Origin of the sequence: Mediterraneibacter catenae (genome assembly GCF_008691045.1) — a bacterium.
GTDB lineage: Bacteria > Bacillota > Clostridia > Lachnospirales > Lachnospiraceae > Mediterraneibacter > Mediterraneibacter ornithocaccae.
Map to the genome: position 1 here is coordinate 1 of NZ_VMSO01000023.1, position 42,049 is coordinate 42,049.

Below are 42,049 nucleotides of genomic sequence, written 5' to 3' on the forward strand. Positions count from 1 at the left end.
CTTAGTCATACTCGAACCCAAAACATTCTTACCATTATTAAGTTTTAATGAATTAATCTGACTTGGGGCTATCCCTCCACGGCTTATTATCACCGCTTCGCAGGTACATTGCCCCTACTCTCACTGACATAAACTGTGTTACCACAGACCGCCTCATTGGAATTGCACTTCCTAATCGTTGTCAGCTTTCCCCGTTCCTATTTTCCTATCTGTACATATACCCTTAGGCGCTCTCTTTGAGCCTGTAAGCTTGGTAGTGCCTGTAACACTACATGGATTTTCATAACGAATGTCTTACTCACCCACACTTACCTGACGTCACGTCATCAATGCATTTCTACATTGCCATTCTTTAGACCCTTTCCTTCAAGAGTTCGCCAGTTGCCCCTGTATAGGTAACATTCTCGCCATAGGTATTTTATAGACTTCCGGCCTATCATCCACTCGACCACCTCTGGTTCGCAGTTCCTCGCCATTACGCGTTAGGGTGGCTCTCAGCCGACTTCACCGAGCTTATAACCTCTCACGATGTGCAACTGTGAGACGCTATTCGGAGTATCAAAGGAGGCGTTTCAAGGCGTTACCCTGTCATTCCACCTCTCGGAAAATAAGTTGTTGTCACAACTAGATAAACTAATTGCAACCCTCGCCCTTTGTTAATTTATGCGGCGAAACGGGTCGCACTTTCATGCACAGATGAAGGAAGCACGTAAAAGTTCCCGTCTAGTTTCTCAGTGGCATCTTCAAAGAAGGACGGCACTGCCAGTACTCCCGCCCCAAACGTATCTCTATCTGTTGTTCCCACATACAAAGGACTGGAAAACATGACAGGCTGATTCTGTTCGATTCCCATACTCTGCGCCATTTCCCTAAGCACTTCATCCATACTCCTGATGCTGTATTTCATCGTGTGCTGCGCTGCATCAAGTGCATCCTGATGAAGCTGATCCTGTGTAATTCCATAATTCCTCAATATCTTATTTGTGATAAGAACAGTTGCATTTCCATTCTCCGTCTCACCGAGAGCAATACGGTAGACTGCAGCGAGATCTTCCAATTCCTGATGCGGTACCGATTGAAGAATCTCGGCATTCTTGTCTTTTCCAACCACTTCTACCGTGAGCATATCTTTCACCGCTCTGTAATCTTCAAGAAATCCCAGATTAAACTGTTCCTGTTCTCCCAGTGTTCCTACAATGTTATCTGCCAGTCCGTTCATTACAGCAGTAAACTGGCTTCCCGTCTGATAATCCAGAAAGGCGTCTTCCAGATTGATGCTTACTCCTACACGGCTTCCTTCCGGTGTAACAGAGATTCCAGAATATGATTCGCCCTGCAGCTTATTCACGGCAGTATCTTTGATTTCAGCGTTTCTGAGATTATCAGTGAGAAAGTCCGGCAGAGCTTCTTTCACCTTTTCTCTGAATTCATTGAATTCCATACTGTTCCTCCTTCGAATCTGATTTTGAGCAAAAAAATAGAGCGTCCATCCATTCTCCTGTGAGAACACATAAACGCTCTATGTAAAATCTTATTCTATTGTACTGTCAGCTCCCTGCCAAGAGCTGACAGCCGTGAAACCCGCCAAAATCAACGCTTTCCCGGCATCTCATCTGACTGTTCTTATTATGACACCATCATCCTTATGTACCGTACTCTTACTGATCCGAAACTGTTTCGCTGTCTGCCTCACCGTCGCATTGTTCTCTATAATATAATTCGCAATCTCCACGGCTCTTTCCTCAATATAATCTTTCAAAAAAATCCCCCTGCAAACATCGTTTTTACAATGTATGCAGGGAAAAAGGAAGTCATGCCCACTTACCGGAGTCTTTTACAAATACCGCTCAAACAAGGGTAAGTAACGAAGACTGTGTTTTTTATTTGCCATGAATCACACTCTTCACACTTCGGAATACGTCATCATGGCTTAATCTTTCTTCCGTGTTTTCCGCTATTTCGTCCGCCTCATCCAGTTTCATCTCCACATTGTCTACAAGACTTGCATATTTCTCCAGACTCAATACAACCATTGCTCCATATCCGTTTTTGATAAATATACCGGTTGCCCCTCATTGACAAGCATTTCAATCTCAGGAAATTAATTTCTCAAATCTGAAACAGGTCTAATCTGTATCATAGTGCTCACTTTCTGTGCATAGATTTTTCTTTTTATTATCTTAATTTTATCATACCCGCAAGTTTTTCATCTCCTATTGCCGAATATCACCATATTTTTCTTAAATTCCCATCTTTCTCACGCAAATAATGTTATTGGGTGTAAAACAGCTATTATTGCTGTCTTCACATATAAGCCTTATCTGGAAGTTTTCGAGGAGCACATATCATCCTCTGTCTGATCACTCATCCGGCATCGGCTCGTCTTTTCCATTGAAAACCTCCGTTTCTTTTGCTAGTATTATATATATTTAAAACAATAAGGAGACCATCACATGAATTTCACATTCGCACACAACAACCTGAATGTCTATGACCTTGACAAATCACTTGAATTTTACAAAGAAGCGCTCGGCCTTACCGTAACGCGCACAAAAGACGCCGACGACGGGAGCTTCACGCTTGTATACTTAGGTGACGGCACCACACCTCATCTGCTTGAGCTCACCTGGCTCCGGGACATGGACCGCCCCTACAATCTCGGCGACAACGAGATCCATCTTGCATTTGAAGTGGATGATTTCGACGCTGCATATGCAAAGCATAAGGAAATGGGATGCATATGTTTTGAGAATCCGAAGATGGGAATCTACTTCATCTCAGATCCTGACGGTTACTGGCTTGAGATCGTACCTGCGAAAAATTAATATTATCTCTTGAGATTTTTCGAACTCTTCAGCTAACCTATAAACTATTAAAACCGGAGGCCGCAGCATACTCATCTGCGCCTCCGGTTTTAATCATTTACGAACTCTTTTCTTTCTTCCTGCTGCTTTTATCTGATTCACGACTGATACTTATCACTTTAGAAGATATGATAATTTACAACCAGTGCCGCAAACACGATCGATACCATCGACAGCAGCTTAATCAGGATATTGATAGACGGTCCCGATGTATCTTTGAACGGGTCGCCGACTGTATCGCCGACAACAGCCGCTTTATGGCATTCACTTCCCTTGCCGCCGTGGTTTCCTCCCTCGATATATTTCTTCGCGTTGTCCCATGCACCGCCTGAGTTCGCCATGAAGATTGCCATGAGGAATCCAGTCGCAGTTGCTCCTGTGAGCAGTCCGATCACGCCATTGTATCCGAGGATCAGTCCTGTCACAACAGGGGTGATGATCGCCAGAAGTGTCGGCAGGATCATCTCGTGGAGTGATGCTTTTGTACATATATCAACGCATGTCTCATAATCTGCATCTGCTTTGCCTTCCATCAGACCTTTGATCTCTTTGAACTGGCGGCGTACTTCAACAACGATACTCTGTGCCGCACGTCCGACAGAGTCCATTGTAAGCGCTGCAAATACGAACGGCAGACATGCTCCGATGAAGATACCCACAAGAACTGTCGGGTTCATAACACTCATATCGAGCGCGATATCCGCACCGCCCACTTCCTGTACTTTCTCCACATAGGAAGCGATCAGAGCCAGAGCTGTAAGGGCTGCGGAACCGATTGCGAATCCCTTTCCTGTAGCAGCTGTTGTATTTCCAAGAGAATCCAATGCATCCGTACGTCTCCTGACCTCTGCATCCAGACCTGCCATCTCAGCGATACCACCTGCATTGTCAGCGATTGGTCCGTATGCATCGGTTGCCAGTGTAATACCAAGTGTAGACAGCATGCCGACTGCCGCAAGAGCGATTCCGTAGAGTCCTCTTGTAGACTCGATAAATCCGCCTGACAGTGCATATGCAGCCATAACACATACCGCAATAATGATGATCGGAACTGCTGTGGAAAGCATTCCGAGGCTCAAGCCTCCGATAATGATCGTAGCAGAACCGGTCTCAGATTTACCTGCCAGTTTCTGCGTTGGTTTATATGTATCCGATGTAAAATACTCGGTAAAGAATCCAATCAGTACACCGGCCAGCAGGCCGCCGAGGATCGCAAAGTAGAATCCGATAAAATCTTTACCAAGGATAAACCATACAAGCGGGAACGCAACGACCGCGATAATGATTGCACTTGTATTCGTTCCGCGTCTCAGCGCTTTCAGAAGTGTGCTCTGATCCGTACTTTCTCCGGTTTTTACAAGGAGGGAACCGATAATAGAAGCCAGTACGCCGACTGCTGCCAGTACCATCGGGATCACGACTGCATTTACCCGGTCCACTGACTCTATCTTATTAAATGCGATAACCCCAAGGGCACATGCTGACAAAATCGATCCCACATAGGATTCATAGAGATCCGCTCCCATTCCGGCTACATCTCCCACGTTATCGCCTACATTATCAGCGATAACAGCAGGATTTCTCGGATCATCCTCCGGAATCCCCGCCTCTACCTTTCCTACAAGGTCAGCTCCTACATCTGCCGCTTTCGTGTAAATACCTCCGCCGACACGGGCAAACAGTGCCATTGAAGACGCTCCCATACCGAAAGTAAGCATTGTGCTCGTAATATCTTCAATTGAAAGTTTAAACACAAGCTTCAACAGAAGATACCAGATTGATATATCCAGAAGTCCCAGTCCGACTACCGTAAATCCCATGACAGAACCCGCAGAAAACGCTACGTTCAAGCCTTTGTTCAGACTCTTTTGACATGCTGCCGCAGTCCTTGCATTTGCCCTTGTAGCTATCTGCATTCCGATAAATCCGGACAGCCCCGAGAAGAATCCGCCGGTCACAAATGCAAAAGGAACAAACCATGTCAGAAGCCCCAGTGCTGCCATCACAAAAAGTATCACGAACATGATCGCAAAGAATCCGATAAGGATCTTATACTGACGCCGCAGGTAAGCCATAGCCCCCTTATGGATGGATGCGGAAATCTTTTTCATGGTATCGTTTCCCTCTGGAAAACGAAGTACCTTCTGCGCTCTGCTTGCCACAAACAAAAGCGCGATAATGGAGCCGCATAGTGTCAGTAGTGCCAATTGATTGTCCATTAAAATCTCTCCTTCCATTTTGGTGTGTACGTGGTTTATTATAGCATCTATCTATATTTTTTTATATATTTTTATGAATATTTTTTCGATTTAATAATTATTTTTATGCAATTTTAAAAGCCATGACCAATCTTCTTACAGATATATCGGTCATGGCTTTGCCCTTTTTAGTTTCTTCACTCTATATCTCTGCGCAGGTCACAGCGGCAGAGAATCACCGTCATATCAAATATCAGAACTCAAACACCGCAACTCCGTATGCCGGCAACGGATATGCAATGGAATATTTCTGTCCATCGCACTCCTGTTTTACAGGCTTATAGATTTTCGGTCTCTCAACTCCCGATCCGCCGTATTTCTTCTCGTCGCTGTTAAGCACAAGTTTCAGCTGTTTTCTTCGTGTAACTCCTACACGATAATCCGGACGTTCCATCGGAGTAAAGTTGCATACAAACAGCAGATTCTTCTTATTGTCTTTTGAATGTCTCTCAAAGCTGTAAATGCTTCGGAAAATATCATCTGCGTTGATCCATTCGAATCCCGCAGGATCAGAATCCATCTCATACAGTGCTTTGTTCTTTCTATACAAGTGAAGCAAATCTCTGTACCAGTTCTGGATTGCCTGGTGCTCCGGCTCTGCCAGCAGGAACCAGTCTAGTTCTCTCTCCTCGCTCCACTCACGAAGCTGTGCGAACTCCTGCCCCATAAAGAGAAGTTTCTTACCCGGATGCCCTGTCATAAATGCATAAGCGACCTTCAAATTCGCATATTTATCAAATCCCAGGCCGGGCATTTTATTAAGCATGGAGCATTTTAAATGCACGACCTCATCATGCGACAGTACAAGGATATAATTCTCGCTGTAAGCATATGAACTTGCAAATGTCATCATATGATGGGCATTTTTTCTGAAATACGGATCCAGCTTCATATATTCGGTAAAGTCATGCATCCATCCCATATTCCATTTCAGACTGAATCCGAGTCCGTCGTCCTCCGGTGCTCCTGTCACTTTGGGCCATGCAGTGGATTCCTCAGCGATCATGACAGCACCTTTGTTTCTTCCGAGCACGACAGAATTCAGATGTTTGAAGAATTCTATCGCCTCCAGATTCTCATTCCCGCCGTATTTGTTTGCCACCCACTGCCCGTCCTGTTTGCCGTAATCCAGGTACAGCATGGAAGCAACCGCGTCTACACGAAGCCCGTCTACATGATAATGCTCGATCCAGAACAATGCATTGGCAATCAGGAAATTCTTTACTTCCGGCTTGCCGTAATCAAAGATTTTCGTCCCCCAGTCCGGATGTTCACCTTTCCGGGGATCTGCATACTCAAAGGTCGGTGTCCCGTCAAAATCAGCAAGTCCGTGAGCATCCCTCGGGAAATGTGCCGGTACCCAGTCAAGGATAACACCGATATTATTTCTGTGAAGTTCATTGATCATATATGCGAAATCTTCAGGAGTTCCATATCTTGACGTTGGTGCATAGTATCCGGTCACCTGATACCCCCATGAACCGTCAAACGGATGCTCTGCCATCCCCATCAGTTCCACATGGGTATATCCCATATCTTTTACATATTTTATGATCGCATCGGCAAATTCTCTGTAAGTATAGAATCCTTCGTCATCTCTGCCCGGATGCCTCATCCAGGAGCCCAGATGGACTTCATAGATTGACATCGGATTTTTCTTGTGATCCCATGTCTCCCGTCGTGTCATCCATGCACTGTCTGTCCATTTCAAATGGGAAATATCTGTCACTCTGGAAGCCGTTCCCGGCCGCAGTTCTGCATAATTGGCAAACGGATCCGCTTTGAAAATACGTTTCCCCTGCTGCGTTTCGATACAGAACTTGTACAAATCTCCTTCTTTTACTCCCGGTACAAAGCATGTATAAATGCCTACCGGTTCCTGACGTTCCATATAATTTGCTTCAAAGTCCCAGCCGTTAAAGTCGCCTACAACAGCAACACGGCGCGCATTCGGCGCCCATACTGCGAAATAGACACCTTCCTTGCCTTTGTAGACCACCTTATGTGCACCCATCTTCTCATAAATCTCATAATGGTTGCCCTGACCGAACAGATACTGATCCAGCTCTCCGATCTCAAACGGCTCCAGTTTCTTCTTTGTGCTTTTTCCCTTTTTCATAAAAGCCACCTCATCGCTCATTTTTTATAATAATACATATATTATACTTGATAGTGTCAGAAAAAGAAAGAGCTAAGCCGGGCAGAAACAGAAAAATAGTTCAAAGGAAAAGGCAGGCGACTGTTAAGCCGCCTGCCCGTATTTCCCCCCACAGGAGATTTTCTTTTAAACATTAAAATCTTTTTCAGATAACAGAATTCTGTCTGAATCATCCGTATTCTTTCCGAATACACGCTTCACAAGTTTCTTCGCTGATGCTTTCTGTGAATGCTGGATTGCTTCATCCATAATTTCTTTAACCTCTGCCACGGTAACCGCATGATCCTCTCTCTGAAGTGAATCAATCTTACTGTACAGAGCCAGAATTCCCATCTCGTCAACTCTGTATCCATTTTCCTGAGCGTATGTCTGCCCGAACGTCACAAGTTCATCGTTGATAAAAATCGGCACTTCCAGGCGCGAGGTAAATTTTCTTCTAAATTCACGGTTCGAGGATAAAAGTCTGTCGATCGGTTTCCTCTGTTCCTCCAGAACAATCAGAAGCTCTCCGGTATCTTTTTCCATCGCCTTATTTAATCTGGCTACCGTCTTCTCATTCATCTTGCCCGCTTTTTCAATGATAAGTGCGCCACCGTAAAGTTTATCAAAAATATCTCCTATCTTCTTCTTGTTCAGTGAATCACCTGTCACGATCGCCACTTTGCCCTGGCGGATATTTCTCTGCTTCTGGATCGCCTTAACAACATCCACCGCAAGTACAGTTTTACCGTTTCCTTTATTTCCTACGATCAGCAGGTTTCCAGTTCTGGAAGTTCCCCGTCTGTTTGTACAGTTCTTATCCTGCTCAAGTACATCCACAAGCTGCTCGCTCATACCGCGTACCGGCACAAAGTAGGAGAATAATTTCTTCTGCTCTTCTGTAAGTCCGGCTCTTGTTCCGATTCCGCTCTGAAGCTCAAGGTCGTAACGGCCATGTACGATAAAGCCTGTATCAGTCATCGACAGTGCATCCGATATTTCATCCAGCGGAAGCGGCGCTGTCTTTCCGGTAGCGATCATCTTTGCAGTCTCTTTCCGACTCAGCGGTTTCGTTGAAGAAAGGATATCCATATTGTCATCGTCGTCATCCGGAATCTCTCTGTCGTCCGGCATGTCGGAATGCTCCGGATTAACCCTGAACTCTTCATGGAAATCTATCGCGTCTTCTACATAGTCTTCACTATCAAAGTACCCGTCTTTATCCAGAAAGTCTTCTTCATCTTCCTCGAAGTATTCTTCCTCGTCCGCCGGCTCCTCTTCATCTACAAAGTCTTCTGCATCTTCATCGAAGTACTCTTCTTCGTCTGCAAACTCCTCCGCGTCTTCATCGAAGTACTCTTCCTCGTCTGCGAACTCTTCCGCGTCTTCATCGAAGTACTCTTCCTCGTCTGCAAACTCCTCCGCGTCTTCATCGAAGTACTCTTCCTCGTCTGCGAACTCTTCCGCGTCTTCATCGAAGTACTCTTCCTCGTCTGCAAACTCCTCCGCGTCTTCATCGAAGTATTCTTCTTCGTCTGCAAACTCCTCCGCTTCTTCGTCAAAGTATTCTTCTGCATCTTCAGCAAAATACTTTTCTCTTCCCGTCTCGTCGAGCTCATCGTCGAGATAATCTTCATCGTTAAAATCTTCATTATCTATACGGAGTGAATCTGCCACTTTTCCCATATTTTCGCGCGGCTCTTCTTTTCTCTTCAAAGTTCTCTTAACCGGCGTTTTCTCAATTTCTTCCTGCGGCGGAATCACACCCTCAATCTCATCGATCATTCTCTGAATGTCCGGCGGAAGGATCGGTTCCGTTTTTCTGGTCTTTTGCTCTTCCATAGTCTCCCCTGTTCTTTCCCCTGCTGTCATATCTATATCTGTCCCTTCTTCTGTTATCATATCCGGCTCGGCTTCTTCTGCTTCAGGCATCTCTTCCGTCAGCTCCGGCTCACTGTCTGCTTCGGACAGTTCTTCGTCTCCGCCTTCATAGGCCCCCTCTGCAATGTCCTCCCCTTCCATCTCAGAAAGATCATCTGCCTCTTCTGCCTCGAGATATTCCTCTTCTTCGAACGCTTCGATCTCTTCCGGCTCTGACGGTGCCTCTTCTACTAACATTTCGCCGTCCTCTGTTTCCGCCTCTTCATCTGCTTCCAATAAATCAGCATTCTCCGGCTCAAACAGATCCTCTCCCTCGTCGAGCTCTAATAATACATCCGATTCTGCCTCTTCCTCAATGCTTTCCGGTTTCCCTTCCCAGTCATTCAGGATGTCTTCCAGATTCATCTGTCCGTCGATCTGATCATCATCATCCGGTATGATTTCTGTCATCTCTCCTGCAGACGATGCCGCCCGCTTCTTTTTCTTCTCTGTAATCTGTTTTACCATATCTGCATCAGCAACGGCCTCGATTTCATCAATAGCCTGCTCGAGATCATCGAGAACCGGCTCTGCTTCCTCATTTATCTCTGACTCCGCATCATCTGTGTTTTTCGGGCGGAGCAGCTGACGGAGTGCCTCGTCCAGCGGCATAGTATTTCCTATTTTCGATTTCTTTTCTGGACTCCTGCCGCCTGCCGCTATGTCAGTAGAACTGATTTCCTTATCCTGGGTATCCTCAGCGACGTCCGTACTTTTTTCTGTACTGTCCGGAGTCCGCGATTCTTCTTCCGTGCCGGAGCTTTCCGGCTCTGCTTCCTGGTCTGTTTTTTCATCTGATGCTGTTTCCTGATCCATATCAGCATCTTCCGGCTCAGCTTCCTCCGCCTGTCCTGCATAGGCTGCTATATCAGGCATCTCTTCGGTCTCTGCAGACCCCTTTGAAAATCTCTTATCATACTTTTCCTGCTGTGAAGGCGTCAACGGCTTATACTGCATCTTCAGCTCCATTGCTTTATAAACATACTGTCCTTCACTGAACCAGAGGATCAGGTCATCACATTCCTCGAGACATTCTGCTGTCATGCCAGCTTCCTGGTATAACTTCGCCAGTTCATACGCCCACTCTTCAATATACTCTGATTTTTTATACTCCTCCAGAGCTTCGATCTGCTGCTCGATCGGTTCGCCTTTGGCACGCAAAATCTGATATCTCAAAATATACTGATTCGGATCTTTCGGGGCAATCTGCATAAAATCATCATAATAGTCGATCGCCTCATCTATATTTCCGGTTTTCAGAGCCAATGTGCACAGTTTGCTGATAATCTTCCGGCTTCCTTCGGCGCGCTGATATGCAAGATTCAGTACATTATAGCTTTTGTCATACTCCTTATTCTTTTCATAAATATCACTGACATTTGTCAGCATGGCTGCATTCCGGACTCTCTTCCAGTCAATGCTGTCCGCGATCTCCGCTGCTTTCCTGTATGAGCCGTCTTCCATAAGTTCGAGCATCTGGTCTGTCTTTAACTTATATTCATACTTATCCACTGCATTCACCTCATCGAAAATATTCTTTTATCGATCTGTAACTCTTTACCGAAAGGCAATATTCTTTCAATAGTTTATCATATGAGGTGCATTATGTCAAAAAAATGCATCCTCGATTGACATCGACGATGCATTTTATAATTTATTTAATTTTACCATCTTTATATATAAATCGGAGGAAATATGTAGATTATGTTCCTGTGAGACCTCTGCCATCTGTTATTCGATCTTCGGTCGATTTATTAAGACCTGCTTATTAAATCTTCCCTCCTTCAATAACAAATTGAGGTTCATAGCAGCATCCGTATCTCTTTCACTTTCGTTCCGGTTCCGGTACTATTTTATATTTTTAAAGAACTGCCGAGGTTATTATTCCTATAATTGTTCACCTGCAACAACATCTTTCCCGATACTCTAACAGCTTACTTAATTATTACTTCTATAACCATATGTTCTTTTCTATAAAAATAATATTCTACTCAATGTTTCTTTACACATCTTTCGAAATTCTGCTATATGTGGTATCTATATTCAATACGTCTGCAAATGTTAAATCTAAATTTGATTTTCATCCGGTTTCCGTACTCTCCGATCATTCTCTTTCATTGTAAATATTTCCGGATTATTAATCTTCTCTCCAGCAAAGGTCTCTTACATCACAGGAACTTTCATTTGCCGTACCACTGACATATTGATAATTAACTGAAACTATGCTGTCCATGGGACTTACCTCCTGGTGCTCTGTATTTTTAATCTAATCGAACAATCTATATTTTGTTCTCTTAGTTAAATATCCTTTTGAGATGTTGTTTTATTTATCTCTTTTGGATGGTTTTATAATAGCACTCGCGCCCGCATTTGTCAACACATTTTCTGTATTTATTTTAAATAAATTTAATACTATTTAATTTTGCATGAATTTTCTGATAATTAGCATTTATTCTTGTTGTTTAACTCCACCTTCACCACTATATTTATTGATCATATTAAATGCAATGCAGACCGTATATACATTTGTTTCTACAAATGTATACAATTCTCCACCATGCATCTCAACCATCTTTCTGACACTGCGCAGTCCGATCTGATTGCTCTCGGTTTCAGACGCATCCGCCTGCCTTTTCAAGCGTTTCATTCCCGTTTTTTGCCTCTTCCAGTTCGTATCCCTCTCCGCTGAGAAGTATCCGGATAATCTCGCGGATCTCGGGATTATCGTCCACAATCAGCACACGGGGCGCTGTATTTCCTGTCTGTTCAGAATATCCTTCCATCTCTGTCCCCTCTCTCCTTACTGCGCCACACAACTAAAAATCGGCTCAGGTATTGTCTTGTATGATTATACATGATTTCAGCCTCTCTGAAGAGTTTCTTAAGAATTCTTTAGATTCACTTCCGGCGTTTTTTAAGAAAGGTGTATTAATCTGTCATTGTTGAAAGGGGGAATGTAAACGATGAAGAAATGGTTTTACCCCGTTTCCCTCATTTTACTTTTTATCATACTGATCACAGCCGTCATGCCGGACGGATATGTATACGGATCAAATACCGACTGGCTCAGCCAGCATGTCACACTGGCAGAAACGATACGAAATGCCTGCCTTGAACAGCACACCCTGCTGCCGTCATGGATCGGTCTGGGCGGCGGCTCCAACGGATATCAGTTCGCCTACTACGGTTTCTTAAGGCCGGATATCCTGATCGGATGCCTGCTGCAGCAGATTCCCATGGTGGATATCATCATCGGATATATGACGGCTGTTTACCTCTGTTCAGTACTCCTCGTATATATCTGGCTGAAGGCAGAGCGGATATCCCCGCTCCTGGCGTGGCTCGGAAGCGTGCTTTTTATGACAGCCGGCTGCCTCTTCCATATGCACAGACAGATCATATTCGTGAATTATCTGCCGTTTCTGCTTCTGGCTTTTCTGTGCATCAGAAAGCAGCGCTATAAATGGCTGCCGCTCTGTCTGCTTCTCATCTGCCTGTCGAGCTTTTACTTTTCCATATCGGCTTTTGCCGCAGTCGGATGGTACTGGTACAGGACAGAAGGGAAACGGTTCTGGCGGGGATCATTTCTGAAACGTTATATCCCCTCGGCTGCCCTGGCCGCGGCAATGGCGGCAGCACTCCTGCTTCCCACGGCTCTTGTACTTCTGGAACACAGCCGGCTTGGCGCAAATGCAGGGCTTCTGAAGCTGTTAGAACTGTTCGGGCCCAATCCGGTATTTAACAATATTCTGTTCAACGAATATGGAATGGGACTTACACTGATCTGCTTTTATGCCATACTGGCAGGACTGAAAATAAAAAATTTCCGGCAGGACAGCATTCTCTTCCTGCTGTTCGGGATGTTCGGGATCTTTTCTTATATACTGAACGGCACGTTGTACACTCGACCGAAGATCCTCATACCGTTTATGCCGCTTGTCATCCTGCACTGTGTACGATATGCAGAAATTTGCAGAAAGACAGCAGGCCCTGTACGTGTACCGGAACCAGACTCCCGATACCCTGAACAGGCCCCGATATACGGAATGCAGCTTCCTCCGCTCTGGCCCTTTGCCGTTATGCTCCCGGTGAGCCTGCTCTGGTTTAGTCAGGAACAGTTTCCCTGGATCTTACTGGAGCTGGCGATCCTCTTCTGTCTGTGCCTTGCCATAAGGCTGAGACAGAAATATGCCCGTCCTTCATTTGTTGCTGCATCGGGGTGGCTGACAGCCGTGCTTCTGCTCATATCTCCGGTGGGCATGTATCTGACGACAGCAGGCACAGAGGACTGGGTGAAAGAGTCTGAGATATCGCCGGGCTATACCGCCGATGAGCTGGATCAGGTACAGTTTGACCCGCTCTATCACTTTGACAGCCTGTTAAGCCCTCTTGTGGACGGAAATGAGTTAAATACGCACCTGCACCGCAGCACAATGTATTCTTCTGTCACAAACGGGGAATATTCCGAATTATATTACGACATCCTCATGACACCGGTCAGGATCAACAACCGGGTAGCACTGCTGACTTCGGATAATCCGTTCATGCTCAATCTTCTCGGTGTACGTTATCTGGAGACGACTGCCGGTCATATTCCTGCAGGATACGAGCCGATTCTTAAATCCGGTGAAAATGTGATCGTCGAGAATCCCGATGTCCTGCCGTCTGTCTACTTTACGGATGACACTGTATCTCAGGAATGGTTTGACATACTTGATCCTATGCAGAAACTGGACATTATCACCCGGAAGACAGTTGTGGAGGACAGTTCGCGGGAAGGATCGCAAGACAGTTTAACGGGCAGTTCGCAGAGCAGTTCTCAGAACGGCGCTGCGGGAGGATCAGTCGGTAATAATATGCGCCCTTACTCGCCGGAGCTGTCTCAGACTGATCTCCCTGAAGGTCTTGACATCAATCGGACCGACAGTGGATGGGAGATCCGGGCAGAAAAAGAATTCACGCTGACCCTTGATATCGGGAATCCGCAGCCCGGCGGCATCGTCCTCTGTCAGTTCAAAGTCGAAAACCTGACTACACAGGCTGTCGTGATCGATATCAACAATATCCGCAACAAGCTGTCCGGCATGTTTGCCCCGTATCCGAATGGGAATGATCAGTTCCATTATCAGTTTTCCGCGGATTCGTCCACAGGAGTGGACCGGCTGGAGATTACATTTTCCAAGGGGCATTACAGACTGAACGATATCCAGTGGTATCTGTACGATCAGTCTCTTCTAAATGAAAAGAACTATGCGCCGCTGACCGCTGACCACTCCACAGGTTCCGGCTCTGCCGGCATCATGGATACCAAATATACCATAACAGCGGAAAACGACGGATACCTCGCCACCTCCATTCCCATGCAGAACGGACTGGAGATACTGGTGGACGGAAAACCGTCGGATCTTGTGAGAGTAAATCAGGCTTTTGCCGGAACTTATCTGGAAAAGGGAGAACACACGATAGAATTTTGCTTCTTCCCGCCGGGAAAAACAGCCGGATGTGCCGTCAGCACAGCTGTATCAATCGGATATGTCGTATATCTCTTGTATACATTTCTGCTCCAGACTAAACGCAATATAGGGAGGAATTGTCTATGAAAATGAAACGGGAACTAATTACTTATCTCATCAGCGGAGGTGTGACCACGGGAGTCAATTATCTCCTGTATGCAGGTTTACTTGCGCTTCACATCCCTTATCTTGCTGCCAACAGCGCGGCATGGGCGGGCGCTGTACTCACCGCATACGCCCTGAACCGTCAATGGGTCTTTCACTCAAAGAAACATATCGCCAGTGAACTTGCATCTTTCGCCGCACTGCGTTTCCTGACTCTGCTTGTGGAAAATATGCTTCTGTGGCTGCTCATCAGCCGGATGGACACGGCTGCATTTCCGGCCAAGCTCATCGTAAGCGTAGTCACTGTAGTCGGGAATTATGTATTATGCAAATTTGGAATTTTCAGAAAGGAGGCTGTCACTCATGGATAAGATCAGTATCATAGTGCCATGTTATAACGAAGAGAAGGCCCTGCCGGAATTTTACCGGGTCACTTCCGATGCGGTAAACGGTATCGAAGGGGCGGTATGTGAATTTATCTTTGTAGACGACGGGAGCAGCGATCACACTTCCGATATCCTGGAGAGCTTCGCCTGCGCGGACAGCAGGTGCAGATATATTTCATTCTCCAGGAACTTCGGGAAAGAAGCCGCCATGTATGCCGGACTCCAGAATGCCTCCGGCGACTACTGTGTCTTCATGGACGCGGATCTGCAGCATCCGCCGCAGCTTTTAAAAGAAATGTATCATGTACTGAAAACAGAGGGTTACGACTGCTGCGCAGGTTTAAGAGAAGACCGGACCGGAGAAAATAAGCTTCGCAGTATCCTCTCACGTACATTTTATAAGATCATCCGCAAAACCTGCAAACTGGATATGGGAGACGGAAAAGGGGATTTCCGCATGATGAACCGGACAATGGCTGATTCCATTCTCGAACTGAAAGAATACAACCGATATATGAAAGGAATCTTTTCTTTCGTCGGCTTTGACACAAAATGGATTCCCTTCCACAATGTCGAGCGGACTGCCGGTGAGACTAAATGGTCGCTCCCCTCCCTGTTCCGGTATGCTATAGACGGTATCCTGTCCTTCTCCTCCGCACCCGTGACCATGGCAGGGACAGCCGGCGCCCTCCTGTTCCTTGCCGCGATAGTGACCGGGATATGGGCTCTGCTATCCGGGAACGGACTGACCGGTATACCTCTGCTCGTCTGCCTGATCCTGCTGCTCAACGGAGTGCAGATGTTCTTCATATCCATTCTGGGGCAGTACGTATCGAAAGATTATATGGAGAGCAAGAAACGGCCGATCTATATCGTCAAAAAGAAAGGAGGATTTACAAGTACTTAAATTCCGGATTTATCGTACAGGCTCATAATTGAAAAACAGCACAAAACAGATTGATACAGCACAGACAATTCACGTATCCACGGACGGAGGAAGATTGATTCCGGCTCCGGTTACAGAATATAACAGGAACTAGCAAAGCAGGACGAGTGCTAAATACAAATCGATCAAACGGAGAACTCCCAAAGGTCAGACACCTCCGTTTGATCGATTAACGCAATCGTCCTGCTTTTAAGTTCCTCTAATATTCTTCCAAAGTCGCCGGAATCAATCTTCCTCTGTCCGCGGAATGTGCATCAGATCGGCTGTATCTGCCTGCTTTTCTGCTCTTTCTCATCCATAAGCCAGTTCGATAAATCCTCATACAAACCAGAAGAGATGGGAGCCTCATCGTAACGATTGATAGCTCAACATTTATTTGCAGAATCTTTTCTGCTTATCGATAGAAAAGGAATCTTAGTCGAAAAAGATCCGGTTTTGTTCCTTCGTTTGAGATTCGATTTTCGGGATGGGAAAGAAAGCAGCCGGGAGGTATGTATTGTGTACGCACCGTTGGAGCGGCGTCGGCACTTAGAGCGCGTTTTTTGCGCTCTTATGTACCGCTACGCCGCGACCGAGTGAAAACGTGTGCGATAACAATACATACCTCCCGGCGGACTCTTTCTCAGTCAGATAAATCCGGAATTTTAGCGATACCATACGGCTGCTTCATACGGCTTCAATTTCATCGTACCATCCTCAGCAATCTCTGTCTCTTCATAATTCCCCAGCACTTTTCTGAATCCGTTAAGATCCGGCGCGCCTTTCCACTGATATTCTTTTTCGTAGAAATTCGCCGTCACAATCAGCTCATGTCCCTCATAGGTCCTGCGGTACGCAAATACGGACGGATCTTTCTGGGCCAGAGGCTCCACATCACCGTAAGCGATAACATCGGACTCTTCGGAGTCTTTTCTGAGGGCGATCAGCTTCTGATAATAGTGGAAGATGGAATCTTCATCTTTCAGCTGGTCTGCCGCGTTGATCTTTTCGTGATTGCTGTTCACTGCAATCCACGGCTTCTTGCTGTCCTCTGATGTGAAGCCGGCATATTGGGAAGCATCCCACTGCATCGGTGTACGTCCGTTGTCACGGGAATGGATCTGGATGATACGCAGGGCATCGGAAGCGGACAGTCCTTTATCCTGAAGGATCTGGTAGTGATTGAGGCTTTCTACATCCTTGAACTGCGAGATGTCCGTAAAGTCTGTATTTGTCATTCCCAGCTCTTCGCCCTGATATACATACGGTGTACCGCGCAGGCAGTGGATGATGGTTCCGAGCATCTTGGCTGATTCTTTCCAGTATCTGCCTTCATCGCCGAAACGGGATACGACACGGGGCTGATCATGATTGCACCAGAATACAGCATTCCATGCATTGTGCTCTGCCATCTTTGTTTGCCACTCAAAAATGATGTCTTTGAGTTTTTGGAAGTCTGCGGGTACAAGCACCCATTTTTCATTTCCCATGAAATCTACTTTCAGATGATGGAAGCTGAAGACCATGGACAGTTCACCAGTGTCACGGCCCGCGTACTGGTAGCAGTTATCGATCGTTGTACTGGACATCTCGCCCACAGTCACGAATCCGTCAGCCTGCCCGAATGTCGTATCATGCATCTCTTTCAGATACTGGTGGATCTTCGGACCGTCGGTATAGAATCTGCGGCCGTCGCCAATATCGTCGTCCTCGTAACAGGCTTTACTGATCAGGTTGATCACGTCAAAGCGGAATCCTTTGACACCTTTCTCCATCCAGAACTTTAAGATCTTCTGAATCTCTCTTCTGACATTTTCATTTTCCCAGTTCAGATCCGCCTGAGATACGTCGAAGAGATGCAGATAATACTCGTCAAATTTCTCTACATATTCCCATGCGTTTCCCCCGAACTTGCTCTCCCAGTTGGTCGGAGGTTCGCCGTTGTCCTTTCCTTTGCGGAAGATGAAGAAATCTTTATAATATGAATCCCCCGCCATAGCTTTCCGGAACCACTCATGTTCTGTTGAAACGTGATTAAACACCATATCGAACATCAGGCCGATTCCCCTCTTATCTGCCTCTGCGATCAGCTCTTCCACATCTTCCATCGTTCCGTATCCGGGGTCAATGTTATAATAATCCGCCACATCATATCCGTTGTCATTCTGCGGGGATACGAAAAAAGGAGTAAGCCAGATGTAATCAACGCCGAGTTCTTTTATATAATCAATTTTGCTTATAACGCCGCGCAGATCGCCAAGTCCGTCTTTGTTTGTGTCACAGAATGATTTGGGATAAATCTGATATACAGTACTTTTTCTGAAATCTTTCATAGTTGTACATCCCCTGTCCTTCCTTATTTTAATTATTAATCCCAAGAGATAACAGTTGTCTCTCCTGCTTTTGCATCCATGCCGGAATGCATCCGGATATTAGCTGCGCTTCCCTCTGCGGTCACGATCAGCATTGTCGTGCACGGATGTCCTGCTGCTTTGATCTTCTCAGGATCGAACTCGATAAGTTTCTGTCCTGCTTTCACATGGTCGCCCTCATTTACAAGAAGCTTAAATCCGTCTCCGCCCATATCGACTGTGTCAACGCCGACATGGATCAGAAGTTCCACTCCGTTGGGAAGTGTCAGGCCGCACGCATGGCCTGTATCAGCCATTACAACGCTAACGTCGCAGTCAGCCGGAGCTGTCACAACTGTATTGGACGGTTCGATTGCAACGCCGTCGCCCATGATCTTCTGTGAGAATACATCGTCCGGAGCCTCCTCGATGGGCATTACCTTACCGTCAAGGATTGATTTCAGTTCTTTTACATCAGCTGCGTCTGTACTGGAAACTGCTGCAGAGTCTGCGCTGTCTGCTGCCTGTGCTGTTTCAGCGGATTCTGTACCTTCTGCTGACTCAATTGCCGGAGCAGCATTTTCTTTGCCGAATCTGTCTTCTTTTGAAAGTTTGATCTTTCCCACGATAAATGTCAGGGTAAACGGGATCACAATCGCGGCTGCCATAGCCAGGAGGAAAAGTCCCCAGTACTCCGGTTTAATGGACAGGATTCCCGGAAGACCGCCGACGCCGATGCTCAGCGCCTCTATCCCGAATCCTACGGAGATCATTGCCGCACAGCAGGAACCGATCATACCGCATACAAGCGGGAATACATATTTCAGGTTGACACCGAATAATGCAGGCTCTGTAACTCCCAGATAACAGGAAATACATGCCGGGACATTGATCTGCTGCGCGCGCTCGTTTTTCTTCTGGAGCACGCTCATTGCAAGCACACTGGAGCCCTGCGCGATATTGGAAAGGGCGATCATCGGCCAGAGGATCGTGCTCTTTGCCGGAGTGTTGAGTAACTGTGAGTCGATAGCATTTGTCATATGGTGCAGGCCGGTCATAACAAGCGGTGCATATAACAGGCCGAATACTGCTGCAAACAGGAATCTGAAGTCAGATGTAAGTCCTGCGTATACTACGTCTCCGATAGCGTTTCCGATGGTCCAGCCGATCGGTCCCACGATTGTATGAGCGATGATAACCGCCGGAACAAGGGAACAGAAAGGAACTACGATCATACTGATCACTTCCGGGCATATCTTCTTAAAGAACTTCTCCAGATATACAAGGACGAAACCTGCCATCATCGCCGCGATGACCTGCCCCTGATAACCGATCATCTCAACCTGGAAGAATCCGAAATCCCATACCGGAATCTCATCCGCCGGTGTGGACGATACGCTGAAGCCGTTCAGGAGCTGGGAAGACACAAGCGTCAGTCCAAGGATGATACCAAGAATCTGAGTCGTTCCCATTTTCTTAGTGATCGACCACACGATACCTACCGGCAGTAAGTGGAATACCGCTTCACCGATCAGCCAGAGGAAATTGTACATTCCCGACCAGAATTGGGAGACATCTGCAAGACTCTGTGTTCCGTTGTTAAAGAAGTTGATCTCACCGATCACATTTCTGAAGCCGAGCACAAGACCTCCGCAGATCAGGGCCGGAATCAGAGGTGCAAATATCTCGCCCAGTGTTCCCATGATCTTCTGAGCAATATTCTGATTCGTCTTCGCCGCTGCTTTCACGGCATCCTTGCTCACACCCTCGATGCCCGCATATTTCGTAAATTCATTATAAAATACAGACACGTCATTTCCGATGATGACCTGGTACTGTCCTGCCTGTGTAAATGTCCCCTTTACACTCGGCAGATCCTCGATCGCTTTCTCATCTGCTTTCTTCGGATCGATGAGGACGAATCTCATCCTTGTCATACAGTGGGAGACAGCCTGGATATTTCCCTTGCCCCCGACGAGTTCAAGCAGACGTTTTACGTCATTATCATACTTTCCCATCGTTTCTCTTCCTCTCTTTCATACTTGTTTTACCTGAAACCTTATTTTTACAAGTCAAACTTGTTTGAACATCTTGAATATACCATTCTTGTTTAAACAAGTCAACTGATTTTTGAAAAATATTTCTTTTCTGTCATTATTCACAAAACAGAGCAAAAAAATTTGTGTACTTCTTCCGAAATAGGTTCTGCATGGATTTTTAGCTTGATTTTGGGAATATAGCTTTCTATAATAAAGATGTTTAAACAAATAGATGTTTGAACAAGACATGCAGGAGAGAAGTGAGTTTATGCCGAAAGCAAAATACGACTATATTTACAGAGACTTAAAAGAAAAAATTGAGACGGAATACTATACTTATCAGGAACTGCTGCCGTCTGAACACGCTCTGATCACAGAATATGACTGTTCCCGCAATACCGTACGCCGTGCGCTCGCAGAACTTACCGCCGACGGCTATGTCCAGCCCATGCACGGCAAAGGGGTGAGAAATATCTTCCAGCCCATTGAGCAGACTTCGTTTACCGTAGGCGGTATTGAATCATTCAAGGAATCCGCCATCCGCAACCATCAGCAGGCATTTACAAAAGTGCTTCAGTTTGCTGAGATTACCGCGGATGAAAAAATAGAGAAAAAGACAGGATTTAAGAAGGGGACAGAACTCTATTATCTCCAGCGTCTCCACTCACTGGACGGGAAACCCCTGATCCTCAACCACAATTATTTTTTGAAAGAGCTTGTTAAGGGGCTGACCCCGGAGATTGCCAGTCACTCCATTTACGATTATCTCGAAGGGGAACTGGGTATGACTATCACAACCAGCAAACGTACACTCACTGTGGAACATGTAACACAGATTGATGAGAAATATATTGATATGAAAGACTATAACTGCATGGCCGTGATCACCAGCCAGACATTCAATGATGACGGAGTACAGTTCGAATTTACACAGTCACGCCACCGGCCGGATTATTTCCGGTTTCAGGATGTGGCGACAAGACGAAAAGGATGACCATTCCGGCCATCCCTTTTTTATAATTGCTGCTGTATCTGATTTTATGCCTGTATCTGTTTTCCGGATACTTGGTGCGCTGGATCCGGCCCTCTCGCCTCTTCTATATCAGTGACTCCTTTTCCTGTATTCGGATGGATCTGCGAATACACCGCATCTGCAAGGAAAGCGACCATCAGCACCGTACAGATAACCATGACTTTCCTTTCATTAAACCTGTTTACAAGATCGTCTATCACCGGCGCAATCACATAGACGATCGCCAGGCCGCCGATACCGAACACAAGCAGGCCTTCTGCACAGATGCGTCCGTTCAGATTCAGGAAATACCCACTGTAATCCCACCATTTCGTACCGCCGGTAGCGATTTCCATGACAAGCGACGTCATATACTCCAAAAAGCCGCAAACCACAATGGTTGCCCCAAACTCAAGCGCAGGATTTCTTCTAAAACGGTTCAATACCGTCAGGATCAGAACAGCACCTGTCCCGTAGATTGGAAGCCATGGGCCGTGCAGAGCGCCGCGGTTAACAAATTCACCATAAGCTACAAGATGCATCCCCACTTCCCACAGCCATCCAAACACTGACATACTCAGGAAAACCGTGATCAACGACCAGATAGAGTAATGGCGCATGTAATTCAATGACTGTACAAGTTTCCGCCGTTCTTCCTCCGGAATCGGATACAGACGCACCGGATATGCCTCCCTCTGTACATCGTCGATCATAGAATGAACTCTTACATAATCTGCCTGATGGCGCTCATATGCGCGTTCCTGCTCTCTTCTCAGGAGGAGGACTCCGAAATTACGCGCCAGAAAGCCTCGCCAGCCGGTCAGTTTCTCTACCGTATCTTCCGGCTCCTCTATCACTTTGATCACATCCGGATATTTCGCCGCAATCACATAGGACTCTGCTTTCTCGTAGAGGTAAGTGTCATACAGAAGTTCCGATCCCGGAATGCCTTTCTCTATTGCCTCCGCTCTCAGTTCCGCATAGTAACGTGTAAAGGACGCCACCTGATACGGATTGGTATACAGAATGTTAAAAATTCCCAAAGTAAGTGCTCCGAGTACTTCCCACCCAAGGAAAGAAAGCTCAAACACAAAACACTGCCACTTATGTCCTTTCATCATCTTTCTGGACAATGTGATAGCCTCCCGCGCCGTCATGTCCGGGTTCTCAGCCACAATATACGGTACGAGAAAGTAGGAGTAATGCTTGACTACGATTCCCACAAGGGTCAGACACCACAATGAATAGTAAACATATTTTACAAACATGATCCAGGAAGCCTTCAGCCATTTCTTCACACGGAGAAGAAATACAAACCGCTGCGTAGTCACTCTGTCATAGATCATTCCCTCAAGAAATACGCGCCTGATCACTACCGGAAATGTATTCTGGATTAAGAACCAGAAAATAAACAGCCCCAGCGCTCCAATGATGATCAATATCAGAATCCCCAGATTATCCGAACCCGTGATTGATCCGATCGCTGCTGCCGCTGTCACGATGATCGAGCCTGAGCTTACCTGATTTACAATATTTGACAGTACGCCCCGCGTACGTCCGAACATGGGATTTCCATTTTCGGAATCTTCGATGGCATTCTGCCGTATCTCCTGCGACATCTCCTTTCCGGCTTGCATGTTGTCCTCTACTATGATCCGGATCACGTCTCCCCAGCCGATACTGTCCACTCCGGTCTTGATTGAATAGGTGCTGTCTCCATTCAGATCACTTTGCACCTGATCATAAGTTGTCTCATAATTCTGTACCGTGGAAAAATTCAGAGAGCTGGTGAACTCCGACGCCAGAAATGCTGCGATCAGGCAGGCGGCCACAAAGATCACATAGTGCTTTTTCAGGGACATCCTTCCAAGCCGTTTCATCTGTTTTCTTGTCTTCATCGTCTTTTGTGCGCAGCGGACACTCAAAAATCCGCTGCTTCCCCCTTTGTTAGTCCACGTACAGTATACGCAGAAGAAGGGGGAATGGCAAGCGGATTTTCGCCAGACTATGCAGTCAGGAATAAACCGATGAAACATTCTCGGATAAACTTTCGCTTCTTCTTTCTTTGATGTTATACTCCTCTTGTAAATTTCGCGTAGCATATTAACCGCATATACCCCAATGCCTGCCGCAAAATAGCAAATCCCTTTTTCACTTTATATATTCCAGCAGTACGCTGACTTCCGCCCCATCTTCATCACAAAACACATACCGGAACCGACTCTCTGCATTCCTGACAAGCATATAGAATTTTTCTCCCGCCTCCAAATCAAACTGAGTCTTTTTTTCCCCTGTAACGTTGACTTTTTCAAAGCACGAACTCTGTTCTACTTCAAGATATCTGAACTGTTCCACCGCCATGTCATAGATATTTTTACCGTCCTCGTTTGCCTCCATGACTCTTGTCAGGTATTCAGCATATTCCGGCGGAAGTACCTCTTCCGACGGAACGGTCATTTCCCTAGTATCGGATCTGCGCATTTTTGCGATCAGAACAGCTATCATATCCGGGGATACGATAAGGAAATCACATTCTCCGGTAATCCATATCCGATAACAGTTCTCTTCATTTTTACCTTCCGGTATTTTACAGCCGCTCATCAGCACTCCATCCCTCTCAGGCGCTCCACCAGCGCTTCTCTGGCAAAGCTTTTCATGGAAACAATTGTAATAAGGAGCGGCACGAGAATCAGCACCACTACATATCCAAGTGCAAATTCAAACGGGAATCTGAACTGCATATAGACAGCGCCTATTCCCCGGAGCATACGGCACAGGATATAGCCGCACAGTGTTCCGATGGTCATGGTCACTCCCACAGTCACACCCACAAGAAGCAGGCTCTCTCCCAGAAGCATCTTCCGGATCTGTCCTTTACTCATGCCGATAGACTCCAGCATGGCAAGCTCCTGCTTGCGGGTCACGATATTTGTAATGAGCGTATTCATCATACTGAGGATACTGAACATCATGATAAATATGGCAAGCCCGCTGATGGCTCCGAATATCTGATCCGCACTCTGTTCGTATGCGATACGGCGTTCAGCCAGCGTTTCCATTGTAAGCTCCGATCTGTCTCCGACGATCTGTTCCAGACTCTCTCCCACTTCAGTCTCTTTTACAGGATCTGTACTGATAAGGAGGCTGCTGTTGATACTGTCATAAGATATCCAGCGAAGCACTGCCTGCTCCGGCATGACAAACCATCCTTCGATCCCGTTGTGATCCCGGTTAAATGCGTCGTTGAGCATTCCCGCGATCTCCACTTCCTTTTCTCTCATGCCGCTGCCGTCATAATAGTGCAGCGTCACTGTATCTCCCACCTGAAATCTCCATCCGTAGATTTCTTCTACAATATCATTTTCTGCCACAAGTACCTGATTGCCACTCAACAGAGCCTCCATATCAGCGGTTCCCTCTTCCAGATAGGAGCCAATCCCCTGCAGTTCCTCTTCCGTAAGCGGATAAATAATATCATTATTTCCATATTCATCATGCTGCGGGAAATCATACTGCACGCCGAAACCTTTGCGTTCGGTTATCTGCTCCACACCGTCAATGGACGCAATCTCTCCGATCATCTCATCTCCAAGTGGTGACCCTGCCTGCATTCCGCTCAGCCCGTTTTCATTCAATTCTACGGCAGACGGAGAATAGCTTATGATAAACTCTGACTCCTGAAAGTCTCCCTGTCTCGCATAGCTCTCCTTGCTGAAAGATGACATATAAGTGGCTGCCGTCATAAAAAGGATACCGCCAAGCCCGAGGGAGAGCATGGTGATGGCTGCCTTTTTCCTGTTTCTGGAGAAATTCATAATACCAAGCCCTGCAGGGGTAAGATCGCGGCACTGTTTTCTGCCGGAAGTCTGCTTCATGCCGTCCTGGGGCACATAACGGAGCGCTTCCATGGGAGACACGTTTCCTGCTATCTTTGCAGGTTTATGCACAGACAGCATCGTAATAATATAAATGATCACAAATACTGCTGCCGCTATGATCAATGTATTCAGTATACTGAATCCGCGTGGTTTCATAAAATATCCTGCCACGCCGCCGATGACAATGCCGATGAGAACAGATCTTAAAAACAGAAGCCGTCCTTCTCTTGAGACAAACTTCTTCAACTGCTTCTTTGTCATGCCGATCGTGCGGAGCTGGCCGAACTGATGGATCCTGCCGATGACTGACAGATAGAATACACCATAGATCACCAGGACACAGAGCAGGATCTGCTGGCTGCCATTTTCGGCGTACTCCTCAGAGAAGAAAACAGAAAACTGCTTTGCCCCATCGCCTCCTGCAAGGATACCGGATACGGTAAATGTCTCCTCAGTTCCGTCATAGAAATCAAGTGTCACACTGCTGCCCACTTTCGGCTCAATCCCCATACGCTCGAGCATGGCTCCCTGCACGGCCGCCTCATTTTCCTTTTCCGGCAGAGTCCCCTCAGTCAGCTCCCCTATCCGGATCTCATCTGACATTTCGCTCACATAATAGGGCATCGCGGAGAAACCGTCCATATCAGAGAGGACTCCTGTCTTCACCCGAATCTGATATGCGATCCGCTCATCTGACGCAAGTGCCTGCACCTGATCATCAGTCAGATTGTAGTAGCCCACCTGCTGGGCATGGAAAAGTTCCCGCGCAGTCTCTGTCCGCTGTCCCTGTACAAACATCAGGATCGCCGTCAGCAGCGCTGCCGCCAGTACGATCGTGATGCTCACGAAAATATTGCGCATCCTGCCCGTCTTAAGGCTCTGTCTTGACATGAGCGCAATCATATGTTTCGCCGTTTTCTTTCCACTCATCTCAAATTCCTCCTTACGCCGTTACCCTGCTGTCTGTTTCATATACGGTTTCGTCGCTCTGGATCCGCCCGTCCTCGATGCGGATCCGCCGGTCAGCTTTCTGCGCGATCTCCGGGTTATGGGTGATCATTACGATCGTCTGGTGGAATTTCTCACTGGTCATCTTGAGAAGATCGATAACCTTGTCACTGGTCCGGCTGTCCAGATTTCCTGTGGGCTCATCGCACAACAGGAGCGCCGGTTTTGTGATAAGCGCCCTTGCGATTGCGACTCTCTGCTGCTGCCCGCCGGAGAGATGGCTCGGATAGTTGGATAGCTTTCCGTCCAGTTCCAGAAAATTTACGATTTCCTTTAAGAACTTCTTATCTTCTTTCTTTCCGTCCAGCCGCACCGGGAGCACGATATTTTCATAAGCTGTGAGATAAGGGATGAGGTTGTAATTCTGGAAGATAAATCCGATCCTTTTCCTGCGGAATACAGTGAGCTGCTCTTCACTCATTTCCTCGAGTTTATTTCCCTCGATCTGTACACTTCCGGAAGTGGGAACATCCAGACCGCCCAGCATATTGAGAAGTGTGGATTTACCGCTGCCCGATGTACCGATAACGGCTGCAAACTGTCCCTCTTCGATGGAGACATTCACGTCGTCCAGAGCCTTTACAAGACTCTCATCCTTTCCATAATATTTTTTCAGATGTGATGCAGTTAAGATTGCCATGTCTGAGTCTCCTTTCACCTGTTACGCTGTGTTCTTAAAATACCCTTGCGGGAATATCTTCTGACATACATCTTATTGAAACCGGAGAATTCTTCAATGGGAACTGCAAAAACTAATATTCAGGGTGCGAAATTTAAAAGAGCCGGGTATTTTCCCGACTCTGTGATCCTGACAGAGGGGCATCTTTGCCGCCTCTGATCCTATTATACAATTTCTTATTTTTCTGTCAAACATATCGTATAGCGCACTAATTTATTTTATGTTACAATAATTGTACAAAATATGATTTGGAGCGTTCTTATTGCTCTGTTTTAAGAGGTGACAGAATATGCCATATGATGAAAAGTCAAAACAGCGGATCATGAAGTATCTCGAGAAGCTGAAAGAAATCCGTTTTCGCGTCAAACCAGACGAATTTACAAGATATGAAGCTGCGGCACGCAAAGCAGGATATCCGAGTATGAGACAGTTTTACCTTGATGCTTTAAATGAAAAAACAGACGATATCCTGAATTCCAAAGATGATAATCGACATATAGCGCACTATATGAAATAATTCTATTAAGCTGCAAAATTTGAGCAGCTTAATAACCAGGCAGGTGGAGAAAGGAGTATATCATGGATGAAATGGGAATCAGCGAAAAAGAATTAAAATTACTCATGAACTTTATTAAAGATGATCTGGTGGAAGCGAAAGAATCCTCCGATGCAGCACAGAAAGACAAAAAGATTGAGCGGGTTCTCGAACATATCCAACAGTATCTCGAAGACTAACGTTAAACAGAGCCGGGTATTTTCCCGACTCTATGATCCTGACAGAGGGGCGGTCCTGCCGCCGCCTCACTTTACGATTTCTTTATCACCGGAAGTAATATCTTTAATGTAAACTTGCCGTCTTCCTGCCTTGTCGTACAGGTTCCCCCGTATTTCTCTGCCCCCACAGGCAGAAGTATCATAAAGTGGTGTCTCACCCCGCCGTACCGGCACAAATGCCAGGTCTGATATAAAAGGATCAGATAACAAAGCAGAGCGATCTTTCCGCAGATTCTGTAAACTGTTTTCATAGTTATACCCTCCGTTTTCTCTACAAAGTTCTTTCTTCTGTACATCTGCTATTCTTTCGCAACTTAATGTCCACGAAAATCAAGTTCTTCTAATAAATCCGGTCCATCTCCCCATGAATAAACAATATAGTATCCATTATCGCCAACTTTTTCCGAAAAACTTATCATGCTATGCTCTACCACTTCAATGATCTGATTCTTTTGCGGCTCAACTACATATGGTCATTCATTTTTCTGATAAGCAGAATAATAATCTTCCAAGTTATTTAATGATAGTTTACTTTTCAACAAAATTGCTCCAAAATATTGCATGCCATTTCCATTGCCGACTAATTTTCCTGCCCGCGAAACAGAATCGATAATCTTTGTTTTTTCCGGCAAAGGTGTTTTTCGTAATTCTTTCTCAACCTGTTTTGCATAGTGATTATTTGCAAGAGGAATTATAACGACAAATACTGAAATACTTATGACAACTATAAATATTATTACGATCAAAATATTCCTTTTTTGAAATATAATACTTCCACAAAGCATAACAACGCCCACTATTTACTGCGCTGCACTGCACATTTCGAATTGGTGCAGAACCCCATTTGGAAACCACCGATAAATAAGGTGAAAAGGTATCAAGTTCATTTAGCACATCATCTTTCCATGCAAAATTTAAGGTTATTTTTGTCAGGCTTATCTCTTTGTCATAGTTTTTAAAAACCTCTTCTTTTGTAGGCTCATTTGATGTACAGCCTAGTTACTCCTTTTTAATTATTACACAGCCATGATCAAAACTCCGCTGTCAAAATGTCCGGTTTCTTCCACACTACGCTACCCGTTCTGGATATCAGCGTAATAATACTGCCATTCTTCATCCGTCAGACGGGGTGTATACCATAGTATTTCCAGAGTGTTATCCCATCCCGTAACCTGATTTGAAACATACTGAAAACTGCCATCTTCAAGTGGGCGCACGACCAATTCACTTGTAACAGCATGGTCCGTCATTTTCCGTTCCCATACCGCCTCTATAAAAAGTCGAATTGTTCCATCTTCCTGTTCTTCATATGATATAACTTCCGGATATGGTCCAAAAGGCAGTTCTGCATCTTTAAATCCTCTTGGCCTGTACCGGTATGCTCTCTCGTGTGGCTCATACGCTGTATTTGCTGCAATCTGTTCTCTCTCAATCTGAAAATAGCTCTGAATCACTTCTTCAAAATCCTGCTCTGGTATCTCATACTCAGCCCCCTCATTGGCTTCATATGGCACATAAGTTCCATATTTTATATAATATAGCCTTTCATACAGATCATAAAAATCCAATTCCGAATAATCTTGCTCATCCCAGTCCGTAATTAATAACTTATTCCTCTCATATCCTACAGGATATACATATTTCCTGTTTAATTCCCGGCAGGTCTGGTCAAGCGGTTTTACCCGAAATGCAAGTTCTCCCGGAGCACCGTCATATCCCGGCGGATGATATTCCTCGATAAAAAAGTATCCTTTTTCTGTATACTTCCAAGAGTGTATAAATCCCCCTGTTCTGTTTTGTCTTCTTCTGTTTCTTCATCTTTGTTCTGTTTACACCCAACACTTAACACCAACATGGCTAAAGATAATAGCACTACACTTTTTCCTCTACTCGGGAAAATATTGATTCAGAACCGCCTTATCTTTTGATACAACATAACCGCTGCCTCCCATGTCTTTTACATTTTCCACCATGCTGATCATAAGGATTGGTGTTTCCACATTTATTTTAACTGCTTCCAAAATATATTATGGTATAAGATTACGTCTGTAATATTTATTTGTCAAGTATTCGTCTGCCATCTTATTTTTTACAAGTCTCGAAAAAATAAAAATAACCCGAAAAGCATTGACTTTTCGGGCTATTTGAGAGGCGCAGACCGGATTTGAACCGGTGAATCAGGGTGTTGCAGACCCACGCCTTACCACTTGGCTACTGCGCCTTACTATGAGCACTCAGCGACGTCATTTTGTTTGCTTATGTGCTAATGACCCCGACGGGAATCGAACCCGTGTTACCGCCGTGAAAGGGCGATGTCTTAACCGCTTGACCACGGGGCCATAAAACAGTCACTGCTTATGCGGTGACCGTTGTTTATATTAACACATAGAGTTTATAATTGCAAGCACTTTTTTCAATAATTCTGCTATAACTCATAATCCGCCTTACAAAACGGGATTTCGAACGCCTTCATCGCTTCATCGATCTGCTCTGCATTTTTAGGGCCGTACAGTGGCGCGCAATCAAAGTCCTGCTGCCCGAAAAATCCCAATACTACCTGGGACACTGTCGCATGATATTTTTCACAGAGGTCTTTTACTCTCTCCGCCATCTTTATGTTTCCTTCAGTACAGTACGCACTATCCTCGACCGCGACCAATCCTTTTGCAATATATTTATGGAAGAAACCACTGCACACTCCCATATACGGCATGAGAAGATTCCCCTTCATTTCTCTGTGGTATTGCTGCATCTCTTCATCCGCATATACAAGCGTGTCATCGTCAAGAGGATTCATATATCTATATCCCAGATTCAGCAAAGCCTGGTTTGCTATAAAGCCTCTGTATCCTTGCTCCCGGCAGTATGCGTCAGCGGCTTTCATTCTGGAGGTTGTCCAGTTAGAGCAGGCGTAATAACGTATCTTTCCCTCCCGGCAGAACTTCTCCATCACCTCGATAAGCTCTTCTACTGGCTGGGATATATCGTCCCTGTGGTAAAAATAAATATCGATCCAGTCTGTCCCGAGCTGTCTGAGTGATCCTTCCAGATCATTGATCATGTCTTCCCGCTTCATCCTGCTGATGTGCGTGTCCGGATTCGCAGCCGTCATATCCGGATGGCCTCCCTTTGTGGCAAGCACGATCTGATTGCGCCTGCCACTGCGCTTCAGCCAGTCACCGATCACTCTCTCGCTTCTTGCCCTCTCCGGCTTTACCCAGTCAGAATAGACATGGGCCGTGTCGAGCAGGTTTCCTCCCATATCAAGAAATGTGTCAATTATCCTGCCGGTTTCTCTCTCATCCCATGCCAGTCCCGCATTGACAGTTCCAAGTCCCAGAGGATGTATTGTAATATCTGTATCGGGAATTGTGATTTTCGTTTTCATTCTCCTTACCTCCATCTTCTGTTTAGACTATTGTATCATTACAATACAAATAACGACTACAGCAAATTCTTCCGATTGCGGGTACTTTTTTGTAATAGTTCTGCCATCAGGGATGGGCGGGTTGAACTGTTACACTTTTTCTCTCCGGTCCATTATCTTGCAGAATATCACTGCCACACCTGTGCTTACCGCTGTAGCCACTATCCCAGCACCTACGATTCCGGCTGGATTTACACTCCCGTACTGGCTTCTGTATGCGATCACATTAACAGGAATGAGCTGCAGCGACGAGATATTTATAATCAGGAATGTGCACATTTCATTACTGGCCACACCTCTGTGCCTCGCCAGGTTTAAAACTTTATTATTTCTCCTGCATTCTTCAAGTTTACTAAGCTCTTCCATTGCCCTCAGGCCGGCGGGCGTTGCCGCCCAGCCAAGCCCCAGAAAATTTGCGATGAAATTCGTAGATATATGTTCTTCTGCCTTATGCCTTTCCGGAAGATTCGGAAAAAGAAATCTAAGCAGCGGTCTCAACTTTCGCGCCGCCATCTGTATGATCCCGGCACGAGAAGCGATCTCCATAATACCGGTCCAGAACGCCATTACTCCGATCATCGTGATACACAATGTCACTGCTTCTTTCGAGGAATCCAGAGCAGCGGTCGTGATGTCCTGCATTCTTCCGTTAAAAGCCCCGAACACGATCCCTGCAAGGATCATCCCGGCCCACAGGTAATTCAGCATATTACTCACCCATCTCCCACATATATTCTTCTACGATTTCAAAAGGCGCCGGTCCTACTTCCAGGACAGCCTCATGAAACTCTTTCTGTGAAAATGCCTCTCCCTTTTCTTCTGCCCATGCCTTCTTCAGCTCCAGAAATTCCACATATCCGATGTAGTATTTCAGATAATTTCCCGGAGATCCTATGATGAGCTCATAAATCCGCTCCACTGTCTCAGCATCCGTAATTCCGTAATTACTGAAAAATGCCACTGTATCCATCCTGCTCCACCCATCATAGTGGATTCCCATATCAGCCAGCGCGTAGAGCCCCAGTATGATCGAGCTGTTCTTCTGGAGCAATGTAGCCTGTTCTTTTGATAAAGGTGTCAGATAGTAACTGCCCATCTCCGCATAGGTAGCCCAGCCTTCTACATAACCTCCGAAGTCCATTATGCTCCGGATCGGATCCGGATCTGTACTCTCGTAGTAAACAGTCTGGTACAGGTGACCGGGATATCCTTCATGGGCAAGCGTCGTAAACAACGTCAGGTCATCACTCATGTGCGCCTGGTTTATATAGATTACATTTTGCTCCGTATTATCGATCGCAGGAATCATATAAAAAGCCGGGCTTAAATGATCTTCCATCTCTTCCGGCACATATTTGACTTCCAGTACTGTATCAGGTGCCTCGGGAAATGTTCCGCTTATCCCTTCCTGAAGACGGGTAAGTATCAGCTCTGCTGAAGTCTGCGCTATGGCTGCCGCTGCCTCCTGCGCCTCTTCTGTGGTGATTCCCAAAACTTTTTCCATTGCTTCAAGGTCATCCGTTATCTGGCGGCGCGTGAGGTCTTCCATTTCTTCTACTGACCGCTCGGAACCGGTTGACTGCCGGACAACCAGTTCATAGTAATCAATTCCCTCCGGCAGATAAGAAAGCCCTTTCTCATTCTTACCGCTCCCTCGTAACTGTTCCAGATCAGAAATCAATTTTTCGTATGCCGGAAATATACAGTCGCTGACCGCAAGAGCATTATCCTGAATATAGTCACTTTTTTCTTCTTCTGTCAACTCATTTACATCTTTGATGCGATTTGCAAACGTTGAATAGAGATAATTTCCATCTCCCATATCTAAAAAAGCCTGGCACTGCTCAATAACAGTATCTAAGGCATAATCCGCCATAAATAATCCCGCAGAGGCTTTCTCCCGCTCAAATTTGATCAGACTGTCAAAATATTCCCCTGTCATTTCCAGAAGTGCAAGATATGTCTCTACATCCTGACGGTCATAAAACTGATATTCCGATAATACGACAGGGAACTGCGTCTGTACTCCGCTCACCAGTCCAAGGGGTTCTTCATACAAAATAAAATCTGCACTTTGATCCGCCGCCTTTATCTGATAATCCAGAATGTCAAACGTAATTTTGTTCTGAAGATCCAGCTCATCATATGAAAAATTCTCAAGTGACCGCCGCATATTTTCCACTGAAGCCTTCACCATATCCGCATCAGTCTCGAAGCTCCCCAAAACAGCTGCATCCTCAGTAATTCCATAATCTTCGGGATTCTTCAATGTGTAATGAAGATTAATGGTATTTGACGATACTTCACTGCAGAACAGTTCTTCTGTATAGGCTTCAAATTCTGCGTTTTGATCTTTCTGTTCCCTCGCTCCGCAGGCACACAACAGAACAGCGCCGCCCAAGATTCCGGCCGCCATAAGTAAATTCATGTATTTCTTTTGATATGTATAAATGGATTTTATGTGAAAAAAAACAGTGTGCAGCATAGGAACTCCTGCCGAAATGTCTTTAATGCATCTTATGATATGCCATACCGCGATATTCCACAGGAGAGGTGCATATAGATAAACAGAGCGTAAATATCTCCGGGAGGATTCCATGAATATTTTTATTTATATTTCCGATTACATTATTCCATTTATCATTCTGAGTATTGTCGTCTACGGAATTTTAAAAGGGATCAATGTATATGAAACCTTTATCAAGGGAGCCAAAAGCGGATTCCTTACCGTGATCCGTCTGATGCCCACACTGATCGGACTGATGGCCGCAGTCGGCATTCTGCGCGCTTCCGGATTCCTGGATCTTATTTCTGATGCGATCGGACAGTTTTCCGGTTTGATAGGCTTTCCGGGGGAACTTGTTCCGCTTACCGTGGTAAAGATGTTCTCTTCTTCCGCAGCTACCGGGCTTTTACTGGATATTTTTAAAGAGTTCGGAACAGATTCCCGGATCGGACTGATCGCTTCAATCTCACTGTGCTGTACAGAAACGATTTTTTATACAATGAGCGTCTATTTCATGACAGCCAAAGTCCGGCACTCCCGATACACTCTGGCAGGTGCGCTGCTGGCTACTTTCGCCGGGCTTGCGGCGAGCGTTGTCCTTGCGGATCTTATGTTGGGATTGTAGGAGACCGGTCTTTGTGCTAAAATATCCGTATAGCCTAACATAATACGCTGTTTTTCTGCGTTACAAAGAAAAAAAGATGTGGAGGTTTCTTTATGGCAAGTGTGACATTAAAGCATCTGACTAAAACCTACCCAAACGGATTCGTCTCCGTAAATGACGTCAGCCTTCATATAGAGGACGGAGAATTTGTTGTCTTCCACGGACCGAGCGGATGCGGTAAATCAACAATCCTGCGGATGATCGGCGGCCTGGAGGACATCACTTCCGGTGAAATATGGCTTGGAAAGGATCTTCTCAATGATATCCTTCCCCGAGACCGTCGTCTTGCAATGGCATTTCAGAATTATACTCTGTACCGTCATTTTAACGCATATGACAATATGGCACTGGGACTGCGGCTCAGAGACCTTCCGCGTACAGTAATCGACAGCCGTGTAAAGTCTGCTGCAGACTTCTTCGGAATCAGCAATATCCTGAACAAGAAGATCCGCGCTCTCTCAGAGACGGACAAGCAGAGAGTAGCTCTCGGACGGGCTGTCGTCTGCCAGCCGAAGGTTCTGCTGGTTGATGAAGACTTTGCCCGCCAGGATGATGCAAGACGTATGGAGATGCTTGGTGACATTCTTAAGATAAACGAGGAGATGCATATTACTGTCCTCTATGTAACAAATGATTATCAAGAAGCTGTGAGCTTAAATAAAAAAGTCATATTTATGAAAGACGGAAAAATAACAGACATCAGATAACTGATGTCTGTTATTTTTCCTCTTTTTGCCACTCAATTCGTTTTTAAATCAATTTTTAAGTTTCTCAAGATAGCTATATACATCTCGTTTAGAGACGCCTCGGTCTTTCGCTGTTCTCTTCATAGCTTCTTTTCTCTCTAACCCCTGGGACAAATAATATCCCACATGGTCTTCAATGCTCATATCCGACCATTTTTCTTTTTCTTCCCGCTCAGCCGTCTCACGGCTCATCCCCTCTACGACAATCACACACTCTCCTTTTGGCTCGTGACTCTCATAGTATTCAGCCGCTTCCGAAAGAGTGGCACGATAAACAGTCTCATGGCGCTTCGTCAGTTCCCGGCAGACACTCACACTGCGCTCTCCTCCCAGCCTGTCTTCCAGCAGTTTCAATGTCTTTGTCAGCCTGTGAGGCGCCTCATATAATACGATTGTCCTCATCTCTCTTTCCAGAGACTGGAGTACATACTCCCTCTCTTTTTTATCCGACGGAAGAAAGGCCTCAAATGCAAATCTTCTTGTCGGCAGACCGGATATTGTAAGTGCAGTGACACATGCGGCCGGGCCGGGAACAGCCGTCACACATATCCCTGCCTCATGGCACATATATACAAGCTCCTCGCCCGGATCTGATATCCCCGGTGTTCCTGCATCAGTGATCAGCGCAATATCACTTCCCTCGAGCAACTTTTCAACCAGTTTTTTCCCCTTGTCATATTTATTATATTCGTGGTAACTGGTCATGGGCGTATGGATATCAAAATGATTCAGAAGCTTCACGCTGTTGCGCGTATCTTCCGCCGCGATCAGATCAACTTCCTGCAGTATACGCACAGCCCGAAATGTCATATCCTCAAGATTGCCGATCGGAGTCGCACACAGGTATAAAGTTCCAGCCATTCTTCTCTCCTCTTCTAAACTTACTTTTCTCGTATGAAATGTTTGTCTCACCCGTGCCCGGCGGCCCCGGTATCAGTCCTTCTGCCGGCTGCCTTCCCCGCCGTATATTATGATCGGAGGCTCCACAGTTACTCTGGGCCTGGCCCCTCTCACTCCTTCGATCAAAACCAAAACCGGCTCCTTATCTATATACGGATGAATAAACCGTATCCGCTTGGGTTCTATCTTATAATAATTCATCTTGATCATGATCTCTGTCAGACGAAACGGTCTGTGTATCATGTAAAACCGTCCTTTATCCTGCAGAAGCCGCATACTCTCCCGCAAAATATCGTCCAAAGTACACAGCACCTCATGCCGTGCAATGGCTTTTGCATCATCCGGATTGCGCATGCCGTGCTCTGAAAGCATGTAAGGCGGATTTGTCGTGATCACATCAAAAAAGGCCGGCCTGAATATCTCTGCCGCCTCTTTGATGTCTCCGGTCACAATTTCAATCTTCTCTTCCAGATGATTATAGACAACACTGCGTCTTGCCATGTCTGCCGTGTCTGGCTGGATCTCCAGTCCGGTAAATTTCTCACCTTGTGTTTTGGCAGACAACAGGATCGGGATAATCCCGTTTCCTGTTCCCATATCAAGTACAGTCTCTCCGGGTTTTACCTTTACGAAATCCGACAGAAAGACAGCATCCACTCCAAAACAGAATCCCGCCGGATTCTGGATCAGCTCAAGACCGCCGATCTGCAGATCGTCCAGACGTTCACCGGGCTTTAACAGTTCCGCTCTCCTGTTATTTGTCATCTAACTTTGACGCTCCTTGTCCTTTTTCAAGTACCGCCAGTTTCTTCATCTCTTCTTTGGAGATTTTTTTCTTCTTCTTTCGCGGTTTAAATTTTAATTCCTCTGCCAGGTATTCCCTGATCTCTTTCTCGTCATTTTCCAGATTCACTACAACTTTCACCAGTTTGCGCAGGACACTCAGAGACTGTACCGTCCCTGTCAGACCTTCCTTTGTTGTAACTGTATCACCGACTGATGGAAGCTGACTGTTCAGCATTTCGTATGTCTCTTCTTCATTTGTAAGGCAGCACATAAGTCTTCCGCAAACGCCCGATATTTTAGTCGGATTAAGCGATAGATTCTGCTCTTTAGCCATCTTGATAGAAACTGCAGAAAACTCTGTAAGATATGTGCTGCAGCACAACGGACGACCGCAGATTCCAATGCCGCCGCGGATTTTTGTCTCATCGCGCACCCCGATCTGCCGAAGTTCGATTCTGGTCCTGAATACAGCCGCAAGATCTTTTACGAGCTCACGGAAATCAATTCTTCCATCCGCTGTGAAATAAAATAATATCTTATTACCATCAAAAGTGTACTCAACATCAATCAGTTTCATTTCCAAATTGTGTTTGCGGATCTTTTCAAGACATATTTTAAATGCCTCTTTTTCTTTCTGCTTATTTTTTTCAACTGTCTTGCGGTCCTGATCAGACGCCATCCGGATCACGGATTTCAACGGCTGCACGACATCCTCATCATTTACCTCTTTTGGTCCGCTCACAACACGTCCGAATTCGATGCCGCGCGCAGTCTCAACAATTACATTATCCCCGCGTTTTATCTGAAATTTTCCCGGTGCAAAGAAGTAAATTTTCCCCGCTGTCCGGAATCTGACTCCTATTACTTTTGTCATTCTGTCAATTCTCCTTTACCGTCAGTAAAAGCAGCTCCATCACCAGTTCAAAATTAACATTGGCTTTCAATCTCGCTTTTGCTTTTTCCAGCGCATCGAGTATGTTCTCGATTCCCTCATAAGAGCTTTTTCTTGCCCGCTCTTTGATATATTTCATCTGATCAGAAAATACAACTCTGTCTACGCTCTTTGTCGCCTTATAAATAAGTACATCCCTGTACCAGATTGCAATAATATCAAGATAGTCGTTGATCTCAAGCTTATAGGTCATGCACCGTTTCACTGCTTCTGTGAGCTCAGGAACCGTCATCTCATCTATGTTCCTGAGCAGGTGGACAGCCTCTTCTTTGATCTCATTAAAATACTCGGAATGTGCCAGCATAATGGCTTTTCCCATGTTTCCTTGAGCAAACGCTACGCATACATCTGCTTTATAATCCGGCACCTCCAGCTGTTCCATGAGATATTTTTTCACGAGCTGATCTTTTATATTGCGCAGCTTCATCATAACGCATCTTGAACGGATCGTCGGAAGGAGTGCCTCCGCATTTTCTGTAAGCAGCATGATCACTGCATATGACGGCGGCTCCTCAATCGTCTTAAGAAGGGCATTCTGCGCCTGCACAGTCATCAGGTCCGCATCCGCTATGATATAAACCTTATATTTGCTGCTGTAAGGACGGATCACGATATCATCATTTACCTGTACTCTTATGTCGTCCACACTGATTGTATTCGGCTTTTCATGAGTTACGCGGATTATATCCGGCTGATTACCACTCATAGCCTGCTTGCATGACTGACATTTTCCGCATGCATCTCCATCTTCATCACGATCCTGGCACTGCATGCTCATCGCGAACAGATTAGCGAGCAGTTTCTTGCCCGATCCTCTCTCACCGTTCAGTATATAAGCATGGGAGACCGCATCTGCCGTTACCGCATTCTGGATATATTTTATTATATTTTTATGGCCGACCACATCTTTGAAACCACTCATTTTTCTCACCTGCCGTATATTTTCATAAATTTACTTATTTAGTATAACACATTATTAAGTGAAGTTATAGCCCAATATATTTTTGAATATCCGATAAACATTCCGAAAGGTCTCTGTTTTCAAACCTGCGGGTAATACCGGCACTCTGCAGATTCTCCTCAGAAAAGTCCCCGGCGTCTGCCAGAAAACGTCTGCACATTTCCGCATACTTAGGTACAGCCTGCTTCTTTTCTCTTGCAAGAGCACGTTCCAGTCTCTCTCCGTCCTCTACTTCAATATAGATTGGTATAAGTACGTCAGCTCCGAAATATTTTTTCATCGCCCGATAGGAGACCAGTGTGCCGATCAGGAGATAATCAAACTGTTCCAGATCGATCTGTCCGTCGTCTGCAGTAAAATATGTCCAGATCCCGCACTTTGTATTATAAGAGCGTACCTCTATAACCTGACCTGTCTCCTGCATTTCATTTAGCCGTTTCTCGTCTACAAAGTAATATTCAACTCCGTTTTGTTCCCCTTCACGGATAGGCCGGGTCGTATAGGGAACTATCGTATGAAACATCGGATATCTTTCCAGCAGCTTCTTGTATATTGTATCTTTCCCCGAAGAGCTTTTCCCCATTACATAATAAATCTTACCCATTATCCAGTACCTCGATCTTTCCTTTTTCCAAAGTGCCCTGAATATCAAATCCTGTCTGCTGATATTGTATAATCTGCCGCACCGTTCCCTCTGAAATTCTTTCCCCCGGTACGATCAGGGGGATTCCCGGCGGATATATATATGCATATTCTTTAGAAATATATCCAGAAGATTCTTGAATGTAGATCTTTTTTGCTTTATTTGTAAATTTATACATTTCTCCGCTTGAGTATACCTGCTCATTTATGTATGATGTCAACTTCTCACAGCCGTCAAATGAATTGTATGATTCATCTTCGTTATTTTTTGCAAGTTTTCCGTCAATTTCATTTAACGCTGCAATTAATCGGCTCATTCCCACCGCTGTATCTCCGGGAGCAGTCATGGCTATTGCGTAATTGGGAGCTGCCATTTCAAGCTGAAGTAAATATTTTTCTCTTAAATCATTATATAATTGTTTTCCTGTATATTTTTTTGTTTCCTCTTCGGTAATTAAACTTCCATCCGTAGATATCAATAATTTTGAATAGTCGTAAACCGGGCATTCCCACAATCTTAAGTGCTCCATACTCTTTAATTGTTCCCGAGTTGACTGCAGCATATCTACATACCTGTTAAATATCTCTTCCCGCTTTTCTTCTAGGAGCCTGATGCATTCATCCATTGACGCCATAAGTACATATGAGGGACTACTGGATTGCAGTATTCCAAGATACATACGTATCCGTTCTCGATCCGCAATATTTCCATTCATATGTAAAAGGGCAGTCTGTGTAAGTGAAGGAAGCGTCTTATGCAGGCTGTGTATTACCACGTCCGCTCCCATCTCATTCCCGTTTTTCGGAAAATATGAATGAAAGCCGAAATGAGCACCATGTGCCTCGTCTAAAATCAGAGGAATATTCCATCTATGTACACAATCCGCAATCGCATGAACATCGGAAATAATCCCGTCATATGTAGGCGACGTGATGACTACAGCAGCAATATCCGGATTTTTCTGCAGCGCTTCCCCTATCTGCTCTGCCGTGACCGGTCCATTCAAATCTGCTTCTGCTTCCCTTCCTGAAGAAAGCAACTCCGGATAAATATACACTGGTCTCAGTTGATTCAAAAATACTGCATTATAAACCGATTTATGGCAGTTGCGCGCCATCAGTATACTGTTTCCTCTCTGTGTGCACCCTAATACTGCGCTTAGAAGCCCTACGGTGCTCCCATTGATCAGATAGTGTGTCTCATCCGCATGATAAGCCATAGCAGCTCTCTTCTGGGCATCCCTTAGTACTCCCTCAGCATGGTGAAGATCATCAAATCCATCAATCTCTGTAATATCAATCTCATAGGGCAGTTTTACTCCCGTAAGCAATCCATTCCGCTTATGACCTGGCATATGAAAGCCATAGATGCCCGAATATTCAAGTTTTTTCAGTTTATCATATAAATATTCCATAGTTTGAATTTCCCCGTTAAATCGCCGTATAGAAGTCCTGGTTCTTCGTACTTTCCTAAATATTTCTTTTTCTATAAACTGGCCAAATCAACTCCAAGCGATAAATTAACTTCTTTTTTATATAATCAACACATATTCCTCACATTTGACGGTTATATTATAGACATCAAAGCAAAAGTGCTTTTTAATATACATTTCCTCTTTTCTCAGCCGGTAATCAATTCCCGGCTTTTTATTTATCTCTGTATTTATGATATTGGGGGCAAAAGCCACAACTATGATGCCTGCGAATTGTTCCGTACTGCGCAGTTTTCGCTGCCGCATCGGCCGGCGCATTATATATGAAAAATAGAAAAATAACCGGGGAAGCATCTTCCTCGGTTTTCTAATTTCACTGAGCGTGCGGGGATTCGAACCCCGGACAACTTGATTAAAAGTCAAGTGCTCTACCACCTGAGCTACACGCCCTTATTTAATTGTTTTCTCTGTCAGTATGCATTATATATTACCTGTTTTCTTGCAGAGAAAAATGCCCAGAACCGGAATCGAACCAGTGACACGAGGATTTTCAGTCCTCTGCTCTACCAACTGAGCTATCTGGGCATTTGACACGTATACATAGCATTGCAACGTGTAAGTTGCGGGAGCAGGATTTGAACCTGCGACCTTCGGGTTATGAGCCCGACGAGCTTCCAGACTGCTCCACCCCGCGATATTAAATTATTGCTATGCCTCTCTGAGGCAAAGCCGATGATCGGACTCGAACCGATAACCTGCTGATTACAAATCAGCTGCTCTGCCAATTGAGCCACATCGGCACACTGGATGAAAAGGATTCGAACCGTTTTAGTTTTAGTAAATCGGCTACTCTCTTGAATCACTCAACATCAGTGGATGGAGAAGGATTCGAACCTTCGAAGGCGTTGCCAACAGATTTACAGTCTGCCCCCTTTGGCCGCTCGGGAATCCATCCATAATTTTTTAAGTGGGGCCTACAGGGCTCGAACCTGTGACCCTCTGCTTGTAAGGCAGATGCTCTCCCAGCTGAGCTAAGACCCCACAGACGACCCAGAAGAGACTCGAACTCTCGACCTCCGCCGTGACAGGGCGGCGCTCTAACCAACTGAGCCACTGGGCCATTCTTCAATTTTCAGGGATTATATACCCTGAAAACTACATACAAAGAATCAATCATCCATCT

General features: G+C 45.5%; 33 protein-coding genes, 9 tRNA genes and 2 pseudogenes. 9 read left to right on the plus strand and 35 right to left on the minus strand.

What is annotated here, in order from left to right:
• Nucleotides 1–661 precede the first annotated feature (661 nt).
• The 3 genes and pseudogenes from FNY66_RS13030 to FNY66_RS13040 form a co-directional block, all read right to left on the minus strand.
• On the minus strand, nt 662–1,441 hold the full coding sequence (locus FNY66_RS13030; protein ID WP_150311430.1) for a DUF5688 family protein: 780 nt from the start codon (nt 1,439–1,441) through the stop codon (nt 662–664).
• Nucleotides 1,442–1,639: 198 nt separating this feature from the next.
• Nucleotides 1,640–1,759 (minus strand): annotated as a pseudogene (locus FNY66_RS13035) (sporulation transcriptional regulator SpoIIID); the annotation flags it as partial.
• A gap of 121 nt (nt 1,760–1,880) precedes the next feature.
• Nucleotides 1,881–2,086, minus strand: a pseudogene (locus tag FNY66_RS13040) (type II toxin-antitoxin system Phd/YefM family antitoxin).
• Between the two features lie 367 nt (nt 2,087–2,453).
• Here FNY66_RS13040 and FNY66_RS13045 point away from each other — a divergent pair.
• Nucleotides 2,454–2,825, plus strand: coding sequence for a VOC family protein (locus tag FNY66_RS13045; protein ID WP_150311431.1), 372 nt, complete (start codon nt 2,454–2,456; stop codon nt 2,823–2,825).
• Nucleotides 2,826–2,983: 158 nt separating this feature from the next.
• Here the strand turns inward: FNY66_RS13045 and FNY66_RS13050 are convergent, their stop codons facing one another.
• The 5 genes from FNY66_RS13050 to FNY66_RS13070 form a co-directional block, all read right to left on the minus strand.
• Nucleotides 2,984–5,083, minus strand: coding sequence for a sodium-translocating pyrophosphatase (locus FNY66_RS13050; RefSeq protein WP_087152443.1), 2,100 nt, complete (start codon nt 5,081–5,083; stop codon nt 2,984–2,986).
• A gap of 232 nt (nt 5,084–5,315) precedes the next feature.
• Nucleotides 5,316–7,241 carry a 1,4-alpha-glucan branching protein GlgB gene (gene glgB / locus FNY66_RS13055; RefSeq protein ID WP_087152444.1) on the minus strand — a complete coding sequence of 642 codons (1,926 nt, stop codon included), beginning with the start codon at nt 7,239–7,241 and terminating at the stop codon, nt 5,316–5,318.
• 165 nt (nt 7,242–7,406) lie between these two features.
• Nucleotides 7,407–10,691 carry an ATP-binding protein gene (locus FNY66_RS13060; protein ID WP_229409525.1) on the minus strand — a complete coding sequence of 1,095 codons (3,285 nt, stop codon included), beginning with the start codon at nt 10,689–10,691 and terminating at the stop codon, nt 7,407–7,409.
• Between the two features lie 937 nt (nt 10,692–11,628).
• Complete coding sequence (locus tag FNY66_RS13065) at nt 11,629–11,826, minus strand: sensor histidine kinase (RefSeq protein WP_150311433.1); 198 nt, start codon at nt 11,824–11,826, stop codon at nt 11,629–11,631.
• Nucleotides 11,792–11,962: a PleD family two-component system response regulator gene (locus FNY66_RS13070; RefSeq protein WP_150311434.1), complete on the minus strand. Its 171-nt coding sequence runs from the start codon at nt 11,960–11,962 to the stop codon at nt 11,792–11,794. Before FNY66_RS13070 ends, FNY66_RS13065 begins: the two co-directional genes overlap by 35 nt.
• Before the next feature lie 180 nt (nt 11,963–12,142).
• On the opposite strand from FNY66_RS13070, the gene FNY66_RS13075 reads away from it, so the two are divergent.
• From FNY66_RS13075 to FNY66_RS13085, 3 genes are read left to right on the plus strand one after another with little or no spacing between them, the layout of a single operon-like run.
• On the plus strand, nt 12,143–14,779 hold the full coding sequence (locus FNY66_RS13075) for a YfhO family protein (protein ID WP_150311435.1): 2,637 nt from the start codon (nt 12,143–12,145) through the stop codon (nt 14,777–14,779).
• Nucleotides 14,776–15,168 (plus strand): GtrA family protein, encoded by a 393-nt coding sequence (locus tag FNY66_RS13080; protein ID WP_087152448.1) that lies wholly within the window; start codon nt 14,776–14,778, stop codon nt 15,166–15,168. The genes FNY66_RS13075 and FNY66_RS13080 overlap by 4 nt, the downstream gene beginning before the upstream one ends.
• On the plus strand, nt 15,161–16,090 hold the full coding sequence (locus FNY66_RS13085; RefSeq protein ID WP_150311436.1) for a glycosyltransferase family 2 protein: 930 nt from the start codon (nt 15,161–15,163) through the stop codon (nt 16,088–16,090). The genes FNY66_RS13080 and FNY66_RS13085 overlap by 8 nt, the downstream gene beginning before the upstream one ends.
• A 683-nt stretch (nt 16,091–16,773) precedes the next feature.
• Here FNY66_RS13085 and treC read toward each other — a convergent pair.
• Both treC and treP read right to left on the minus strand, forming a co-directional pair.
• A complete protein-coding gene (treC, locus tag FNY66_RS13090; protein WP_150311437.1) occupies nt 16,774–18,441 on the minus strand; it encodes an alpha,alpha-phosphotrehalase in 1,668 nt (555 codons plus the stop codon).
• 35 nt (nt 18,442–18,476) lie between these two features.
• The gene (gene treP, locus FNY66_RS13095; RefSeq protein WP_087152485.1) at nt 18,477–20,477 is read right to left on the minus strand and encodes a PTS system trehalose-specific EIIBC component; all 2,001 of its coding nucleotides are present in this window, start codon (nt 20,475–20,477) and stop codon (nt 18,477–18,479) included.
• 289 nt (nt 20,478–20,766) lie between these two features.
• Between treP and treR the strand changes: the two genes are divergently transcribed.
• Nucleotides 20,767–21,492: a trehalose operon repressor gene (treR, locus tag FNY66_RS13100; protein ID WP_087152484.1), complete on the plus strand. Its 726-nt coding sequence runs from the start codon at nt 20,767–20,769 to the stop codon at nt 21,490–21,492.
• Between the two features lie 44 nt (nt 21,493–21,536).
• On the opposite strand, the gene FNY66_RS13105 is transcribed toward treR, so the two are convergent.
• The 4 genes from FNY66_RS13105 to FNY66_RS13120 all read right to left on the minus strand — a co-directional run bounded on the left by FNY66_RS13105 (nt 21,537) and on the right by FNY66_RS13120 (nt 27,036).
• Nucleotides 21,537–23,408, minus strand: a complete 1,872-nt coding sequence (locus tag FNY66_RS13105) for a DUF975 family protein (RefSeq protein WP_150311438.1) — start codon at nt 23,406–23,408, stop codon at nt 21,537–21,539.
• Nucleotides 23,409–23,661: 253 nt separating this feature from the next.
• A complete protein-coding gene (locus FNY66_RS13110) occupies nt 23,662–24,111 on the minus strand; it encodes a hypothetical protein (protein WP_150311439.1) in 450 nt (149 codons plus the stop codon).
• Nucleotides 24,111–26,318 carry an ABC transporter permease gene (locus FNY66_RS13115; protein WP_150311440.1) on the minus strand — a complete coding sequence of 736 codons (2,208 nt, stop codon included), beginning with the start codon at nt 26,316–26,318 and terminating at the stop codon, nt 24,111–24,113. The genes FNY66_RS13110 and FNY66_RS13115 overlap by 1 nt, the downstream gene beginning before the upstream one ends.
• A gap of 13 nt (nt 26,319–26,331) precedes the next feature.
• On the minus strand, nt 26,332–27,036 hold the full coding sequence (locus FNY66_RS13120) for an ABC transporter ATP-binding protein (protein WP_087152481.1): 705 nt from the start codon (nt 27,034–27,036) through the stop codon (nt 26,332–26,334).
• Between the two features lie 328 nt (nt 27,037–27,364).
• On the opposite strand from FNY66_RS13120, the gene FNY66_RS13125 reads away from it, so the two are divergent.
• Both FNY66_RS13125 and FNY66_RS15540 read left to right on the plus strand, forming a co-directional pair.
• Nucleotides 27,365–27,592, plus strand: a complete 228-nt coding sequence (locus FNY66_RS13125; protein WP_150311441.1) for a cag pathogenicity island protein — start codon at nt 27,365–27,367, stop codon at nt 27,590–27,592.
• Nucleotides 27,593–27,654: 62 nt separating this feature from the next.
• Nucleotides 27,655–27,810 (plus strand): hypothetical protein, encoded by a 156-nt coding sequence (locus FNY66_RS15540; protein ID WP_190324842.1) that lies wholly within the window; start codon nt 27,655–27,657, stop codon nt 27,808–27,810.
• Nucleotides 27,811–27,881: 71 nt separating this feature from the next.
• Here the strand turns inward: FNY66_RS15540 and FNY66_RS15545 are convergent, their stop codons facing one another.
• The 8 genes from FNY66_RS15545 to FNY66_RS13165 all read right to left on the minus strand — a co-directional run bounded on the left by FNY66_RS15545 (nt 27,882) and on the right by FNY66_RS13165 (nt 33,704).
• Entirely contained in the window at nt 27,882–28,100 is a 219-nt protein-coding gene (locus tag FNY66_RS15545) for an ATP-binding protein (protein WP_087152479.1), read from the minus strand.
• 222 nt (nt 28,101–28,322) lie between these two features.
• Nucleotides 28,323–28,646, minus strand: coding sequence for a hypothetical protein (locus FNY66_RS15850; RefSeq protein WP_229409526.1), 324 nt, complete (start codon nt 28,644–28,646; stop codon nt 28,323–28,325).
• Between the two features lie 276 nt (nt 28,647–28,922).
• The gene (locus tag FNY66_RS13140) at nt 28,923–29,627 is read right to left on the minus strand and encodes a DUF6070 family protein (RefSeq protein WP_267872938.1); all 705 of its coding nucleotides are present in this window, start codon (nt 29,625–29,627) and stop codon (nt 28,923–28,925) included.
• Nucleotides 29,628–29,998: 371 nt separating this feature from the next.
• Nucleotides 29,999–30,070, minus strand: a tRNA-Cys gene (locus tag FNY66_RS13145).
• A 46-nt stretch (nt 30,071–30,116) separates the two neighbouring features.
• Nucleotides 30,117–30,188: transfer RNA gene (locus FNY66_RS13150), tRNA-Glu, on the minus strand.
• A gap of 86 nt (nt 30,189–30,274) precedes the next feature.
• Nucleotides 30,275–31,237, minus strand: a complete 963-nt coding sequence (locus tag FNY66_RS13155; RefSeq protein WP_150311442.1) for an aldo/keto reductase — start codon at nt 31,235–31,237, stop codon at nt 30,275–30,277.
• 129 nt (nt 31,238–31,366) lie between these two features.
• Nucleotides 31,367–31,984 (minus strand): nucleoside recognition protein, encoded by a 618-nt coding sequence (locus FNY66_RS13160; RefSeq protein ID WP_150311443.1) that lies wholly within the window; start codon nt 31,982–31,984, stop codon nt 31,367–31,369.
• A 1-nt stretch (nt 31,985) separates the two neighbouring features.
• Entirely contained in the window at nt 31,986–33,704 is a 1,719-nt protein-coding gene (locus FNY66_RS13165) for a DUF885 domain-containing protein (RefSeq protein ID WP_229409527.1), read from the minus strand.
• 169 nt (nt 33,705–33,873) lie between these two features.
• Here FNY66_RS13165 and FNY66_RS13170 point away from each other — a divergent pair, with 169 nt between their 5' ends.
• Both FNY66_RS13170 and FNY66_RS13175 read left to right on the plus strand, forming a co-directional pair.
• A complete protein-coding gene (locus FNY66_RS13170) occupies nt 33,874–34,407 on the plus strand; it encodes a spore maturation protein (protein ID WP_087151952.1) in 534 nt (177 codons plus the stop codon).
• Between the two features lie 92 nt (nt 34,408–34,499).
• A complete protein-coding gene (locus FNY66_RS13175; RefSeq protein WP_087151951.1) occupies nt 34,500–35,153 on the plus strand; it encodes an ABC transporter ATP-binding protein in 654 nt (217 codons plus the stop codon).
• Between the two features lie 48 nt (nt 35,154–35,201).
• Here FNY66_RS13175 and rsmI read toward each other — a convergent pair whose 3' ends face one another.
• The 13 genes from rsmI to FNY66_RS13240 all read right to left on the minus strand — a co-directional run bounded on the left by rsmI (nt 35,202) and on the right by FNY66_RS13240 (nt 41,986).
• Nucleotides 35,202–36,053, minus strand: coding sequence for a 16S rRNA (cytidine(1402)-2'-O)-methyltransferase (rsmI, locus tag FNY66_RS13180; protein WP_087151950.1), 852 nt, complete (start codon nt 36,051–36,053; stop codon nt 35,202–35,204).
• Nucleotides 36,054–36,125: 72 nt separating this feature from the next.
• On the minus strand, nt 36,126–36,857 hold the full coding sequence (locus FNY66_RS13185) for a tRNA1(Val) (adenine(37)-N6)-methyltransferase (protein ID WP_150311445.1): 732 nt from the start codon (nt 36,855–36,857) through the stop codon (nt 36,126–36,128).
• Nucleotides 36,847–37,752 carry a PSP1 domain-containing protein gene (locus FNY66_RS13190; protein WP_087151948.1) on the minus strand — a complete coding sequence of 302 codons (906 nt, stop codon included), beginning with the start codon at nt 37,750–37,752 and terminating at the stop codon, nt 36,847–36,849. Before FNY66_RS13190 ends, FNY66_RS13185 begins: the two co-directional genes overlap by 11 nt.
• Nucleotides 37,753–37,756: 4 nt before the next feature.
• The gene (holB, locus tag FNY66_RS13195; protein ID WP_087151947.1) at nt 37,757–38,752 is read right to left on the minus strand and encodes a DNA polymerase III subunit delta'; all 996 of its coding nucleotides are present in this window, start codon (nt 38,750–38,752) and stop codon (nt 37,757–37,759) included.
• 64 nt (nt 38,753–38,816) lie between these two features.
• A complete protein-coding gene (locus FNY66_RS13200; protein ID WP_087151946.1) occupies nt 38,817–39,395 on the minus strand; it encodes a nucleoside/nucleotide kinase family protein in 579 nt (192 codons plus the stop codon).
• Complete coding sequence (locus FNY66_RS13205; protein ID WP_150311446.1) at nt 39,388–40,848, minus strand: aminotransferase class I/II-fold pyridoxal phosphate-dependent enzyme; 1,461 nt, start codon at nt 40,846–40,848, stop codon at nt 39,388–39,390. Before FNY66_RS13205 ends, FNY66_RS13200 begins: the two co-directional genes overlap by 8 nt.
• Before the next feature lie 395 nt (nt 40,849–41,243).
• Nucleotides 41,244–41,316, minus strand: a tRNA-Lys gene (locus FNY66_RS13210).
• A gap of 62 nt (nt 41,317–41,378) precedes the next feature.
• Nucleotides 41,379–41,451 (minus strand) — tRNA-Phe (locus FNY66_RS13215).
• Between the two features lie 35 nt (nt 41,452–41,486).
• A tRNA-Met gene (locus FNY66_RS13220) sits at nt 41,487–41,560 on the minus strand.
• Between the two features lie 33 nt (nt 41,561–41,593).
• Nucleotides 41,594–41,666: transfer RNA gene (locus tag FNY66_RS13225), tRNA-Thr, on the minus strand.
• A 73-nt stretch (nt 41,667–41,739) separates the two neighbouring features.
• Nucleotides 41,740–41,821, minus strand: a tRNA-Tyr gene (locus FNY66_RS13230).
• A gap of 13 nt (nt 41,822–41,834) precedes the next feature.
• A tRNA-Val gene (locus FNY66_RS13235) sits at nt 41,835–41,907 on the minus strand.
• A 5-nt stretch (nt 41,908–41,912) separates the two neighbouring features.
• Nucleotides 41,913–41,986, minus strand: a tRNA-Asp gene (locus tag FNY66_RS13240).
• Between the last annotated feature and the right edge of the window lie 63 nt (nt 41,987–42,049).

Bases quoted from the DNA above. Each gene is read 5' to 3' on its own strand.
- FNY66_RS13030 (WP_150311430.1), bottom strand. From the start codon at position 1,441: ATGGAATTCAATGAATTCAGAGAAAAGGTGAAAGAAGCTCTGCCGGAC.
- FNY66_RS13045 (WP_150311431.1), top strand. From the start codon at position 2,454: ATGAATTTCACATTCGCACACAACAACCTGAATGTCTATGACCTTGAC.
- FNY66_RS13050 (WP_087152443.1), bottom strand. From the start codon at position 5,083: ATGGACAATCAATTGGCACTACTGACACTATGCGGCTCCATTATCGCG.
- glgB (WP_087152444.1), bottom strand. From the start codon at position 7,241: ATGAAAAAGGGAAAAAGCACAAAGAAGAAACTGGAGCCGTTTGAGATC.
- FNY66_RS13065 (WP_150311433.1), bottom strand. From the start codon at position 11,826: ATGAAACGCTTGAAAAGGCAGGCGGATGCGTCTGAAACCGAGAGCAAT.
- FNY66_RS13070 (WP_150311434.1), bottom strand. From the start codon at position 11,962: ATGGAAGGATATTCTGAACAGACAGGAAATACAGCGCCCCGTGTGCTG.
- FNY66_RS13075 (WP_150311435.1), top strand. From the start codon at position 12,143: ATGAAGAAATGGTTTTACCCCGTTTCCCTCATTTTACTTTTTATCATA.
- FNY66_RS13080 (WP_087152448.1), top strand. From the start codon at position 14,776: ATGAAAATGAAACGGGAACTAATTACTTATCTCATCAGCGGAGGTGTG.
- FNY66_RS13085 (WP_150311436.1), top strand. From the start codon at position 15,161: ATGGATAAGATCAGTATCATAGTGCCATGTTATAACGAAGAGAAGGCC.
- treC (WP_150311437.1), bottom strand. From the start codon at position 18,441: ATGAAAGATTTCAGAAAAAGTACTGTATATCAGATTTATCCCAAATCA.
- treP (WP_087152485.1), bottom strand. From the start codon at position 20,477: ATGGGAAAGTATGATAATGACGTAAAACGTCTGCTTGAACTCGTCGGG.
- treR (WP_087152484.1), top strand. From the start codon at position 20,767: ATGCCGAAAGCAAAATACGACTATATTTACAGAGACTTAAAAGAAAAA.
- FNY66_RS13105 (WP_150311438.1), bottom strand. From the start codon at position 23,408: ATGAAGACAAGAAAACAGATGAAACGGCTTGGAAGGATGTCCCTGAAA.
- FNY66_RS13110 (WP_150311439.1), bottom strand. From the start codon at position 24,111: ATGAGCGGCTGTAAAATACCGGAAGGTAAAAATGAAGAGAACTGTTAT.
- FNY66_RS13115 (WP_150311440.1), bottom strand. From the start codon at position 26,318: ATGAGTGGAAAGAAAACGGCGAAACATATGATTGCGCTCATGTCAAGA.
- FNY66_RS13120 (WP_087152481.1), bottom strand. From the start codon at position 27,036: ATGGCAATCTTAACTGCATCACATCTGAAAAAATATTATGGAAAGGAT.
- FNY66_RS13125 (WP_150311441.1), top strand. From the start codon at position 27,365: ATGCCATATGATGAAAAGTCAAAACAGCGGATCATGAAGTATCTCGAG.
- FNY66_RS15540 (WP_190324842.1), top strand. From the start codon at position 27,655: ATGGATGAAATGGGAATCAGCGAAAAAGAATTAAAATTACTCATGAAC.
- FNY66_RS15545 (WP_087152479.1), bottom strand. From the start codon at position 28,100: ATGAAAACAGTTTACAGAATCTGCGGAAAGATCGCTCTGCTTTGTTAT.
- FNY66_RS13155 (WP_150311442.1), bottom strand. From the start codon at position 31,237: ATGAAAACGAAAATCACAATTCCCGATACAGATATTACAATACATCCT.
- FNY66_RS13160 (WP_150311443.1), bottom strand. From the start codon at position 31,984: ATGCTGAATTACCTGTGGGCCGGGATGATCCTTGCAGGGATCGTGTTC.
- FNY66_RS13165 (WP_229409527.1), bottom strand. From the start codon at position 33,704: ATGAATTTACTTATGGCGGCCGGAATCTTGGGCGGCGCTGTTCTGTTG.
- FNY66_RS13170 (WP_087151952.1), top strand. From the start codon at position 33,874: ATGAATATTTTTATTTATATTTCCGATTACATTATTCCATTTATCATT.
- FNY66_RS13175 (WP_087151951.1), top strand. From the start codon at position 34,500: ATGGCAAGTGTGACATTAAAGCATCTGACTAAAACCTACCCAAACGGA.
- rsmI (WP_087151950.1), bottom strand. From the start codon at position 36,053: ATGGCTGGAACTTTATACCTGTGTGCGACTCCGATCGGCAATCTTGAG.
- FNY66_RS13185 (WP_150311445.1), bottom strand. From the start codon at position 36,857: ATGACAAATAACAGGAGAGCGGAACTGTTAAAGCCCGGTGAACGTCTG.
- FNY66_RS13190 (WP_087151948.1), bottom strand. From the start codon at position 37,752: ATGACAAAAGTAATAGGAGTCAGATTCCGGACAGCGGGGAAAATTTAC.
- holB (WP_087151947.1), bottom strand. From the start codon at position 38,752: ATGAGTGGTTTCAAAGATGTGGTCGGCCATAAAAATATAATAAAATAT.
- FNY66_RS13200 (WP_087151946.1), bottom strand. From the start codon at position 39,395: ATGGGTAAGATTTATTATGTAATGGGGAAAAGCTCTTCGGGGAAAGAT.
- FNY66_RS13205 (WP_150311446.1), bottom strand. From the start codon at position 40,848: ATGGAATATTTATATGATAAACTGAAAAAACTTGAATATTCGGGCATC.